This is a genomic window from Streptomyces sp. NPDC096339 (assembly GCF_044762985.1).
GTDB lineage: Bacteria > Actinomycetota > Actinomycetes > Streptomycetales > Streptomycetaceae > Streptomyces.
Window position 1 is genome coordinate 54,638 of the sequence record NZ_JBIWFI010000017.1, and the last position, 54,171, is coordinate 108,808.

The window sequence follows — 54,171 nt, forward strand, 5'->3', positions numbered from 1 at the left end:
CCCGGGCGATGACGATCGCGGCCGCGCCGGCCAGTCCCTGGAGCAGCCGGAAGGCGATCAGGAGTTCGGCGGACGGGGCGAGGGCGCAGATGGCGGTGGCGAGGACGTAGACGGCCATGCCGGTGAGCAGCGGGCGGCGTCGGCCCCACTTGTCGCTCATCGGGCCGATGACGAGCTGGCCCAGGGCCATGCCGGCGAGGCAGGCGGTCAGGGTGAGCTGGATGGTCGCGGCGGGGCTGTGCAGGGCGGTGGTGACCTCCGGCAGGGCCGGGAGGTACATGTCCATGGACAGCGGGGGGAGGGCGGTGAGCCCGCCGAGTATGAACGTGACCAGCAGGCCGGTGCGGCGTGCTGTCGTGCGGGGGGTGGGAGCGGAGGACGATTCGGGCGACGCGGCGCCCGAGGGGGCCGTCGAGGGGCCTCTCTCCGACATACGGGAACTCCAGTCCTTTTGTCTGTTCTTCGCACCCCTGACCGACCCATGCTCTCAGCTATCGGAACGTCCCGGGGCCGGAGCGCGGTGTGACGTAACCTGCGGCCCCATGAACGCAAGTGCCAAGAAGATCGCAGTGGTGACCGGCGCCGGCTCCGGAATCGGCCGTTCCGTGGCCCTGACCCTGGCCTCCGCCGGCTGGGCCGTGGCCGTCGCGGGCCGCCGGATCGAGCCGCTGGAGGAGACCGCGAAGGCGGCCGGCGAGGACGCCGACGTGCTGTGCGTACCGACGGACGTGAGTGATCCGGACGACGTGAATGCGCTGTTCGAGTCGGTTCGGCAGCGGTACGGGCGGCTTGATCTGCTGTTCAACAACGCCGGTACCTTCGGGCCGGGCGGGGTGCCGCTGGAGGACATCTCCTACGACGCGTGGCGCTCGGTCGTCGATGTCAACCTGACCGGATCCTTCCTGTGCGCGCAGGCCGCCTTCCGCCAGATGAAGGAACAGGACCCGCAGGGCGGCCGGATCATCAACAACGGCTCGATCTCGGCGCACGTGCCCCGGCCGAACTCCATCGCCTACACCGCGACCAAGCACGCCATGACCGGTCTGACGAAGGCCCTGTCGCTGGACGGGCGGCCGTACCGGATCGCCTGTGGGCAGATCGACATCGGCAACGCGGCCACCGAGATGACCGAGCGGATGCAGACCGGCATCCTCCAGGCCAACGGGCAGCTGGCCGTCGAGCCGGTGATGGACGCCGCCGACGTGGCGCGCACCGTCCTGCACATGGCGGAGTTGCCGCTGGAGGCGAACGTGCAGTTCGCGACGGTGATGGCGACGACGATGCCGTACATCGGGCGGGGCTGAGCCGGGCTGCCCCGGCCAACTCCGTTGCCGGGGCGTGCGGTCAGCGTTGATCATGGCCGCATGAACCCTACCGAGGTACTGCGCTACACCGCCTTCTCCCGAGACCCGGAAGGCGGCAACCCCGCCGGGGTCGTCCTCGACGCCGCCGGGCTCGACGAGGGCGCGATGCTGGAGATCGCCGCCGAGCTGGGCTACAGCGAGACGGCCTTCCTCACCGGCCCGCCCGAGGGGCTCGGCGGCGAACCCGGGCGCGCCTTCACCGCGCGCTACTTCAGCCCGAAGGCGGAGGTGCCGTTCTGCGGGCACGCCACGGTGGCCACCGCCGTGGCGCTCGGGGAGCGGATCGGCCCGGGTGAGCTGCTGTTCGCCACCCGTGCCGGGACCGTCCCGGTGTCCGTGGCCGAGGTGCCGGGCGGGGGGCTGCGGGCCACGCTGACCAGCGTCGAGCCCCATGTGGAGGGGATCGGCGCCGAGGATCTCGACGAGGCGCTGGCCGCCCTGGACTGGCCCGCCGCGGATCTCGATCCGGAGTTCCCGGCCCGGATCGCCTACGCGGGGGCGCGGCACCTCGTGATCGGTGCGGCCACCCGGGCCCGGCTCGCGGACCTCGACTACGACTTCGCCCGGCTGGAGGCCCTGATGCGGCGCCTCGACCTCACGACGGTCCAGCTGGTGCACCGCGCGGGCCCGGCGGAGTTCCACGTACGGAACCCCTTCCCGGTCGGCGGGGTCGTCGAGGACCCGGCCACGGGCGCCGCCGCGGCCGCCTTCGGGGCGTACGCGCGCGAGCTCGGGCTGGTCCCGGAGGAGGTCGTCCTCACCCTGCACCAGGGCGCGGACATGGGCCGCCCGGGAGTGCTCACGGTGGAACTGCGCGCGGGTGACCCCCGGGTGAGGGTCAGCGGCGAGGGCGTGCCGATCGCGTGAGGGTGCTCGGGTTCGCCGAGGGCGAGGTGGCCGCCGGGTTCGAGGTGCTGCCCGGCACCGTCCTGGTCGGCGGCACCCCGGAGGTGCCGCTCGGCACCGACGGGCCGGGCTTCGACAAGGAGGTCCCGGCCGCCTTCTTCACGGACGCCCCGGACCGCGACCGGACCGCGACCGGGCCGCCTTCACCGGGGTGCGCGTCCCGCTGTACCCGGGGCTGATCGACCGCCTGCGGTGAACGGGGTTGCGAAAAGGGCCGTGCCGACCGCCTTCCGGCGGCCGGCACGGCCCTTTCGTCGTTCTGATCCGTCAGCCCGCCGGCTTGGCCTCCGTTGCCGCGGGCTGCGCCTTCGGGGCGGCCGGGCGGCTGGAGTCGTAGAAGAACAGCGCCAGCACCGGCACCAGGTACAGCGCCCACACCGACAGCTGGATCACCGTGGGGTCCGGCTGGAAGTTGAAGACGCCCTTGAGCAGGGTCCCGTACCAGCTGTCCGGCGGGATGGTGGCGCTGATGTCGAAGGCCTTGTCGCCCAGGCCGCCCAGGAAGCGGGCCTCCTGGAGGTCGTGGACGCCGTACGCGAGCACGCCCGCGGCCACGACCACCAGCATGGCGCCGGTCCACTTGAAGAACTTCGCCAGGTTGATCTTCAGGGCGCCCCGGTAGAAGAGCCAGCCCAGCACGATCGCCGTCGCGATGCCGAGCAGCACCCCGATCAGCGGGGCCGAGGAGCCCTCGCCGCTGGCCCGTACGGACGCCCACACGAACAGCGCGGTCTCCAGGCCCTCGCGGCCCACGGCCAGGAAGGCCGTGGCGACCAGCGCGCCGGTGCCCATGGCGAGCGCCGTGTCCAGCTTGCCGTGCAGCTCGGCCTTCAGGTGCCGCGCGGTGCGCTTCATCCAGAAGACCATCCACGTCACCAGGCCCACCGAGATGATGGAGAGGCTGCCGCCGAGCAGTTCCTGCGCCTCGAAGGTCAGCTGCTGGGTGCCGAAGGTGAGCACCGCGCCGAAGGTGAGCGAGAGCGCGCAGGCGATCCCGATGCCGAGCCACACGGGACGCAGGGCGTCCCGGCGCTCGGTCTTCACCAGGTACGCGACGAGGATGCAGACGACCAGGCTGGCCTCCAGCCCCTCGCGCAGGCCGATCAGATAGTTGGCGAACACGCCGGTTGTTCCTCTCCGGGATCTCCGGGTCCTACGGGCGGTACGACGACGGGGGCTACGCGAACAGCGTCCGGCCCCACCAGTCGTCCTTGTCACGGACGCCCGGCGGGACGGCGAAGATCGCCGAGCTCACGTGCTGGATGTACTCGTTGAGGACATCGGACTTCGCCAGGTTGCGCTGGATCGGGATGAAGCCCTTGCGCACGTCCCGCTGGTAGGCGAGGAAGAACAGGCCGGCGTCGAGGCGGCCCAGCCCGTCCGTGCCGTCGGTGAAGGAGTAGCCGCGGCGCAGGATCGTCGCGCCGTTGTTGGTGTCCGGGTGCGCGAGGCGGACGTGGGCCTCCGGCTTCATCGCCTTCAGGAACGGCTCGTCGCGCTCCTTCGACTTGCCGACCGGGGCGCCCTCGCCCTTGTCGCGGCCGAAGATGTCCTCCTGCTCCTGCAGGGGGGTGCGGTCCCAGATCTCGATGTTCATCCGGATGCGGCGGGCCACCAGGTACGAGCCGCCGGTCATCCACTCGCTGCCGTCGCCCGCGCCGACCCACACGTGCTTGTCCAGGGCCGCCTTGTCGGTGCCCGAGATGTTCCGGGTGCCGTCCTTGAAGCCCATCATGTTGCGCGGGGTCTGCTCTTCGGGCGTGGTCGACGAGGTCTTGCCGAAGCCCAGCTGCGACCAGCGGACCACGGTCTTGCCGAAGCCGATGCGGGCCAGCTGGCGGATCGCGTGCACGGCGACCTGCGGGTCGTCGGCGCAGGCCTGGACGCAGATGTCGCCGCCGGAGCGGGCCGGGTCGAGGTTGTCGCCGGGGAACAGCTCCAGGTCGACGAGCGCGTCGGGGCGCTTGCCCTCCAGGCCGAACCGGTCCTTGGCGAACAGGCCCGGTCCGAAACCGATGGTCAGGGTGAGGCGGGAGGCCTTCAGGCCGAGGGCCTCGCCGGTGTCGTCCGGCGGGGCCTCCGGGAGACCGCCGAAGCCGCCCTCGCCGACCGGCAGACCGGCCGTCATGCGGCGGGCCGCCTCGGTCCAGTCCTTGAGGAGCTTGATCAGCTCCTCGCGGCTCTTCGTCTTCACGTCGAAGGCCGCGAAGTGCAGACGGTCCTGGACGGCGCTGGCGATACCGGCCTGGTGGTCACCGTGGAACGGCACGGCCGCACCGGCCGCGGCCGCCGAGACCATGTCCGAACCGCCGCCGAACGCGGCCGCCGCACCGCCGGCCGCGGCCGCGCCGAGCGCGAGCCCGGCCCCGCCCCAGCCCAGGACGGCGCGCCGCGAGGGCGCGGCCGCGGACGTACCGGCTTCCGGCTGCTCCTGCTGCTCCGGCTGCTGCGGCTGTGCCGCCGACTCCGACTCGCTCATGGTGTTCTCCCGCCTCCTTCGACTCTGCCGTGACTTACTTCGTGACCGCTGCGGCGAGCTTGGACAGCGGCTCACCGAGGGCGGAGACGGCGTCCGAGAGCTCCTTGCGCTCCGCGTCGCCGACCTTGTCGTAGGAGGTGAAGTCGTAGGAGGCCTTGTCGGCGCGGTACTTGTCGAGCAGGACCGTCATCGCCGCGAACTGGGTCTCCAGCTGCTTGGCGAGCTCCGGGTCGGTCTTCGAGACGATCGGCTTCAGGACCTCGAAGGCCTCCTGGGCGCCCTCGACGTTCGCCTTGAAGTCGACCAGGTCGGTGCGGGAGTAGCGCTCCTCCTCGCCCGTGACCTTGCCGGTGGCGACCTCGTCGAGGAGCTCCTTGGCGCCGTTGGCGATCGAGCTGGGGGTGATCTCGGCCTCGCCGACCTTCTTCTGCCAGTCGGTCAGGTCCGCCATCAGGGTGTCGGCGAGCTTCTTGTCGTTGTCGTCGATCTTGTTGTCGGCCCACAGGGACTTCTCCAGGCGGTGCCAGCCCGTCCAGTCCTTCGCCGGGTCCTGGCCGGCCTCCAGGCCGTCCTCGCGGACGTCGACCTTGGGGTCGATGTCACCGAAGGACTCGGCGACCGGCTCGGTGCGCTCCCAGCCGATGCGGGAAGGGGCGTACAGCTTCTTCGCGGTCTCGATGTCGCCGGCCTTGACGGCGTCGGCGAAGGCCTGCGCCTTGGGGAGGGTCTCCTCGGCCTGCTTGACCACGTACGCGCGGTACGCGGCGACGGCGGCGTCCGCCACGGGGCTGCGCTTCTCGGCGGCGGCGCCCTTGCCGGTGGCCTTGACCTTCTGGCTGATGCCGTCGCCCTTCATACCGGGCTTGCAGACGATCTCGTACTCGCCCGCCTTGATCTCGGCGGTGATGGAGGCCTTGGTGCCGGGGCCGATGTTCTCGCGCTCGGTCACGATGCGGGCGTCCGGGAAGAGGACGTAGACCTCGGTGACCTTGGAGCCCTTGTTCTCGACGTCGATGGTGACCTTGCCCGCCGGGAACTCCTTCTTCGACACGTCGCACGCGGTGTCGGAGGCCGCCACCTTGATCGCGCCGTCGCCGCCCGCGTCGCTCTTCTGGGAGCAGCCGGTGACGGCGGTCAGGGCTGCCGCGACGGAGGCGGCGGCGATGACGGTGAGGCGGGCGGGGCGCATGAGGGCTCCTGGGCGTCGGACGAATCGGGCCGCCCCAAGGGGGGAGGCCGGTGAGGCGGACCTAACTTAACCGAGGCTTACCTGACCCATACCCACTCGTCCAGTGATTCAGCTCTCACCTTTTCGCCCCGGACACGACGCCGTCACGGCCCATCCATGGCAGCCCCATGGACGGGTCAAGCGGAGGTCAAGTCGTGATGACCGTTCCGTACTGCGGAATCCGCCATTCCCCCGCCGTGCGCGCTCCTGGCGGCGCGGGGGCGGGGGCCGGCGGCCGGTCGGAGGCGGTCGGCGACGGGTCGGCGGCAGGTCGGCGGCAGGTCGGCGACGGGTCGGCCGCAGGTCGGGCCGTGCTTGAATGCCCGCGTGAACGATCTCGACGTGTTGAAGGTCTTCTGTGCGGGCGACGGCCGCTTCGGCAACCTGCTCGGTGTCGTACGCGACGGCCGGAGTTGCCCCGACGACGCGTCCCGGCAGGCCCTCGCCGCCGAACTCGGCTACAGCGAGACGGTCTTCGTCGACGACCCCGAGCGCGGGATCGTCGACATCCGCACCCCCGGTACGAAGATGAACTTCGCCGGGCATCCGCTGGTCGGAACCGCGTGGCTGCTGGACATCGAGGAGCTCCAGCCGCCGGCCGGCTCCGTATGGGCCCGTGACGACGGGGAGTTCACCTGGATCACGGCCCGCCCCGAGTGGGTCGAGGGCAAGCGCACCGAGCAATTCGCCTCCGTGGCCGAGGTGGAGGCGCTGCCCGCCCCGCCGCCGGGCGAGGGCTGGCTGTACGCGTGGGCCTGGGAGGACGAGACCGCGGGCCGGGTACGGGCCCGCGGCTTCCCCCGCCGCCCCGACGGGATCATCACCGAGGACGAGGCCACGGGCTCGGCCGCGATCCTGCTGACGGCCGAACTGAACCGCGCCCTGAACATCACCCAGGGCGCGGGCTCCCAGATCCTCACGGCGCCCGGTCCGGACGGCACGATCGAGATCGGCGGCCGCGTCCGCTTCGCTCCGGCCCCGGGACACCTCTCGGCGGACTGAGTACCCCGCACGGAGGCATGAGTACGAGAGCGCTGACGCGGGCGGCGCCCGTCGCGGTGAGCTGTCCCCATGAAGAAGACTCCGGCGCCCGCACACCCCGACGAGCAGCGGCGGTGGCTGCCGGTGGCGGCGCTCTTCACCGTGTTGGCCCCGGTGGCGGTGTGGCTGGGCCGGGCGAGTTCCTACCTGCCCCGGTTGCCGCTCTGGTTCATCCTGGCCTACGTGCTCCCGCTGGCGATGGTGGCCGCCGTCTGGATCCCGCCCCGGACCCAGGCGCAGCGCCGAAGGCGCGTCGCGTGGGCGCGCGCCGGCTGCGTCCTGGCCTTCCTGTACCCCCACGCGTACGTCGTCACCGTGCTCGTGCTCTGGGCGCTCACGGCCGGCTGAAGCGGCCGCGGGCCGGCCCGGTGCGCCGCGCACCCGGCCGGCCGCTTCTTCCGTGGACGTCCCCCGGAGGTACTACGCGCTGAGCGGGAACTGCTCGCCGAGCTCGCGGAAGACGGCGCCGTTGAAGTCGAAGGCGCGCTTGCACTCGTCGATGATGCGCTGCTTCTCCAGGTCGTCCGCGGCGATCGCGTCCAGCAGTTCGCGGTAGACGCGCTTGAAGGCGGCCGGGTTGGAGATGTCCGCGAAGACGTAGAAGCGGACGCCGTCGCCCTTGCGCTCGAAGCCCCAGGTGCGTTCCGCCTTGTCGCGGATGATCTGGCCGCCGGAGAGGTCGCCCAGGTAGCGCGTGTAGTGGTGGGCGACGTACCCGCCCGGCCACTGCGCCGCGCACTCGGCCACCCGGGCGGCGTACGCCTCGGTCGCGGGCAGGGCCGACACCGAGGAGCGCCAGTCGGGGCCCCGCAGGTGGGCGAGGTCGCGCTCGATCTCGGCGACGCGCATCAGCTCGGGGCGGATGAACGGGCCGGCGACCGGGTCGTCCCGGAGGGACTCGGCCGCGTCCTCCAGCGCCCGGTACACGAACCACAACTGCTCGGTGTAGCGGGTGTACGCGTCGACCCCGAGCCGTCCGCCCAGCAGGTCGCTCATGAAGGTCGACGTCTCCGCTTCGGTGTGCTGCTCGTGCGAGGCGACGCGGATGACCGTAGAGAAAGCGTCCAAGACCGACCTCCGGGTACAGGAATCAGGCGTGACGGCGGGGCCGCCACGCCTGATCCTCCTGCTTAGGTTTGCCTAAGTCAATGGGTTCCCGACGCGTTGTCGGTAAAAAGCCGCGTCGCTGCGGCGGGGCCGCTACGGCAGGGTCAGGATCTCCGCCCCGCTGTCCGTCACCACCAGGGTGTGCTCGAACTGCGCGGTCCGCTTGCGGTCCTTCGTGACGACCGTCCAGCCGTCCGCCCACATGTCGTACTCGTGGGTGCCCAGCGTCAGCATCGGCTCGATGGTGAAGGTCATCCCGGGCTCGATGACGGTGGTGGCGTGCGGGCTGTCGTAGTGCGGGATGATCAGGCCGGAGTGGAAGGACGAGTTGATGCCGTGGCCGGTGAAGTCCCGGACCACGCCGTAGCCGAAGCGCTTCGCGTACGACTCGATGACGCGGCCGATGATGTTGATCTGGCGGCCGGGCTTGACCGCCTTGATGGCCCGGTTCAGCGCCTCGCGCGTCCGCTCCACCAGCAGCCGCGACTCCTCGTCCACCTCCCCGCACAGGTAGGTGGCGTTGTTGTCGCCGTGGACCCCGCCGATGTACGCGGTCACGTCGAGGTTCACGATGTCGCCGTCGCGCAGGACGGTGGAGTCGGGGATCCCGTGGCAGATGACCTCGTTGACCGAGGAGCACAGGGACTTGGGGAAGCCCCGGTAGCCGAGGGTCGACGGGTAGGCGCCGTGGTCGCACATGTACTCGTGCGCGACCCGGTCCAGCTCGTCGGTGGTCACCCCCGGGGCGATCAGCTTGGCGGCCTCTTCCATCGCCTGGGCGGCGATCCGGCCGGCGATGCGCATGGCCTCGATGGTCTCGGCCGACTGCACCTCCGGTCCGGTGTACGGCGTGGGCATGGGCTTGCCCACGTACTCGGGCCGGCGGATGTTTCCGGGAACGGAACGGGCGGGAGAGAGCTCGCCTGGTACGAGCAGCGACTGGCCAGACATGCATGCGAGTGTATCCAGCGGGGATGGGGCAGCATGGCGGCAGAGAGCGCCTGACGGCGGTATCGAGAGGAGCCCGAAAGCGATGGCCCTGTTCAAGAAGCGCCAGGTGGGCAAACCGGGCGAGTGGTACTACTGCCTGGTCCACAAGAAGGTGGAGGAAGGCCCCGAGTGCCCCGCCAAGGACCGCTTCGGTCCGTACGGGAGCCCGGAGGAAGCGGCCCACGCCATGGAGTCGGCGCAGGAACGCAACCTCGAATGGCAGAACGACCCCAAGTGGAACGACAAGTCCCGCGAAGAGGACGAGGGCACGGCGACGCCGTAGCGGCCCGGGCGCCCGGGCGGAGCCCGGTCGGGACGGGGAGGGCCCGCCGGGCCGCGGCCGGTCTCGGGCGGTGCCCGGTCTCCGGCGGTGCCGTCGGGCCGGGCGGCGGACGGCCCCGGACGCGGCCGCTACCAGCGGCTGGGCGGCGGTGCGGTCAGCTGGTCCGCCAACCGCGCCAGCCGGTCCCGGAACCGGCGCGGCCCGCGCTGCACCGGCAGGCTGTTCTCCCCGGCCGCCGCGCTGACCAGGTGCTGCACGGTGTCCAGATCCAGCTCGGCGGCCCCGTCCGGCACGGACAGCGCGTCGTGCGCCAGCGTGCCCAGGTCCGGGTCCCCGCCGTCCAGGGACAGTACGGTCGCCCCCGCGCGCCGGGCGTCGTGCACCCGCTCCAGCAGCCCCTCGCCCGGTTCCCGCGGAGCCACCACCAGCAGCGTGTGCCCGCGCCGGGCCGCCTCCAGCCTGCTCAGCCCCACCGACAGGTGCGGCGGCTCCCCGGGCAGCACCCGGTGGCGCACGAGTGTGGGTGCCAGCTCCGGCAGACCCGACCAGGCGGCCTCGTCCACCAGGTGCGCCGCCAGGTGCCAGGGCTCGTAGCTCTCGGTCCCCACCAGCAGCAGGTTCCCTCCGGCGGGCACGACCGAACGCCGCAGCACCCCGGCGAAGCGCCGCGCGGCCCCCGGCCACTGCGTTCCGGCGAGCACCTCCCGCAGCAGCGCGACTCTCACGGCATCCATAGGCGGCATCCTGCCGTATGAATGGCGTGAATGTGACCGCTTCCCACCCGTTCCTCCCCCTTGCCGACCCTTCGACTGTCGCCTACTCGGCAGTACCCTCGCCCCCATGACTTCCTCGACTTCATCGGACAACACGCAGAAGCCGCCGGCCAAGGACCCCTGGGAGCTCCCGGACGTCTCCGGCCTCGTCGTCGGCGTCCTCGGCGGCACCGGCGACCAGGGCCGCGGCCTCGCCTACCGGCTCGCCCGGGCCGGCCAGAAGGTGATCATCGGCTCCCGCGCCGCCGACCGCGCGCGGACCGCCGCCGAGGAACTGGGCCTCGGCGTGGAGGGAGCCGACAACGCCGAGTGCGCGCGCCGCAGCGACATCGTCATCATCGCCGTGCCGTGGGAGGGCCACGCCAAGACCCTCGAAGCCCTGCGCGAGGACCTCGCGGGCAAGCTCGTCGTGGACTGCGTCAACCCCCTCGGCTTCGACAAGCAGGGCGCGTACGCCCTCCGGGTCGAGGAAGGCAGCGCCGCCCAGCAGGCCGCGGCGCTGCTCCCGGACTCCCGGGTCACCGCCGCCTTCCACCACCTCTCGGCGGTCCTCCTCCAGGACGAGTCCATCGAAGAGATCGACACCGACGTGATGGTCCTCGGCGAATCCCGCGCCGACACCGACCTCGTCCAGGCCCTCGCCGCCCGCATCCCGGGCATGCGCGGAGTCTTCGCGGGCCGCCTGCGCAACGCCCACCAGGTCGAATCCCTGGTCGCGAACCTGATCTCGACGAACCGCCGCTACAAGGCCCACGCGGGCCTGCGCATCACGGACGTCTGACCCGCGCGGTCCCGCCGCCGGGCTCGGCCCCGCCGCCGCCGGGCTCAGCCCCGGCGGCCCGGGCGTGCCTCGGCCGAGCCCAGGTGCGCCACCACGCCCTGGTAGAAGCGGTCCACGGCCTCGTCGACGCTGCGGATGAACCCGGACTCCGTATTGCCCCGGCCGGCCCCCATCCCCTTGACCAACGTCAGCCGGAAACCGGTGAGCGCGGCCCCGCTCACCGGCAGCAGATCGCCCGGCTCCGGGCGCAACCGCTCCAGCGTGCCGCGCGGCCCGTTCCCCTCGCCGACGAGGCTCTGCACGTGCAGGTCCGCCGGCGCCCCGTCGAGGAGCCGCAGCAGCCGCTTGACGATGACCAGCGGGTACGAGCCCTCCGGCGCGGGGACGTCCACGGACGTGCGCACCTTCCCGGTCCGCAGGTCGGCGACGACGGCGATGACGCTGCTGGTGCCCTCGATGCGCAGCTCGGCGGAGAGCCGGCCCTCCGCGCACAGCCGCTCGGCCGCCTCGACCCGGCGGGCCCGCGCGTCGCTGCCCCGGCGGGCGCGCTGGACGGGCAGCGCCTTCTGGCCGAGTTCCCCGCCAAGGCGCAGGCAGACCTGGCGGACGAGCCGCTCCCAGCTCTCCACGACCTCGACCGCGCGGCCGTCGCCGAGGGCGAGGGTCTCGTCCTCGATGCCGTTGCGGACCGGTACCCAGGCGGGGCCCATGTTCTGGAACCCGTGGCAGCCCGAGTTCTCGTGCTGGAGGTACTCCAGGAGCTCCTGGAGGAGCCAGGCGTGGGCGGCGTTGCCCACGCCCTCGTGGCGGATCAGCATCTGCGCCTGGTGGGCCACCTCGGCCCACGACAGGTGCCAGAGGCCCACCTTGTGCTTGCGCCGCCCGTCGACCTTGATGTCGACCATCGCGGTCCCTTCGAGGGCCACGTCGTTCGACAGGGTGATCACGGCCTCGTAGCCGCGGCGCGCGGCGATGTCCATGTACGCCTGCACCTGCTCGGCCTTGAGCGGGTTGCCGTTCGTCTTCGTCTCCACGAGCGCCGTCCACAGCTTCCCCGCGCGCTCCACGCGGATCACGCCGTCCGGCCGCTTCGGGGCGTCGCCGTGCGGAAGGGACACCTCGGTGAAGGTCTGCATCCGACCGGCCGGCGCACCGAAGGCGGCGGTGAGGCGGCGGCCGAACTCCGGGACCTGCGCCATGACGGACAGCAGCACGGAGGTCGCCCGTACCTCGCGCTCCCTGTCGCTCTTGAGGGTCGGGACCGGGAACAGCCGGGCGGTGCGCCAGGTGTCGTTCTCCGCAAGGGACTTCTTGGCCACCTTGGGCAGGGTGATCTTCTTCTTGGTGGTGCGCGGGCCACGGCCACGGGTCTGGGCGGGCACGGTGGGTGTGGCGGTGGGGGTCGCGGGGGGCTCGGCGGGGGAGTCCGTCCCGCTCGGCGCGGCGGGAGCGGTCTCGGGTACGGCGGCCGCGGCGGCCTCCGTGACCTGTGCGGCCTCCGCGGTCTCTGCGGCCTCTCCGGTCTTTTCGACCTCTTCGGCCCCTTCGGCCTCTCCCGCTTCCGCGAGTGCCCCGGGCTCGTCGGCCTCCTCCAGGACGGTGATGCCGAAGTCGGTGGCCAGACCCGCCAGACCCGTCTCGTAGCCCTGCCCCACGGCGCGGAACTTCCACTCCTCGCCCCGCCGGTACAGCTCGCCGAAGATGAAGGCGGTCTCCACGCCCGCGTCCTCGATGGAGAACCCGACCAGCGGCTCGCCGGAGCGGTCCGCGACGGTCATCCGCAGGTCGTCGAGGTCGCCGAACGACGCGCCCGCGTACTGGCTGGCCGCCACCACGATGCGTGCGACGTCCAGCGGTACCGCCGTCAGGTCCACGCCGATGCGGTCCTCGTCGCCGTTCTCGGTCGGCGTCTTGCCCAGGAGCTGTACGCTCCCGTCGGCCGCGGCGGGGTTGTTGTAGAAGTAGAAGTCGTTCTCGCTGCGGACCTTGCCGTTCTCGTCCACCAGCAGCACCGACACGTCGGCGTCCCCGGCCCCGGTGGCACTGGTCCAGCTCAGACTCACGACGACCGAACCGGCGTCCTCGCTCAGAGCGGTCAGACTGACGTTCGCGCCCTTGACGATCTCTTGCATGTGTTTCCCCCCGGCTCAGCGTGTACGGGCGTACCGTAAACGCCGAGCCGCGTGGAAGATCGCGTAAAGACGAAATTGGCCGAATGTGATCCCTCGCCCGATCCGTCCCCGTCTTTACCGGAGCACTGCGGGGCATGGGGGACACTGGGAGGGCTCGACCCCCTTCAGTGTTTCCGAGGAGTTCCCCCCATGCCCCGCCTTGCCGTCTTCGCCGTCGTCGTCTGCGTCCTCGCGACCGCCGCGGCCGTCGTCGCCTTCGTCCAGGGCAACTTCATCGGGATCGTGTGGGTGCTGCTCGCGGGCCTCACGTCCAACATGGCCTGGTACTACCAGCGCAAGGCGAAGGCCGAGAAGGCCACGCGCAGCTCGTAGCCCCTACCTCGGGACCGCGCACAGGCCGTTGGTGTCCTGCCAGAAGCGGTAGAGGTCGTGGCCGCAGTAGGTCTCCAGCTCCGAGACGCCGAGCCCGGACAGCACGCCGCTCACCGCGCCGAAGAAGAAGGCGTTGACCTCCGGGATCCACAGCAGGGCGAAGACGACGATCAGGCCGAACGGCGCCAGCGGCTCCACCTGGCGGCGGACGTTGTACGAGAGCCACGGCTCGATGATCCCGTAGCCGTCCAGGCCCGGTACCGGCAGGAAGTTCAGGATCGCCGCCGAGACCTGGAGCAGGGCGAGGAAGGCGAGCGCGAAGCGGAAGGGCCACGGCACGCCGTCGAGGGCGTCCAGCCAGAACGGGGCCGTGCACACGACGGCGAAGGCCACGTTGGTCAGCGGGCCCGCCGCCGAGATGAGGCTGTGCTTCCAGCGGCCCCGGATCCGGCCGCGCTCGATGTACACGGCGCCGCCGGGCAGGCCCAGCCCGCCCATGATCACGAACAGCACCGGCAGGATGATGCTCAGCAGCGCGTGCGTGTACTTGAGCGGGTTCAGCGTCAGGTAGCCCTTGGCCCCCACCGTCAGGTCGCCGCCGTGCAGGGCGGTGCGGGCGTGCGCGTACTCGTGCAGGCAGAGGGAGACGACCCACGCCGAGGTCACGAAGAGGAAGACGGCGAGACCGGTGCTCGTCGCGTACTGGGTCCACACCGCCCAGCCGGTGACCGCCATGACGGCGACGATGCCGAGGAACACGGAACTGATGCGCCGCTCGCCGCGGCTGCCCTGATGACCCATGCGGCGAAACCTATCCCGGCACCCGTACGGAAATGGAGTCGGGGCCGGGGGCCGGTACGGGGACAATGGGCCGGTGCATTACGCGATCCTCGGCACCACCCAGGCCATCCGCGACGACGGGACCCCCGTCGCCGTCGGCGGAGCGCGCCTGCGGGCGCTGCTGACCGCGCTCGCGCTGCGGCCGGACCGGGCGGTGCCGGCGCACCTCCTGGTCGACCAGGTGTGGGACGGCGACCCGCCGGCCGACGCCGTGGCCGCCCTGCAAGCCCTGGTCGCGCGGCTGCGGCGGGCGCTCGGGCACGGGGCCGTGCGCTCCGCGGACGGCGGCTACCAGCTGGCCGCCGACCGGGAGGACGTCGACCTGTACCGCTTCGAACGCCTCGCCCGGGGCGGGGAGTCGGCGCTGGCCGCGGGGGACGCCGCCAAGGCCGCCGCCTTGTACGACGAGGCCCTCGCCCTGTGGCGCGGGCCCGCGCTCGCGGACCTGCCCGACCCGGCCGCCGAGGCCGCGCGCTGGGAGGCCGTACGGTCCGACGCGCGCCGGGGCCGGCTCTCCGCGGCCCTCGCCCTGGGCCGGGCCGAGCAGGTCCTGCCCGAGCTGACCGCCCTGTGCGCGCAGCAGCCGCTGGACGAACCGCTCCAGGCCCTGCGGATCCGCGCCCTGCGCGACGCGGGCCGCCCGGCGGAGGCGCTGGCCGCGTACGAGGCCGTACGCCGCGACCTTGCCGACAGGCTGGGCGCGGACCCCGGCCCGGCCCTGCGCGCCCTCCACGCCGAACTCCTCGCCCCGCCCGAGCCCTGGCCGGCGGCCGGGCAGGGCGGATACCCGTACGCCGAACCCGGCACGGCCCCCGGCGCGGCCGGGCACCCGGGTCGGGCCCCGTACCCCGGTCCCGGCGCCGCCGGGCACCCGGACCCCGCCCGGTCCGGGGCGCATGCCGCCGCCGCGGATGCCGTCGGCGGGTCCGGGGTGCGGGCCCCGGCCGGCCTCGGGCAGGACCGCCCCCACCCGCCCGCCGCCGGAGGCAACCTGCGGGCCAGGCTGACCACCTTCGTGGGGCGGGAGGACGACATCGGGGTCATCGGGGAGGACCTCGCGCGGGCCCGGCTCGTCACTCTGCTCGGGCCCGGCGGAGCCGGGAAGACGCGGCTGTCGCAGGAGGCCGCCGAGGCGCACGCCGTCCGGGGCCACTGGCCCGACGGTGTGTGGCTCGTGGAGCTGGCCCCGGTGGACGACCCGGAGGACGTCGCCGAAGCCGCGCTCGCCGCGCTCGGCGCCCGCGAGACCAAGCTGCGCGGCGCCGCCACCGAGGAACTGCGGGTGCTGACCGACCGCCACGGCGACGACCCCCTCGACCGGCTCGCCGAGCACTGCGCGCGGCGCCGGCTCCTGCTGCTGCTCGACAACTGCGAGCACGTCGTCGACGCCGCCGCCCGGCTCGCCGAGGAACTCCTGGCCCGCTGCCCCGGCGTGCAGATCCTCGCCACCAGCCGTGAACCCCTCGGTGTGCCGGGGGAGAACCTGCGGCCCGTCGAGCCGCTGCCCGACCCGGTCGCCCTGCGGCTGCTCGGCGACCGCGGCGCCGCCGCCCGGCCCGGGTTCCGCGCCGACGACGACCCGGCCGCCGCCGCGGAGATCTGCCGTCGCCTCGACGGCCTTCCCCTCGCCATCGAGCTCGCCGCCGCCCGGCTGCGGTTGCTCACGCCGCGTCAGATCGCCGACCGGCTCGACGACCGCTTCCGGCTCCTGACCAGCGGCGCCCGTACCGTGCTGCCCCGCCAGCAGACCCTGCGGGCCGTCGTCGACTGGTCCTGGGAGCTGCTGGACGAGCCCGAACGCACGGTGCTGCGCAGGCTCTCCGTCTTCGCCGGCGGCTGCGACCTCGCCGCCGCCGAGGCCGTCTGCGCGGACCCCTCGTACGACGTCGCCGACGTGCTCGGCTCCCTCGTCGACAAGTCCCTCGTCGTGGCGGCCCCCGGACCCGACGGCTCCGCCATGCGCTACCGGCTGCTGGAGACCGTCGGGGAGTACGCCGCCGAGCAGCTCACCGGGGCCGGCTCCGACCGCGCGGACACCGAGCGCCGCCACCTCGTCCACTACCGCGAGCTGGCCCGCACCTGCGAGCCGCTGCTCCGCGGACGCGGCCAGCGCGCGGCCGCGGACCGGCTCGCCTCCGAGTACGAGAACCTGCGCACCGCCCTGCGCCGCGCCGTCGCCGCCCGCGACGCCGACGAGGTGCTGTGCCTCGTCCACTCCCTCGGCTGGTACTGGCACATGCACGACCTGCGCGCCGAGTCCCGGCACTGGGCCGAGGCCGCCGCGGCCCTCGGCCCCGACCCCTTCGCGCCGCCCTTCGTACCCGCCGAGCCCGTGTACGAGCGGCTCGTGGACAACCCGCCCCCGTACGGCGGCGAGCTGCTCGCCGAGGCCTGGCGCGCGGTCCACCTGGTCCGGCTGGCGGCCCGCGACCAGACCAACGAGAACTGGAACACCCCGGAGGTACGGGCCCTGGTCGAAGGGGTGATCGCCGTCTACCGGCCCGGGCTCCCGCAGACCTGCCGAACCCCCGCCTCCCTCTGGATCTACGCGGTGATGATCGCGGGGGACCCGGGGATGCTCAAACGGGTCATCGACGAGACCGTCGACGCCGCCCGCGCACTCGGCTACGGCTGGGAGCTCGGCTCCGCACTCCAGCTGCGCGCCAACATCCTCGCCAACCGCGCCGACTGGGCCGGCGACGCCTCCCGCGACGCGGAGGAGAGCCTGGCCGTCTTCCGGGAGCTCGGCGACGACTGGGGCTGCGCCGAGGCACTCTCCGCCCGGGCCGAGGCCCGTGAGAAACGCGGCCAGTACGACCTGGCCACCCAGGACTACCGGGCGGCGATCGAGCACGCCGGGCGGCTCGGGGCCAAGGCGCAGGTGACGGTGCTGCGGGTGCGGATGGCGGGGAACCTCGCCGAGATGGGCCGGCTGGAGGAGGCCGAGGCCATCCTCACCGGGATCGTCGCCGCCCCGCAGGACTACGGCAACGAGGCCATGCCCGCCGCCCGGATGTTCCTCGCCGGAGTCCTCGGCCGCACCGGCCGCAGGGACGAGGCCCGCACCCATCTCCAGACGCTGCGCGACGAGTTCGCCTTCGGCGCCTACGCCCTCTTCGACGGCTTCCTGCTCGGCACGATGGCGTGGCTGGACAACGAGGACGGCCGCCACGAGGAGGCGCTCGGCCGGCTCCGGCACGCCCTGGCCGAGATGCAGGACCCGCTCGCCGCCATGGTCGCCCCGCACATGCGGGCCGTCTACCTGATGACCGCGGCCCTCGCCCTGGCCTCCCTCGGCGGTACGGAGCGCACGTACGACGCGGCCCGGCTGCTCGGCGCGTACCGGACGCACCTGCCGCCCGCGCACGTCCCCGTCACCACGGAACGCGCGGACGCCGCCCGTGCCGAGGAGCTGGCACGGGCGGCGCTGGGCGATGCCGCCTACGAGGCCGCGTACGCCGAGGGCGGCGGCCTCACCCTGGAGGAAGCCGCCGCCCTGGTCTGACCCGGCCCCCGGTCAGGGGCCCGTCCGGGACGCGATCCGAACGGACCGGCCGACCCGGATCAGGTCTTCTGGCGGAACTTGCGGACCGCGAGGGGCATGGTGACCGCCGTGATGGCGAGCGACCAGCCCAGCGTCATCCACACGGAGTTGCCCACCGGAGTGCCGTTGATCAGGGCGCGCGCCGCGTCCGCGAGGTTGGACAGCGGGTTGTAGTCGGTGAAGGACTGCAGCCAGCCCGGCATGGTGGTCGGCGGGGCGAAGATCGAGCTGCCGAACTGCAGCGGCATCAGGACCAGCATCGCCATGCCCTGGACGGCCTGGGCCGTCTTCATGGTGAGACCGAGCAGGATGAAGATCCACATCAGCGAGGCGCCGAAGACGGCGGACAGGCCGATGGAGTAGAAGAGGTCCAGCACCGAGCCCTTGATGGACAGACCCAGGATGAAGCCCACGGTGAGCAGGATCGCGATGGCGACCAGCATCCGGCCGACCTCGACGACGATCTTCGCGAGGAGCACGGAGGACCGGGCGATCGGCATGGACCGGAAGCGGTCCATGACGCCCTTCTTGAAGTCGTCGTTGACGCCCGTGCCGACCGCCATCGAGATGTTCATGCCCATCATGGCCATCAGGCCGGGGATGACGTAGTTGACGTACGCCTCCTGGTTGCCCTTGCCGGAGATGGCGCCGCCGAAGACGAACACGAAGAGCAGGGTGAAGATGATCGGCATGAGCACGGCGTCGAACATCGACTCCGGGTCCTGCTTGATCTGCAGCGCGTTGCGGCGCACGAGCGCGCCGATGTGGCGCAGGTTGGCCCGCAGGCCGATCCGGCCCTCGCCGGGCAGGGCGCCCGCACCGGCCGCCGGGGCGGCCGCGGTGTCGGCGGGCTTCGTCGTGGTTACGGTGCTCATGCCGCGACCTCCTCAGGGGTCTCGATGGTGGGCTTCTGGCCGGTGATCGACAGGAACACCTCGTCCAGGCTGGGCAGGTACGTGCCGAGGTCGGCGATCGCGTACCCGCGGGCGGCCAGCAGGCCGACGACGGCGGTCAGCTGCTCGTCGCTCAGGATCGGGACCAGCAGCACGCCCTCGTCCGGGACGGCCTGCGCGCCCGCCACCCCGTCGAGACCGGCCTCGGCCAGCGAGCGCGCCATGCCCGGCAGGTCGGAGGCGTCCACGGGACGGATCCTCAGAGTGCGGCCGCCGACGCGGGCCTTCAGCTCGTCGACCTTGCCGTTGGCGATGACCTTGCCGCGGTCGATGACCGTCAGCTCGCTCGCGAGCTGCTCGGCCTCCTCCATGTACTGGGTGGTGAGCAGGACGGTGGCCCCCTCGGCGACCATCCGCTGCACCTCGTCCCACACCTCGTTGCGGGTGCGGGGGTCCAGACCGGTGGTCGGCTCGTCCAGGTACAGCACGGCCGGGCGGCCGATCATGGAGGCGGCCAGGTCGAGCCGGCGCCGCATGCCGCCGGAGTAGTGCATGGCCGCCTTCTTGGCGGCCTCGGTGAGCGAGAAGCGCTCCAGCAGCTCGTCGGCGCGCGACCGGGCGTCCTTGCGGGACAGGTCCAGCAGCCGGCCGATCATGTAGAGGTTCTCCCAGCCGGAGAGCTTCTCGTCGACCGAGGCGTACTGGCCGGTGAGGCCGATGGTGCGGCGCAGCTGCCGCGGCTGGCGGACCACGTCGTAGCCCGCGACCGTCGCCGTGCCGGCGTCCGGGGTGATCAGGGTGGACAGGCAGCGGACCAGGGTGGTCTTGCCGGCGCCGTTCGGCCCGAGGACCCCGAGGACGGTGCCCTCGCGGACGTCCAGGTCGACCCCGTCGAGCGCCTTGGTGTCGCCGTAGTGCTTCACCAGCCCCCGCACTTCGACGGCGTTGGTGTTCTTGTCGTTTCGCGTCATGTCCACCATGGGACCAGGCGCCACTGACAGACGACCGACAGCGGACCGACACGAAGGCGACAGCCCGCCGACGGGACGTCGGCGGGCTGTCGGTCGGGCACCGCCCGATCAGTGGAAGGCGTGCTCCGCCTGCGGGAACGCTCCTCCGACCACGTCCTCGGCGAAGGCCTTCGCCGCGTCGTTCATGGTCTGCCGGAGGTTCGCGTACTGCTTGACGAACTTCGGCATCTTCCCGCCGGTCAGGCCCATCATGTCGGTCCACACCAGCACCTGCGCGTCGCACTCGGCGCCCGCGCCGATGCCGACCGTCGGGATGTGCAGGGACCGGGTGACCTCGGCGGCCAGCTCGGCCGGGACCAGCTCCAGCACCACCGCGAACGCTCCCGCGTCCTGAGCGGCCTTCGCGTCGCGAAGCAGCCGGTGCGCGGCCTCGTCGCCGCGGCCCTGGACCCGGTAGCCCATGGCGTTGACGGACTGCGGGGTCAGGCCCAGGTGGGACATGACGGGGATGCCGGCCTGCACGATCAGCTCGGTCTGGGCCAGCGAGCGCTCGCCGCCCTCCAGCTTCACCGCTCCGACTCCGGCCTCCTTCACGAGGCGGGTGGCGCTGCGCAGCGCCTGGACGGGGCCCTCCTGGTACGACCCGAACGGCATGTCGCCGACGACCAGCGACCGGCTCGTGCCGCGTACGACGGCGGCCGACAGCATGGTCATCTGGTCCATCGTCACCGGAACGGTGGTGTCGTAGCCCAGGTGGCAGTTGCCCATGGAATCGCCGACGAGGATCACCGGGATCCCGGCCTCGTCGAAGACGGAGGCGGTCATCGCGTCGTAGGCGGTGAGCATGGGCCACTTCTCGCCGCGTTCCTTGGCGAGGGTCAGGTCGCGGACGGTGATGCGCCGGGTGCCCGTGCCTCCGTACAGGGTGGGGGAGGCGGCGGATGCGGGTTCGCGGGCAGGCGAAACGGCGTGCGTCATTGCAACTGCTCCTTGTGTCATCTCGAGGCGCCCTTACGGCGTCCCCGGACTCACCCACCATGGTGGCATCCGCGTGCCCAAAGGCGGAAGTGCTGCGCGGAGCGCGCCGGGCGCGGAGGATGCAATGTGCGCGTTTCGTGACAAGCGGAAACAAGCGGAACCCGTGCCGCACGGCCGTTCGTCCTCCGGGATGTACGGCCGCGTCAGGCGGTCGTGACGTAGGGCACGGAAGGCTCCGGTCATCGCCTAGGGTCAAGGGGCGGGGACGGAGCGCGAGCACGGCAGTGAGGGCAGTGGCATGGCACAGGCGTACATGACGGAGTCGGGGAACGGCGGCTCGGAGCCCGAGCCCTCCGCGTCCCGCTTCCGGCGCCGGCTGGCCGAACTGCGCAGAGACCCCGGGATCTGGCGGCGAGGCTGGGTGCTGGCCCTGATCGCGGTGCTGCTCAGCCTGGTCATGGTGTTCCACGCGCAGCTGCCCAACGACGTGGGCAACCTCGGCAGCCTCACCGAGACCTTCCTGCCCTGGCTGGGGCTGGCCGTCCCGCTGCTGCTGGTCGGGGCGGTCCTGCGGAAGTCCGCGACCGCGCTGATCGCGATACTGCTGACGGCCGCGGTCTGGGTGAACGTCTTCGGCGGTCTGGTCACCGACAAGTCCGGCCCCGGCGGGAACCTCGTCGTCGCCACCCACAACGTCGACGCCGACAACCCCGACCCGCGCGGCACCGCCGAGTCGATCGCGAAGTCCGGGGCCGACGTACTGGCCCTGACCGAACTCAAGGGGAGCGTCGTCCCCGTCTACGAGGAGTCCCTGGCCAGCACGTACAAGTACCACTCGGTCGAGGGCACCGTCGGGGTGTGGAGCAAGTACCCGCTGTCCGCGAGCCGGCCGGTGGACATCAAGCTGGGCTGGACCCGGGCCATGCGCGTCACCGTCGAGACCGCCCCGGGCAACCAGGTCGCCGTCTTCGTCGCCCACCTGCCCTCCGTACGGGTCAAGCTGAACGCCGGTTTCACCGCCAACCAGCGCGACAACAGCGCGGACGCGCTCGGCGCCGCGCTCGCCGCGGAACCGCTGAAGAAGGCCATCCTGCTCGGCGACCTCAACGGCACCATGAACGACCGCGCGCTGTCCGAGGTCACCTCGCAGATGCGCTCCACGCAGGGCGCGGCGGGCGATGGCTTCGGCTTCAGCTGGCCGGCCCAGTTCCCGATGGCCAGGATCGACCAGATCATGGTCCGCGGGATCGAACCGGAGGCGTCCTGGACCCTGCCGCGCACGGGCAGCGACCACCTGCCGGTCGCGGCGCGGGTGACGGTGTAGACACGCGGACACGGATGCGGGCACGCCGCGACCGCCGGGCTCCCGCACCGCACGGCCGGGGCCCGCGCGTACGGCCGGCGCCGGGCCCGCGTCAACGGGCGAAGGGGGCCCCGCCGCATCGAGCGGCGGGGCCCCCTTCCCGTCGGAGCAGAGCGCAGCGGTCAGGCGTGCTCGCGCCAGCCGTTCGTGATGGGCAGCCGGCGGTCCTTGCCGAAGCCCTTCGCGGAGATCTTCGTGCCCGGCGGGTACTGGCGGCGCTTGTACTCGGCCGTGTCCACCATCCGCAGGGTCCTGGCGACGAGTTCCCGGTCGAAGCCGGCCGCCACGATGGCCTCGATGCCCTGGTCGCGGTCCACGTACAGCGCCAGGATCGCGTCGAGCACCGGGTAGTCAGGCAGCGAGTCCGTGTCCACCTGGCCGGGGCGCAGTTCGGCGCTCGGCGGCTTCACGATCGAGTTCTCCGGGATCGGCGGGGTCTCCCCGCGCTCGGCGGCGGCCCGGTTGCGGTACCGCGCCAGGCGGAAGACGTCCGTCTTGTAGACGTCCTTGATCGGGCCGTACGCGCCCACCGAGTCCCCGTACAGGGTGGAGTAACCGACGGCCAGCTCCGACTTGTTGCCCGGGGCCAGCACGATGTGGCCCTCCTGGTTGGAGAGCGCCATCAGCGTCGTGCCGCGCAGCCGGGACTGGAGGTTCTCCTCCGCCAGACCGGTCAGGCCCAGCGAGCCCATGTACGCGTCGAACATCGGCTCGATCGACACGGTCCGGAAGTTCAGGCCGGTCCGTGTCGCCAGGTCGGCCGCGTCGCCCTTGGAGTGCTCCGAGGAGTACTTCGAGGGCATCGAGACGCCGTACACGTTCTGCGCGCCGATCGCGTCGCAGGCGATGGCGGCGACCAGCGCCGAGTCGATGCCGCCGGAGAGCCCGATCAGGACGGAGCGGAAGCCGTTCTTCCTGACGTACGCGCGCAGGCCCACGACCAGCGCGTCGTAGATCTCCTCGTCGTCGTCGAGCCGGTCGGCGTAACCGCCGGTGACGACGGCCTCGGGCGCCTGGGCGGGCTCCTCGGAGAGGATCACCCGGTCGATGCGCAGCCCGTCGTCGACCACGCCCTCGGGGGCGTCGGCCCGCGCCGCCGGCAGGTCGAGGTCGAGCAGGACGCAGCCCTCGGAGAACTGCGGGGCGCGCGCGATGACCTCGCCGTCGGCGCCGACGACGATCGAGTCGCCGTCGAAGACCAGCTCGTCCTGGCCGCCGATCATGGCCAGGTAGGCGAGGGTGCAGCCGGCCTCCTGGGCGCGCTTGCGGACCAGTTCGAGGCGGAGGTCGTCCTTGTTGCGCTCGTACGGGGAGGCGTTGATCGAGATCAGCAGCCCGGCCCCGGCGGAGCGGGTGGCGGGCACCCGGCCGCCCTCCTGCCAGAGGTCCTCGCAGATGGCCAGGGCCACGTCGACGCCGTGCACCCGGATCACCGGCTGCGTGTCGCCCGGCACGAAGTACCGGAACTCGTCGAACACGCCGTAGTTGGGCAGGTGGTGCTTGGCGAAGCGCAGGGCGACCTCGCCCCGGTGCAGGACCGCCGCCGCGTTCTCCGGGGAACCGGCCGGGCGGCCGAGCCGGGGTGTGGCCTTCTCGGTGCGGTCGAGGTAGCCGACGACGACGGGGAGCTCGCCGAAGCCCTTGTCCGCGAGGCGCGCCGCCAGATCGCGCAGGGCGGTGCGGGAGGCCTCGACGAAGGACTCGCGCAGGGCGAGGTCCTCGACGGGGTACCCGGTCAGCACCATCTCCGGGAACGCCACCAGATGGGCGCCCTGCTCGGCGGAGTGCCGGGTCCAGTGGACGACGGAGTCGGCGTTGGCGGTGATGTTGCCGACGTGCGAGTCGATCTGATTCAGAGCGAGACGAAGTTGAGGCACGGGACCCACTCTAATCGTCTTTCTGACGCGATGTCCTGGGTCCCGCGCGTTTCCGCGCCCCGCCTCAGCCGATGGGTCCCGCGTACTTCACGGTTTTCGCGTCGAATCCGATGGTGATGTCCGCGGTGATGTTCTTGGTGCCCTTGGGCACCTCGAACGCCACGACGCCCTTGGCGGACTGGCCCGGCATGATGGCGCCCTTGATCCGCTTCGGCACGTTGCCGCCGAAGTCGATGACGTCATCGGCGGTCATGCCCTGTTCGTCGCGGACGTTGGGCATGGGGTAGCCGACCTCGTACGGCTCCTTCGAGCCGTTGGTGATGGTGACCGTGATCTGGATCGCGTTCTTGACCTCCTTGCGGGCGAGTTCGTCCTTCGGCTCGTACTTCGTCGGCACCGAGAGGCTCACCTGCACGCCGCTGTCGTAGCTGAAGGTCTCGCCGAAGGGCAGCGCGCTGCTCAGGCCGGGGACCTGGGAGGGCTTCGGCGACTTCGACGGCCCCGCGTCGGGGAAGAGCTTGTCGAGCTCCCGGCGCTGCTGCGCCCGCTCGTCCGCCCGGCGGTCGGCGGTCTTCTCGAAGAAGAGGGCGGTGAGGAAGAGGCCTCCGACGGAGGCGGCCAGGGCGACCACGCCGAGGACGGTGCCGACGATGGACAGGGTCTTCTGCGGGGCGCCCTTGGAGGCGCGGACGATGGCGCCGATACCGAGGCCGATGGCGACCAGGCCGAGGAGGAAACCGGCCCAGAAGAGGAGCGGGACGAGGCCGATGAGGATGCCGAGGCCGCCGACGATCGCGGCGGAGACGGCCAGGCCGTTGCCGGTGGCGGGGGCGGGTTGCGCGTACGTCGGGTAGCCGGGCGCGCCGTATCCGGGGCCGCCGTATCCGGGGCCGGGCTGGGCCCACGGGTTGCCGGGGAAGGGAGCGGGGGCGGAGGGGCCGGGGGCGCCGGGGGCCGTGGGGGCGCCGAAACCGGGGCCGGCCGGGGGCGCGGGCGTCGGTGGGGCGAACGGCGAAGCGGCGGGGGCGGCGGGTCCCGGGGCCGGGGCGGCCGGATTCGCCGCCGGAGTCTCCTCCGCGGACGGTGACGCGGCCGGGCCCGGGGCAGCGGTCTTCTCCAGCGACGGGCCCGGGGTGTCCTGCGGCGGCGGGGTCGCCTCGGGGGTGTTCTCGGGGGACGGCGACGGCTGTGGTGCCGGGGCCGTCTCCGGTATGGGCGTCCCGGCCGGCTCGGTCGGCGTGGCGGACGGGTTCGGCGGGGTGCTCATGCGGGCGGAGGCGTCCTTCCTGCTCGTCGCGGCTTGTGTCGTGATCACCACAAGCCTGCCACGGCCCCGGTGGCACCCCGCCGGCATTTCCCGGCGGGCGGAACTCAGCGCTCGTAGCCGAGGACCGTCATCATCCCGGACTCCGAGTGGTACACGTTGTGGCAGTGCAGCATCCACAGCCCGGGATTGTCGGCGTCGAAGTCCACCGTCAGCCTTCCGCCCGACAGGATGATCGCGGTGTCCTTGCGGGCGCCCGTCCCGCCGCCCAGGGCGTACGTGTGCCCGTGCAGGTGCACCGGGTGCCACATCGCCGTCTGGTTCCTGAACTCCAGCCGCACCCGTTCTCCCGCCTTCACCGGATGCCGCTGGTCGGGGGTGAACGGGGCTCCGTCGAAGGCCCAGTTGAAGCGGGTCATCGAGCCGGTCAGCCGGAGCGAGAGCGTACGGTCCGGGGTGCGCGCGGGCAGTGCCGCCGACGCGGCGGCCTTGAGCCGGTCCGCCATCAGCGGAGCGGTGGCCAGCTCGGCCGGCCTCGTCGCGGCGGTCGGCGCCGGCCCCGACCCGGTGCGCAGCACGGCGAGCGCCGACGCCGACTGTCCCTTGCCCTCGGCCAGCGCGGTGAGCGGGAACACCCCGTCCTGCGCGGTGACGAGTACGTCGTACCGCTCGCCCATGCCCAGCAGCAGGCAGCCGGTCTTCGCGGGCTCCACCGGGTAGCCGTCGGTGTGGGTGACCGTCAGTTCGTGGCCGCCGAGGGCGATCCGGAAGGGGGTGTCCCCGCCCGCGTTGACGATGCGCAGCCGGATCCGGTCCCCGGGCCGGGCGGTGAACACGGACGGGTCGTCCGCGGCCCTGCCGTTGATCAGGTAGTACGGGTACTCGACGTTGCCGACGTCCTTGCCGAGTACGTCGCTCTCCCCGAGCAGGCGGACGCGCGAGGGGCCGGCGCCGCCGGACGGCGAGGCGGCGGGTGATGCGGCGGGCGAGGCCGCGGGCGTCGTGCCGTGGCCCGAGTGGCCGCCCGCGGACTGGCCGTTCGCGCCGCGCAGTCGGGCGAGCACGGCGTCCGGGGTGGAGCCGTCCACCCCGTCGAGCCAGTCGTCCAGGACCACCACCCACTCCTTGTCGTAGGAGAGGGGCTCCTTCGGGTCCTCGACGATCAGCGGCGCGTACAGGCCGCGGTCCTGCTGGACCCCGGTGTGCGGGTGGAACAGGTACGTCCCCGGGGTCGGTACGGCGAACTTGTAGGTGAAGGAGCCGCCCGGGGCGATGTCCCGCTGGGTCACGCCGGGGACCCCGTCCATGTCGTTGCGCATGGCCAGGCCGTGGCAGTGCAGGGAGGTGGCCTCGGGGAGGTTGTTGGCGAGGGTGAGGGAGAGCGTGCCGCCCGCGGTGGCCCGTACCTCCCGGCCCGGTACCTCGCCGTCGTACGCCCAGGAGCGGAAGACGTGCCCGCCGCCGAGGTCCACGGAGCCGGCGGTGGCGGTGATCCTGACCTCGGTGAGCGGGCCGGTGGCCTTGCGGGCGGCCTCGGCGGCCTGCACCTCGGGCCCGGCCGGGTCGACGTAGTCGGCGGGGGCGGCCGCCCCGGCGGCGGCGCGGTTCGCGCCGTCGGTCCCGGCGCCGCGGTCCGTGGCGGTGCGGGCGCAGGCGGAGAGCAGCCCGGAGCCGGCGAGGGCGGCGGCGGAGGCGGAGGCGCCGAGAACGGCGCGACGGGAGGGGAGAGAGCGCACGGAAGTACCTCGTGGGTGTCGTGTGGGGGAGGGGCGAGCACGTCGGCCGCCGCCCGGGCCTGCCGGCCTGCGGGCCCGCGGGCGGGCGGGCGCAGGTATGCGAGGGCATGCCGGGGCGACGGCGCGGGTCCGGTCCTGAACGTGCGGGACGGACGGGTGGGCGGACGGCCGGTCGGGGGTGCGCGGGGTCAGCGGGGCTCGCGGGGGGACGGCGGGTCGGGTCCTCCGCCGGACCGGACCGGCACGCGGGCCGCGCCCCCGAGCGGCGCGGTATCGCGGGAGCCGGCCGGTCCGGCGCCGAGGGACAACACGACGGGTCCGGTGAGCACGGCGGGGCAGTCGGACTCGGGCTCGGTCCGGGCGCCGTCGGGCTCACCGTCCGTGGGCGGACCGGGCGGACCGGGCGGACCGGGCGGACCGGGCGGACCGGGCGGGCCGGGTGGGCCCGCCGAGGCAACGGAGTGGGCGGCGGGTGCGTCCTCCGAGGCGTGGGACTCAGTCGGATGGCCCAGGGCGTTCATGGTCACGATGCCCAGCAGGAGCGCGGCGAGCAGCAGCGGCCGGGGCCACGTGGCGGCTCGCTGGGCTCTGCTCGTCATGCCGGGAACCCTACCCCGGGTGGGTATCCGATCCCCGGATCAAACCCCGGATCTGCATAGGATTAGTCACACTATGTCCACCAATGGCCCCCCTCTGCGTCCCCGGCCCGGCCCCACCCCGGGCCCCACGCCGGACCCCCCGCCCCGCACGGCCCGGCGGACCTGGCCGTCGGCCTCACTGGTGGCGGTGCTGGTCGGGCTCGGCGCCGCCGCCTACACCGCGTGGGTCCTCGAGGTCGTCCTCTCCACCGGCCTCAACCCCATCGAGACGTACGTGAGCGAGCTCGCCGCGCAGGACCAGCCGCTCGGCGGTCTCTTCCGGGCCACCGACTTCTGCGCCGGCCTGCTCGCCTTCGCCGGCGGGCTGCTGGCGCTCCTGCGGTTGCTGCGCGGCATCGAGTCCCGCCGCCCCTGGGCCGTCGCCGGCTGGGCCGGAGTCACCCTCTTCGGCGCGGCCACCGCCGCCGACGCCTGGCTGCCGCTGAGCTGCACGCCCACCGCGGACCCGGTGTGCGCGGCCCGGGAGACCGCAGGGCTCGTCCCCGCCACCCATCAGGCCCACGCCGTCAGCAGCAGCCTCGCCATGACCGGCGCCCTCGTCGGGATCGTGGCCCTCACCGTCGCCGCCCGGCGCTACGGGCGGCTCGCGCCGCTGGCCCGCTACGGTCCGGCGCTCGTCGTCCTGGAACTCCTCGCCACCGCGTGGACCCTGACGGCCATCACCCTGTTCACGGCCGGGCACGGCACCTGGGCCCTGGGCGCCGGGCAGCGGCTCCAGGTGCTGTTCGTGGCGCTCTGGCTGGGCCTGCTCGCCCGCTCCGTCCACCGGGAGCGCCGCACGTGACCGGCACTCCGAGCACCCCGGGCACTCCGAGCACTCCGCGCTCTCCGGGACGTTTCGTGCGGGTGGACGGGGTCCCGCTGCACGTGGTGGTCGAGGGGCGGGGGCCGGTGTGCGTGCTCAGCGCCGGGCTGGCCATGGCCTGGTTCGACTGGGACGCGGTCGCCGCGCTGCTCGTCGCCGCGGGCCGCACCGTCGTCCGCTTCGACCGCCCCGGCCACGGCCTCAGCGCCCCGGCCGCCGAGCCGCCGACCGCCGTGGGCGAGGCCCGCCGCATCGCGGGCCTCCTGGACGCCCTCGGCCTGGGCCCCGGCTCCGGCCCCGGCTCCGGCTCCGGCTCCGGCTCCGGCCCCGGCTCCGGCCCCGGCTCCGGCTCCGGCTCCGGCCCCGGCTCCGGCCCTGGCCCCGTCACCGTCGTAGGGCATTCCATCGCCGGGTTCCACGCCGAGGCCTTCGCCCGGCTGTACCCCGAGCGGACCGCCGCCCTGGTGCTGGTCGACTCCAGCGTCGAGGAGGCTCCGCGCGCCCTGCTACCCGCGGCGCTGCGTACCCGCGCCGCCCGGGCCCTCGGCCGGGTCGTGACCGCCGCCGGGGTGCCCGCCGCGCTCGGCCCCGCCGCCCGGCGGGCCGTCGTACGGGCGTCGCGGACCGGCGGGGCCGATCCGGCCGCGCGTGACCTCGTACGGCGCTGCTACCGCACCGGCCGCGTCTGGCAGGGGGCGCTGCTGGAGAACTCCCGCTACATCGACGTCGCCGCCGAACTGCCGGGCCTGCGCGACGCCCATCCGCTGGCCGCGCTCGCGACCGTCCTCATGGGTCACGACGGCTCCGGGAGCCGTGGCGCCCTGCGCTGGCTCGACCGTCAGGCGGAGCTCGCCGACCTCCTCGGCGCCCGCTTCGAGGTCGCCGGGCCCGCCGGGCACCTGGTCATGCTGGACCGCCCGGACCAGGTGGCCCGGGCGGTCCTCAGGGGTGGAGCCCCGGCGCGGCGGCCGGGGCTCCGAACGGTCGCCCGCGGGGATCAGCCGCGGGCGTAGACCGCCTCCGCCCAGCCGGCTATCTGCTCGTCCGAGAGGTGCTTGGCCAGGTCGGCCTCGCTGATCATGCCGACCAGCCTCTTGTTCCTGATCACGGGGAGCCGGCGGATCTGGTGGCTCTGCATCTCCTCCAGCACCTGGGAGACGTCCGCGTTCGCGTCGATCCAGCGCGGTGTGCCCTGGGCCATCTCACCTGCGGTGACCTTCGCGGGATCGTGTCCCTTGGCCACGCAGCCGACCACGATGTCGCGGTCGGTCAGGATGCCGCAGAGCCGTTCCGTCTTGTCGCTGATGGGCAGCGCGCCCACGTTGAGGCGGGCCATCAGCTGAGCGGCCCGGTCCAGGGTCTCGGTGGCGGGGATCCACTGGGCCCCGGCGTGCATGATCTCTCCGGCGGTCGTCATCGCGTAAACCTCCAAAGCGCCGTGTGCGGCAGGGGCGCGGGTGCCCCGCCGCGGCGTCCCCATCGTCATTCGGCCATTCGGCCCACGCGACCCGACAGGGGGGAGCACACGCCCGTACGGGTGACGGGACACCTCCCACCACCGTACGAGCGTGCCCCGTCACCCGCGCGGCGCGGACCCGCGCTTCGCCAGCATGTCCGCCATCAGGGTGAGCTCCGCCTGCTGCGCGTCGACCATGCCCTGGGCCAGCTCGCGCTCGGCGGGGGTGGTGCACAGCTTCGCGCAGCCCCGGGCCATCGCGACGCCGCCCTTGTGGTGGTCGGTCATCAGCTGGAGGTAGAGCACCTCGGCGTCCCGGCCCTGGGCGGTGCCCAGCCGCGCGAGCTCCTCCTTGGTGGCCATCCCGGGCATGAGCGCCCCGCCGGGCTGCACGGCCCCGTGCCCGGAGTGCCCGCCGTGACCGCTGTGCCCGTCACCGCCGTCACCGCCGTCACCCATCCAGGACATGGCGGGCTCGTCGGCGAGCACCTTCGGCAGCCCCCACAGGTCCAGCCAGCCGAGGAGCATGCCCCGCTGGTTGGCCTGGGTGTTGGCGATGTCGTACGCGAGGGTGCGCACCGGCTCGTCCTGGGTGCGGTCGCGGACGATGAAGGACATCTCCACCGCCTGCTGGTGATGCACCGCCATGTCCCGGGCGAAGCCCGCGTCGGGCGAGCGCAGCGCGGGTACGGCGGAGGCCCGCGCGGCGGGGCGGTCGTCGCCGTTCGCGGCGGCGGCCATCGTGGCCACGGCCGCGAACAGCAGCGCCAGCAGCACGGCCGTGCCCGAAACCCAGTACGTACGGGGAATCCGGGCGGAGCGGGCCGTGGTACCGGTGTCCGTACCGGTCACTTGGTCAGGCCGTTCGTGCAGGCGGCGCCCGGCTCGGGGGTCTGCTCGCCCTGCACGTACTTGGTGAAGAACTGCGCCACCCGGGGGTCGTCCGCGTTCTCCACGGTCAGCTGCCTGCCCCACGCGCTGAGCATGATCGCCCCGGCCTGCTCCTTGACCGGGCTCATCAGCGAGTACGGGGTCTTCTCCACCCGGGTGCCGAGCTTGTCGAGGTCGGCCTGGGCGGCCTTGTCGTTGTACGTGACCCAGACGGCGCCGTGCTCCATGGAGTGCACCGCGTTCACCTCGGGGACGGCGGCCTTGTAGACGTCGCCGTTGCAGTTCATCCAGCGGGGGTGGTGGTCGCCGCCGACCGGCGGGTTCGTCTCGTACTTCACCGGGGTCTCGACGTGGTTGCGGCCCAGCTTCTTCGCGTCCCAGACCTGCTCGCCCTCGACGGGCTGCTTGCGGATCTCCTGCTGCTCCTTGAGCAGCTTCTCCAAGGCCTGCTGCTTGCGCTTCTCGGTCTGCTTCTGGTCGATCAGCACCCAGGCGCCGAAGCCGACGAGTCCGGCGACGATGACGGTGGAGACGGTGATCGCGATGGCCTTCATGCGCCGCTCGCGCGCCTGGTCGGCCCGGCGCATCTCGGCTATTCGAGCCTGGCGGGAGTTCGGGTCGGTGTTGTTGTTGGTGGTTCTGCTGGCCATGTGCCCTGGTTCCTTTGACTGAGGGGGGTGGGTGAGCGCGAAAAACCGGACCCGTCAGGTCCGCAGCACCTGGAGCACATGCAGGTCGGGGGCGCGCGCGAGCGGCTCGGGCGGCCGCGTCCACCCCGCCCCGACGCCCCGGACGGGGGTCTGCGGCTCGCCGCCGGCCGGCACCGCGGCGGGCGGCGGCGCGGGCAGCACGCCCGCCACCGCGTGCGCGAGGGGGGAGCAGCCGGGCAGGTCGTACGGGGACACGCAGACGGCGTGCGTCCGCGCCTCGGCCACACGATCGGCCCCACCGGGCCGCGAGCAGAGGAAGAGGCCCCCCACCAGCACGGCGACCACCACACCGACCAGCACCGCGACCAGCGCCCCGGACACGGCCCGGAACGTGGCCGAAGGCCCCGCCGGCTGCGCCGAAGGCCCCGCCGGAAGCACGGCACGCCGAGGGGAGGGACGTCCCAGACGCCCCCGCTGCGTGTACTGCCGGCCCCCCATGGGCGCAGATGGTAATGCTCATGACCGGCCAGAGGTCAGTGCGGGGGTGTCACGACCTTTCGGGGGTGCGTAATGTGGCGGAAACCACCGCCGGCGATACTGGGCCGGCCCGACTGTGGCCCGCTCCTCGGGGAGGTGGTGCACAGGCCGTCTGAACTGCGAGGATGAAGGCATGGACAAGCAGCAGGAATTCGTCCTCCGGACGCTTGAGGAGCGCGACATCCGCTTCGTGCGCCTGTGGTTCACCGACGTACTGGGCTTCCTGAAGTCCGTCGCGGTCGCCCCCGCCGAGCTGGAGCAGGCCTTCGACGAGGGCATCGGTTTCGACGGCTCCGCCATCGAGGGCTTCGCGCGGGTCTACGAGTCCGACATGATCGCCAAGCCGGACCCGAGCACCTTCCAGATACTGCCGTGGCGCGCCGAGGCCCCCGGGACCGCCCGGATGTTCTGCGACATCCTGATGCCGGACGGCTCCCCGTCCTTCGCGGACCCGCGTTTCGTCCTCAAGCGCATCCTGGCCAAGACCTCCGACCTGGGCTTCACCTTCTACACCCACCCGGAGATCGAGTTCTTCCTGCTGAAGGACAAGCCCCTGGACGGCACCCGCCCGGTGCCGGCCGACAACTCCGGCTACTTCGACCACACTCCGCAGAACGTCGGCATGGACTTCCGCCGCCAGGCCATCACGATGCTCGAATCCATGGGCATCTCGGTGGAGTTCAGCCACCACGAGGGCGCCCCCGGCCAGCAGGAGATCGACCTCCGCTACGCCGACGCGCTCTCGACGGCCGACAACATCATGACCTTCCGCCTGGTCATGAAGCAGGTCGCCCTCGAACAGGGCGTCCAGGCCACCTTCATGCCGAAGCCGTTCTCGGAGTACCCCGGCTCGGGCATGCACACCCACCTGTCCCTCTTCGAGGGCGACCGCAACGCCTTCTACGAGTCGGGCGCCGAGTACCAGCTCTCGAAGGTCGGCCGCTCCTTCATCGCGGGCCTCCTCCGCCACGCGGCGGAGACGGCGGCGGTCACCAACCAGTGGGTCAACTCCTACAAGCGGATCTGGGGCGGCTCCTCGCGCACCGCCGGCTCCGGCGGCGAGGCCCCGTCGTACATCTGCTGGGGCCACAACAACCGTTCCGCCCTGATCCGCGTCCCGATGTACAAGCCGGGCAAGACGGGCTCCTCGCGCGTCGAGGTCCGCTCGATCGACTCGGGCGCCAACCCGTACCTCACGTACGCCGTCCTCCTCGCGGCGGGCCTCAAGGGCATCGAGGAGGGCTACGAACTCCCGGCGGGCGCCGACGACGACGTCTGGGCCCTCTCCGACGCCGAACGCCGCGCGATGGGCATCGAACCCCTCCCGCAGAACCTCGGCGAGGCCATCGCCCTGATGGAGCGCAGCGAACTGGTCGCCGAAACCCTCGGCGAGCACGTCTTCGACTTCTTCCTGCGCAACAAGAAGCAGGAGTGGGAGGAGTACCGCTCGGAGGTCACGGCCTTCGAACTCCGCAAGAACCTGCCGGTGCTGTAGCCCGGGCCGGACCGCAGGGCCGGTGGTCGACGACCACCGGCCCTGCGGCGTGTCTTCCGTAGGGGCTGCGACCATTGACGGTATGGATTCCCCCGCGCCCGTGAGCACGCTCCGACTGGAGTTCGTCCTGCCGCATCCGAACGCGATCGAGCAGTGGGCCGAGGTGCGGGCGTTGATCGACGGGCGGAACCTGGTGGAGGAGATCCACCCCGAGGGCACGTGGAGCTGCTCGCGCCGGAATTGGTTCGGGCCCGCAGAGAAGTGGCCGTTGGCGGCCGCGGAGGAAGCGCGGCGGGTCGAGCTGTCCAACAACGACTGTGTCACCGACTGCTGCGGGGGCGTCTTCGTCACCATCCGGCGCGCGGGCGACCGCGTGGTGTGGACGGGCTGGGAGAACACGGACGACAACCGGGTCCCGGTCCCCGCCGACGTCTGGTTCGACGCGACCCAGTACGACGCCGAGTTGGTACGTGCCGTGGCCGATGTGAGCTGGGAGCGGCCGGTGGACACTCTTGCCCGGCTGCTGACCGAGGAGCTCGCGAAGAGCGGGTGCCTTGAGCGCTGGGGCTGCGTTGTGCTGGGCATCGCGCCGGGGCGCGGTGGGCCCGCGCGGGTGGAGGTGCATTTCCGCCGGGTCCGGGACGCGGAGTCCCACTGGGATGCCTACATCCACGACGTGCCCGTGACCGGGCACGGAACCGTCCGTGAGCAGCTCCGGTGGTTCATGGACCTGCTCACGGACAGGCACCCCTGTGAGACGGCCCGTCGGCTGTGACGCGGTCTCAGCGGACCGCGCGGTGCCAGGTGGGGGTCGTCTGGGTTCTGGGGGTGGTGGTGATGTGGAGGTTCGCGTCCAGGCCCAGGACCGCCGTCGTCGTGCCGGAGAGTTCCAGGACCGCGCCCGGGGCGCCCGCGTAGAGCATCGCGGACTCCGTCCACGCCGGGGGGCCGCCGAGGCCCGTCGTGCTGATCGTGCCGGTGTCCGCGCGGCCCGAGACGAGGCGGCCCGCCACGCTGACCGCGCCGTAGCCGGCCCGGCCGCCGGCCTCCGCGACGCTGGAGACCTGGGGTTTGCCGGGGGTGGCCGTGACCAGGGCCGTGCGTACGACGCCCGAGTCCGGGCGGCGGAAGTACAAGCGGACGCCCGTGCCGTCCGGGGCCGCCGTCAGCGGGACCGTCGTGGCGGGCAGGCCCGTCTCGAACGGGCCGACCAGGGGGGCGGCCGGGGTGGGCTGGGTCCAGGCCAGGACCGAGTTCGTGGTGGTGGCGTACACGTGGCGCCGCCCGGTGGAGTCGACCGCCGTCACCGGGTCGCTCTGCAGGTCCTCGCCGCCCAGCCGGTGCCACTCGGAGAAGCCCCCGTCCGGCCGCTGGGTCGCGGCGCGCAGGGTGCGGCGGGAGTCGCGGAGGTAGACCGTGACGCGGCCGTTCGCGTCGACGGTGGCCGAGGGGGAGCTGATCGAGGAGGTGCCCTCCTCGTCGGCCCGCTCGGGGGTGCCGAGCGACTGCCACGGCTCGAACGGGCCGTCGGGCGCGGACTGGACGGCGTACACGACCTCGCGCCGGTATTCGGCGGGCGCGGGGCCCAGTGTGGTGCGGGTGGCCAGGACCGCGACGCGCCCGTCGGGGAAGCGGACGGTGGTGGCGCCCGGGTCGATGCCCGTGCCGGGGAGGAGTGCGGGGCCCGTCCAGGCGCCGGCCGGGGTCCGGGTCCAGTACGCGGTCTGACCGTCGAGCGTGGCGAACGCCCAGAGCCGGCCGGGCGTGCCCTCCGTCACCCAGGAGGTCAGGTCGCCACGGCTGTAGCGCAGCGACTGCGCCCAGTTCTTGCCGGTCGGATTGCCCGCGACCTTGCGGTCGCCGCAGCCGGAGGGGCTGCCGCAGTAGTTCTCGCCGTCCTGCCAGGCGTAGGTCTTCAGGAAGCCGGTCTTCACGTCGGCGGTCTGCGGGTCCAGCGCGTGCGGGAGGGTGCCGTTGTGGTAGCCGAGGTAGTTCTGCACGGAGAAGTGCGGACGGTCCGGGACCCGTTCGGCGTAGGCGGCCGCGGCGGCCTGTACGAAGCGGGCGCCGTACATGTGGTCCTGGTGGTCGGTGTACCTGCCGGCGTCCCCGTACCGTCCGGGCGTCGGGTCCTGCATCCGTATCGTCGTCGGCCGGTACCGCTCCAGGACCCCGGCTATCGCCTGTATCAGCTGGTCCTTGGTGTACGTGAACTGCTGCTTGACCGGGGTGCCGGAGGTCAGCTGGGACGCGAGCGCCGGTATCCGCCCGTTCCACAGGCCGCGCAGGCTGTCCGGGTTGTCCCCGCCGGTGCTGCGGGCCTCGCGCATCTGCAGCCACACCAGGTTGACCTGCGGCTTCGCTATGAGGACGTCGAGTTCGGCCTGTCCGCCGCCGGCCGTGGTGATGACCGTACGGCGCCACGCGCTGGTGCGGTCCCCGGTGGCCATCTGCGCGTAGGCGGAGCGTATGCCGTTCTGCCGGGCCTCCGCGTAGTGGGCGCGGTCGGCGGGCTGGTCCGGGTCCTTGGCGGCGCCGCCGTTGGCCCGGTTGACTCCGTCGGCCTCGCCGGAGGTCAGGTAGGCGGTGGTGACCGGGGTGCCGGAGAGCAGGGAGCGGACGAGGTCGGGGTTCATGAAGAACAGGTCGTCGTCGGGGTGGGCGACGACCTGCACGACCGATCCGGCGGTCACGCTCGCGGGTACCGCGGCGGCAGGACCCTTGTCCGGGGTGGCCTCGGCCGGCGTCTGCTGGGCTGCGGCCACGGCGAACACGCCGGTGGTGCCCGCGGTGAGCACCGTGAGCAGGGCCGCGAAACGGCGACGGGTGAGTGGCATCGGGTCACGCCTTGGGGGGTCAGGTCCGGGCGGGAAAAACCGCTGATCAGTCAGAGAGAGGTCAAATCGGCGGACTTGGTTCACCGAATTCGTCGATGACTGCCACTTTCCGAAAACGACCGGACGTGATTGTCCCCTGTGGAGGTTTTGGTGCCCATATGTGACCGAGATGTGGGCATCGTTGCTCGGACCCGTGGGCCAACGGGGATCCCGATGTGCGGTGTTGAGGGGGGAGTTCGTGACGTATGTCTCTCGCTGGGGCGTATCCCCCTCATGACCGGGTTCTACGGAGCCGTGTTGCGTGGGCCCACCGGCTGCCACGGCGCCAGCCGTGCGTCCGGGGCGTCCGCCGAGGAGGTCACGTACAGTCGCGCGTCGAGCCCCACCACGGCCAGGCTGACCATGTTCCGGCCGGTCATCGTCGAGGACGGCGCGCCCACGAACATCAGCGGCGACCGCTCCCACGGCCGGCCCTGTCCGACGTCCGAGCCCAGTTGCCCGCCCGCCGAGCGGCCCGCCAGTACGTGCCCGCTCGCCGTCACCGCGCCGAAGCCCTGGAGGCCTCCGAGGTCGGTGAGGTGGTTCACCTTCAGCCCGTCGTCCCCGGTGACGAGCGCGGTGCGGACGTTGCCCGATCCGGGCTTGCGGAACCACAGCCGCACCCCGCCCTCACGGCCCGCCGCGGTCAGCGGCAGCGTGGTGTCGGGCAGGCCGGTGGCCGTGGGTTGGCCCAGTGGGGCGCCCGGCTTGGGCTGCGCCCAGCCCAGCACCGTCTTGGAGGTGGTGGAGAACACCATGCGCCGCCCGGCGCCGTCGGTCGCGGTGGCCGGGGTGCCGTGCAGGTCGGCGCCGCCGTGCTTTTCCCACGGGCCCCAGCTGCCGTCCGGGCGCTGCACCGTGCCGCGCAGGGTGCCCGCGCCGTCGCGGACGTACGCGGCCGGCTGCCCGGTGCCGTCGAGCGAGACCGCCGGGGCACTGATGTCGGAGGTCCACGTCTCGTCGGCGGTCTCGGGCGTACCCAGCGACTGCCACTCCCCGAACTCCTCCGAGCCCGGCGCCCGCTGGACGGCGTACACGACCTCGCGCTTGTAGTCGGCGGGCTTCGCGCCGAAGGAGGTACGGGTGCCGAAGGCGGCTATCCGGCCGCCCGGGAGGGTGAGGGTGGACATGCCCGGGTCCATGCCGGTGCCGGGCAGCAGGGTGGGGCCGGTCCAGGGGCCGACGAGGCCGGCGCGGTGCCAGACGGCGACCTGCCCGTCGAGCACCTTGAAGGCCCACAGCCCGTGGTCCTTGTCGGAGGTCAGCCAGGAGGTGCTGTTGCCCCGGGCGTAGTTGACGGTGTCCGTCCACCGGTTGCCCGCCGGGTGGTCGGCGACCTTGAGGTCGCCGCAGCCGGCGGCGCTGCCGCAGTGGTTCTGCCTGTCGAGCCAGGCGTACGTGTCGAGGATGTCCAGCTTCTCCTTCGCCTCGCCCGGGTCCAGGGCGCTGGGGAGGGAGCCGTTGAAGTAGCCGATGTAGTTCTGCAGCGCGAAGTGCGGGCGGTCCTTCACGTCCTTCGCGTACGCGGCGGTGGCCAGTTGCACGAAGCGGGCGCCGTAGAAGTGGTCCTGGTGGTCGGTGTACCGCTTGGTGTCGGGGAAGCGGCCGGGGGTGGGGTCCTGGGAGCGGATGGTCGTCGGCTTGTACTGCTCCAGTACGCCGACGAGGGTCTGGACGACCTGCTCCTTCGTGTACGTGAACCGCTGCTTGACGGGGGTGCCGGAAGCGAGCATCGACTCCAGGCGGGGGACCTTGCCGTCCCACAGGCCGTGGAGGCTGTCGGCGACGGGCTCGTACCCGTTGCCCGCCTCGCGCATCTGCAGCCAGACGAGGTTGACCTGCGGTTTGGCGACGAGGACGTCGACCTCGGCGTGGCCGCCGCCCTTGGTCGGGACGACGGTGCGCTTCCAGGCACTGGTGCGGTCGCCGGTGGCCATCTGGGCGTAGGCGGCGCGGATGCCGTTCTGGCGGGCCTCGGCGTAGGCGGGCTTGTCGGGGCGGGTGCTCTTCTCCTTGGCGGCGCCGGCGTTTATGCCGTCGGCTTCGCCGGAGGTGAGGTAGACCGAGGTCACGGGGTGGCCGGCGGTTATGGAGTAACGCAGGTCCGGGTTCATGAAGTAGAGGTCGTCGTCGGGGTGCGCGACGATCTGGAGCACCCGTCCGGGATCGGGCGCGTCGGCGGCCGCGGCGGGGGCGACGGCCCTGCCGTCGGACGGGGTGGGGTGGCCGAGCCGGTCGAGGGCGTCGTTGCCGCGGAGCACGAGCATGCTGCCGGCGAGGGTGGCGGCGACGAACGCGACGACTTTGACGAGGGCGGCCCGGTGGTGCCGGTCCCGCTCCGCGGTGGGTCCGGGGGTGCGCCCGCCGCGGCCGCGGCGCCGGCCCCCGGGGACGTGCCCGGCCCTGCTGCCTGTCGCCCGCCCGCCACCGCGGACTTCGGCGTGCGCCCGGTCCCTGTCGTACGGGAGCTCGTCCTGGCCCCGGCGGGCTCGGAGGGGGGCCGGTTCGGTGGCGGTGGTGTCCCTGCGCTCGGCCCGACGCCCGCGCCCCCGGTCGGCCTCTGCTCCCGTGCGGCGGGACCGGGGGCGGGCCACGCGGCCGGGCGCGTCCTCCCGGGAGCGGGAACCGCCCGCCGCCCCGGTGTCGTATTCGGGGTGGGGGCCGGCAGCCAAACGCTCGTACACGGGGCTCCTTCTGGCCGGGCGGCGGGGAGCGGGCCCCAGGTGGAACTAAACATTCAGATAGTCAGATAAGTCGCCTCATGATACGTCGCTGATCATCCCGTGCCTCGAACGCCGCTCCGGCTAGGCTCGCTCCAGGCAGACGGCGCCAAGCGGCAGTGGCAGCGACGACCCAGGAGGCGGCGGGATGACAGTCCCGGGACGCAGGAGCAGCACCTTCATCCAGCTGCTCCGCAGCGGATTCACCGACCCGCAGACCGCCGCCCGGCTGCTGGAGAACGACGCCCTGGCATCCGTGCGCACCGATCCGGTGCTCCTCGACGCCCTGGGAGCGACCGCCGACCCCGACCTCGCGCTCCTCGGGCTCGTACGGCTCGCCGAGGCGCAGACCCCGGAAGAGCGGCCCCTCCTCCTCGACACCCTCGTCGCCGCCAAGCCGCTGCGCGACCGGCTCCTCGGCGTGCTCGGCGCCTCCGAGGCGCTCGGCGACCACCTCGCCCGCCACCCCCGCGACTGGCAGGCCCTGGTCACCTACGAGGCCGCCGACCTGCACCCCGGCCTCGCCGACTTCGAACGCGGGCTGGCCGACGCCCACGACCCCGTCGGCCTGCGCGTGGCCTACCGCCGCTGCCTGCTCTCCATCGCCGCCCGCGACGTCTGCGGCACCATCGACGTCGCCGAGACCGCCGCCGAGCTCGCCGACCTCGCCACCGCCACCCTCCGCGCGGCCCTGCGCATCGCGAGCGCCGCCGCCCCCGAGGACGCCGCCCGATGCCGCCTGGCCGTCATCGCGATGGGCAAGTGCGGCGGCAACGAGCTCAACTACGTCTCCGACGTGGATGTGATCTTCGTCGCGGACGCGGGGCCCACCACCGGCGCCGGCGGGGCCAACGCCGCCGCCGACGAGGGCAAGGCCCTCCAGGCCGCCACCCGCCTCGCCTCCCACCTCATGCGGATCTGCTCCGAGACCACCGTCGAGGGCACCATCTGGCCCGTCGACGCCAACCTCCGCCCCGAAGGCCGCAACGGCCCCCTCGTCCGCACCCTCTCCTCCCACCTGGCCTACTACCAGCGCTGGGCCAAGACCTGGGAGTTCCAGGCCCTCCTCAAAGCCCGCGCCGTCGCCGGCGACCCCGAACTCGGCGCCGAGTACATCGACGCCATAAGCCCCCTGGTCTGGCAGGCCGCCGAACGCGAGAACTTCGTCGCCGACGTCCAGAAGATGCGCCGCCGCGTCGTCGACAACATCCCCGCCGCCCACGTCGACCGCGAGCTCAAACTCGGCCCCGGCGGCCTGCGCGACGTCGAGTTCGCCGTCCAGCTCCTCCAACTCGTACACGGCCGCCACGACGCCACCCTGCACTCCGGCACCACCCTCGACGCCCTCCACGCCCTCGCCGCCGGCGGCTACGTCGGCCGCGCCGACGCCGCCCAACTGCACGACGCGTACCGCTTCCTGCGCGCCATGGAACACCGCATCCAGCTCTACCGGCTGCGCCGCACCCACCTCGTCCCCGAGGACGAGGCCGACCTGCGCCGCCTCGGCCGCTCGCTCGGCCTGCGCACCGAACCCGTCGCCGAACTCAACAAGGCCTGGCGCCGGCACGCCTCCGTGGTGCGCCGCCTGCACGAGAAGCTCTTCTACCGGCCGCTGCTCGACGCCGTCGCCCAGCTCACCCCCGGCGAAACCAGGCTCTCCCCGCTCGCCGCCGGCCAGCGCCTCGAAGCCCTCGGGTACGCGGATCCGGCCGCCGCCCTGCGCCACCTCGAAGCCCTCGCCTCCGGAGTCACCCGCAAGGCCGCCATCCAGCGCACCCTCCTGCCCGTCCTCCTCGGCTGGTTCGCCGACTCCGCCGACCCGGACGCCGGCCTGCTCGGCTTCCGCAAGGTCTCCGACGCCCTCGGCAAGACCCCCTGGTACCTGCGCCTCCTGCGCGACGAGGGCGCCGCCGCCGAGAACCTCGCCCGCGTCCTGTCCGCCGGACGCCTCGCCCCCGACCTGCTGATGCGCGCCCCCGAAGCCGTGGCCCTGCTGGGCGACCCCGAAGGTCTCCTCCCCCGTACCCGCGAGGCCCTGGAACAGGAGGTCATGGCCGCCGTGGGCCGCGCCGACAGCGCCGAGGCCGCCGTCACCGCCGTACGCGGGGTCCGCCGCCGCGAGCTCTTCCGGACCGCCGCCGCCGACATCGTCGGCTCGTACGGTACGGAGGAAAGCCCGGCCGAGGAGGACCACGGAGCCCTCGTCGACCGGGTCGGCGGAGCCGTCTCCGACCTCACCGCGGCCACCATCGCCGGCGCCCTGCGCGCCGCCGTCCAGGACCAGTGGGGAGACACCCTGCCCACCCGCTTCGCCGTCATCGGCGTCGGCCGCTTCGGCGGGCACGAACTGGGCTACGGCTCCGACGCCGACGTCCTGTTCGTCCACGAACCGCGCGAGGGCGTCGACGAACAGGAAGCGGCCAAGGCCGCCCAGACGGTCATCGCCGAAATGCGCCGCCTGCTCCAACTCCCCACCGCCGACCCGCCACTGCTCATCGACGCCGACCTGCGCCCCGAGGGCCGCTCCGGCCCCCTGGTCCGCACCCTCCCCTCCTACGCCGCCTACTACCGCCGCTGGTCCCTGACCTGGGAGAGCCAGGCCCTGCTCCGCGCCGAACCGGTGGCCGGCGACGCCGACCTGGGCGCCCGCTTCATCGACCTCATCGACCCGCTGCGCTACCCGATGGAGGGCCTCGGCGAGGACGCCGTACGCGAGATCCGCCGCCTCAAGGCCCGCATGGAATCCGAACGCCTGCCCCGCGGGGCCGACCCCACCCTCCACACCAAACTCGGCCGCGGCGGCCTCAGCGACGTCGAGTGGACCGTCCAGCTCATCCAGATGCGGCACGCCTGGTCCGAACCGGGCCTGCGCACCACCCGCACCCGCCAGGCCCTGGCCGCCGCCCACGCGGCCGGCCTGATCCCGACCGAGGAGGCCCAGATCCTCGACGAGGCCTGGGTCCTGGCCACCCGGGTCCGCAACGCGGTGATGCTGGTCCGCGGCCGAGCGGGGGACACCTTCCCCTCGGAAGCCCGCGAACTGTCGGCGGTGGGCCGCTACCTCGGTTACGCGGAGGGCACGGTGGGCGAAATGCTGGACGACTACCGCCGCATCACCCGCCGGGCCCGCGCGGTGGTGGACGAATTCTTCTACGGGGCGTAGTCGGGGGCGGGCCCCCGCCGCCGACCCCTGTGCGGCGGCGAGGGCCCGGGGCCGGGGCGAGCCCGGTCGGGGCCGGCTACGGGATGGGCTTGTCGTAGAACTTGTCCGCGTTGGAGTCGTAGATCTCCTTGCCCTGGGCGTCGTAGCCCTTGATCCGGGGGGCCTGGGTGACGCGCTGCTCCAGGAGCCCGGTCGCGGCGAACCAGCCGTGGTCCAGGGCGGCTTCCGACGTGGCGTTGCCGTAGGTGACGGTGACCCGGGTGACGCGGGGGTCGACGGTGCCGATGCTGCCCCAGCGGTAGGGGAGCTTCCAGGGGCCCTCCGTGCTCAGGCGCTGGAGGTAGAGCTTGCCGCCGTTGATGTCGGGGGAGACGGGCCGGTCCCCGGGGAGGTCGTCCTTGCCGACGGAGGTGTTCAGGCCGCTCGCCTGGTTGTTCTTGATGGTGCAGATGAGGCGGATGGGTACCGGGGTGTCCTTGACCGCGACGATGAAGCGGCCGTCCCCGGGGCTGTTGTCATTGCCGGTACTGCGGTGTGCCAGCAGGATCCGGTAGTCGGCGGCCTTGCCCAGGTCCTGCCGCTTCGGGGCCCCCTCCGGCGGGCCTTGGTGCTCCGCGTTCATGGCGAGGCACTGCTCCAGCCCGGTGGTCGCGACCTGGAGGGTGATGCCGTCGGCGAGTTGGCCGGGGGTGGCGGGAGCGGCCGGCCCGGTGGGCGGCGACGGAGACCGGGGCGGCGTGGCCGGCGTCGGGCCGCCGCCCGCCACGGAGACGCGGTCCGACGGATCGCCGCCCCCGAGGGCGATGGCAGTCGCCGGTACGAGGGCCAGGACGGCCAGCGCCGCGCCGGCGACGGTCATCCTGCGACGCCGCTGCTCCGCGCGGCCCTGACGGACGATCTCCGGATACGGCACGGCGCCGGGGCGCACGGCTGCCGCGTCGTGGGTCATCCGGTCTCGCAGGTTCAGTTCGAAGTCACCCTGGCCGTTCACAGGACCGCCCTCTCTTTTGTCGTGGTGTGCGTCGTGTGCGTTGTGGCCGTCGTGGTCGTCGCGAACTGGCCCAGTCCGGGACAGGCGCGCAGTTTGGCCAGCGCCTTGGAGGCCTGGCTCTTGACGGTGCCGGGGGAGCACCCCAGCACGTCGGCGGTCTCGGCCTCGGAGAGGTCCTCCCAGTACCGCATCACCACGACCGCCCGCTGCCGGGCGGGCAGCCCCGCCAGCGCGTCCATCAGTACGCTGCGCTCGTCCGCCCATGCCACGGCGTTGTCCCGCACCGACCTGTCCGGCACGCTGTCCGTCAGCCGTTCCGCCACCCGGCGCTTGCGGAACCTGTCGCTGTTGCAACTGACCAGCATCCGGCGCACGTACGCTTCCGGACTGTCCATGCGCGACACCCGCCGCCACGACCGGTACGCCTTGGCGAGCGCGGTCTGGGTCACGTCTTCCGCGTCGTGCGGATCGCCGGTCAGCAGGTACGCGGTACGCACCAGGTGAGTCCAGCGCGCGGCCACGAACGATTGGAAATGAGCTTCTTGCTCGGCGTGCATCGCCACCCCCTTCGCCCTCTTGACCACCTCCCGATCGGATTCGGTTGCCCGGCGGGGACGAGGAGACGCGGCTCTCGCGGAACGTCTGCGTCAGGCTGCGTGTAACGGGCACAATTCCTGCTGACCGCTGGACAGCCTCCGCACCACCCTCACCCCATGGAGCAGTTGGTGTCGTCGCAGGAAATCGAGATCACGATCACCGCGCAGCAGGCCGCCTTCGGCGTGATCCTCCAACACACCCTCCCAAGTGGCCCGGCCCGCCTCCGCATTCCGCCCTGCCGGGACGGCGACCTCGTCCGGGCCAGGGTCGGGACCGAGGAGGTGTTGCTGCGGATCCGAGTGGCAGGGGCGGCCGCGGCCCCGACGCAGCCGATACCGACGACGGCCGCCCCGAACGCGTTCGGGGCGCCGGCCGCGCCGCCGCCCGGGCAGGCGTCCAACTCCGGTGCCCGCGGGTGCCTGGTGGGGTTGGGAGTCGCCGCGGTCCTGCTCATCGCCTTCGCACTGCTGAACAACGGGGACGGCGACGGGGACGACGGGAAGACGGCCTCCGGCACCCGGACGCCCACGTATTCGTCCTCGTACTCGCCCTCGTACTCCTCCTCGCCCTCGGACTCGTACTCGCCCTCGTACTCGTACTCGCCTTCGTACGCGGCGAGTCCCGATCCGACCTACCCCACCTACTCCGCCGCCCCCGCCTCCCCGACATCCGCGGCCCCCAGCCCCTTCGACCGGGGAACCTGCCTCAACGGGGAGCTGCCGGACTCGACGACGGCCCAGCGCGTCAGCGGCGTGGAAGAGGTCTCCTGCTCGGCGTCCGACGCGCACTACCGGGTCATCGAGAGCATCCCGATGACCTCGGACCTGGACCGCTGCAACGACAACCCGAAGACGGAGTACGCCTTCTCCTACCGCTACACCCTGAACGGCAGCGTCATCAACCAGTACGTGTACTGCCTCGTCGGGATCGGCTCGTACGCCCGATGACCGGCGACTACGCCGCTTCCTTCGGGCGGTACGTGCACACGTGAACTCCGGTGCCGGTGACGACGGTCGACACGAGCTCGAACGTACGGAGCACCCCGTCGGCCGGGTGGATCGTCTTGCCGCCGCCGAGGAGCACCGGCATGATCATCAGCCGGAGTTCGTCGACCAGTCCCTCGGCCAGCAGGGTCCGGGTGAGGGACGCGCTGCCCATGACCACCAGGTCGCGGCCCTCGGACTCGCGGAGCTTCCTGATCTGGTCGAGGGCCTGGTCGCCGGGGATGAGCGTGGTGTTGTTCCACGTCAGCTCGTCCTCGCCGAGGGTGCCGGACACGACGTACTTGGCGACGCCGTTCATGTGGTCGGCGAACGGGTCGCCGGCCCGCTCCGGCCACGCCGCCGCCATGACCTGCCAGGTGCGGCGGCCGAACAGCAGGGCGTCGGTCTGCGCCGACCACTCGGTCAGGGCGCCGCCCATCACCTCCGGGTCGAAGAACGGGTGGGTCCAGCCACCGTGGGCGAATCCGCCGTCGCGGTCCTCGTCCGGGTGGCCGGGGGCCTGAACGACGCCGTCCAGGCTGATGAATTCACCGATCGCCACGCGCATGGGATGTCTCGCTTCCTGAAGATTTCTCCGTCGTTCGCGACACGAGAAAAGCTATGTTGCGTTCATCTTTTGGGCAATCAAGTCGGCGGCCAATGCTGGCCTCAGCGCAGGTAGATTGCGTGGGATTGTTGCAATGGGCTTGCCGGTGAATGCAAAACCAGAGCCCGGGGCTTTGCAATGAACCTGACCTGAACGCATGCTGTCAGCCGGATTCCAGAGCGTCGCAGGAGGTGCCCCCCGTGCCCGGAGGCAGGCTGACCCAGGAGGACCGGCGGCGGATCGCCGCCGGACTGGCGGACGACCTCTCGTACAACGAGATCGCCAAGCGGCTCGACCGGCCGGCGTCGACGGTCACCCGCGAGGTGATGCGCAACGGCGGCCCCAACGGCTACCAGGCCGACCGCGCGCAGCACGCGACCGCGCGGCGGGCCCGCCGGCGAAAGCAGATGGCGCCGTCCAAGCTGACGCGGGCCGCCGTCCCGCCCGATCCGTACGGGCGGGACCCGGAAACGCTGCGCGGGTTCGAGCAGCGGTTGACGGAACTGCTCGTCGACACCGGGCTCCCGCGGATGATGGCCGGCGTGCTCGGCTGCCTCTACACCACCGACACCGGCAGCCTCACCGCCGGTGAACTGGCCGAGCGGCTGCGCGTCAGCCCCGCGTCCGTCTCCAAGGCCGTCGGCTACCTCGCGGCACAGGGCCTGATCAGGCGCGAACGCGATGCCGGAGGACGGCGCGACCGGTACGTCATCGACGAGGACGTCTGGTTCCGGGCGATGGAGGCGAGTGCCCGCTTGAACTCCGCACTCGCCGATGCGGCCCGGGACGGAGCAGCTCTGCTCGGGGCGGGCACCCCGGCCGGCGCCAGGCTGGACTGCATGGGCCGGTTCCTCGGCCACGTAGGGGAGGACTTGGCGAAGTCGGCGGGACACTGGCGGCAGGCATTCACCGCACGGCGGTCAATGGACCCGGTGTGAGCCAGTGGACCGTCTTCGTCCGGTGCCCTACTTGGCGTTGTCCTCGGCCCGGGTGTGGGCGACCAGGGCGTTGGCGTGGCCGTGGCCCAGGCCGTGCTCGGACTTGAGCCAGTTGACGAGCTCCATGTGCTTGGTCAGGGGGGAGGAGCGGATGAGCTCCTTCCATTCCGAGATCGGACGGCCGTACTTCTTCTCGATGGCGGGGAAGTACGCGGCGCCCTGCAGTGAGTCCGACATGTCGTCCGTGCCTTTCGTTCGATTCGGAATGTGTGTCAGTGCTGCCGGCGGCGGGTCAGGCGTGCCGTCACCGCGGCCAGTCCTACGAGGCCGAGCGCCGCTCCCGCGGTGAAGCACAGTACGGAGGCGGCCGACCCGGCGAACCCGGCGAGGACGACCACCGGGAGCACGCGGCAGGCGATGGCCCAGCCCCGCCGCCGCTCGGCGGCGAAGCGGCGGGCCAGGACGAGGAAGGCGGCGCACAGCGCGAGGTAGCCGATCATGCCGCCGAACATGTGCACCGCACCGTGCGCGCTCAGGGCGGGCGTCGCGGAGTCCGGCGTACCGACCGGGAAGCCGGCTCCGGCGTCGGCCGGGAACGCCCCGCTGACCAGGAACGACGCGCCGAACACCCCGACCAGCCAGGGCGCCGCGCGATGGCCGGGGCCCTCGGTCAGTGTGTGCCGGATCCCGATGGCGCCGGCCATCAGCAGGGCGCCCGCGACGAAGAAGTTGGTGATCTGGATCCAGCCCGGGTCGCCGAGGCTCAGCTGGCTGATGGCGTTGCGGGTGAAGTCGAAGCCCTCGCGCGTCAGGCCCTGGCTGATCCCCACGGCCAGGAACAGCGGGCCGGCCACGACGGAGGCCTTCAGCAGCCCACGAGCGGAGGGGACGGACCCGGCGGACCCGGCGGACCCGGCAGACCTGGCGGACGTGGCGGACGTGGCGGCGGAGGGGCTGATCGTGTAGGTCATGGCATGCCTTCCTCGTTCGCCGCTCCCACCCGGGGGCCGGGCCGGCGGCGCTGGAGTCTCGTCGCATGTATGACCGGGAGTCCCCACCGAACTCATCGACCCCCGCGAGTGGCCTGCGTCACACCGCAGGGGAAGGCCCGTGCGCCCCGGAGACCGGAGGCCGGTCGCCGGGGCGCACAGGGGCGGTGCGTCCGTCAGGCTCCGTTGACCAGGGCGAACCGGTCCTGTACGGCCCCGATCAGCGCAGTGGTGGCCGCGGGCATCGTAGGTCCCGTGCCCGCGCCCGCGCCGATCAGGACCATGGAGGTGGTCAGCACTCCCCACTCTCCGCTCTCGGCCGGCGGCGGAATGGCCGCCGTGAGCACCATGTCGTCGATGACCGGCACCGGCGTGCTCGGACACAGTGCGACCAGGATGGGCCGGCGGCGCGGATCGGCCCGCTGGGACTCTCGTATCTCGTCCACGGGGAAGGATGGACCTTTCGGGTAGAACCGGCTGGAGGTGTCCACGTCCGCCACGGTCAACGACGCGTTGGTGGTGACGACGTTCACGCAGCCAGCGTCCCGTCTGGACAAGTTGATGATCAACAGCCGATCATGCAAGGCCGGTTAAGGCGGGAGTTAACGAACGAACGGGGGCGTGGGGGCGCGTGGAGCTGCGCGATATGGAGATCTTCCTGACGTTGTCGGAGGAGCTGCACTTCGGCAGGACCGCCGAGCGGTTGCATGTGTCGTCGGCGAGGGTCAGCCAGGCGATCAAGAAGCAGGAGCGTTCCATCGGGGCGGAGCTGTTCGAGCGGACCAGTCGCCAGGTGCGGCTCACGCCGGTCGGTCAGCAGCTGCGCGACGACCTGCGCCCCGTCTACCAGGGGCTGAAAGCGAGCGTGGAGCGGGCGCGGCTCAGTGCCCAGGGCAAGACGGACGTCCTGCGGATCGGCCTGATGGTGTCCAACACGTACGAGCTGCGGCCCTTCTGGGACGCCTTCCGGTCTCTGAACCCGCAGTGGGGGCTACGGCTGCGGTACCACGGCTTCATCGATCCGTTCGGTCCGCTGCGCCGCGGCGAGATAGACATGCTGCTCACGTGGCTTCCCGTCGAGGAACCGGATCTCAGCGTGGGCCCGGTGCTGTTCCAGGAGAGCCGGGTCGCGGCGGTGGCGTCCGACCACAGACTGGCGGACCGGGGCTCGGTTTCCGCGGAGGTGTTCGCCGACTTCGGGGTGATCGGCGGGGAGTCGCTGCTGCCCGATTACTTTCAGGACGCGCTCATGCCCTTCTACACGCCCAGCGGCCGCGCGATCGAACGGGCAGACTTCGCCGTCACGGATCTGGTCGGAATATTCGCGATCATTTCCTCGGGCGATGCCATCCACAACCTGGGTGCCCAGTGCACCCGCTTCCACGCCCGTCCCGACATCACCTATCTGCACCTCCATGACGCCCCGCTGCTGCGCTGGGGGCTGGTCTGGCGGTCGGCCAACGACAACCCGATGATCCGGTCCCTCGTACGCATCGCGCGTGAACTCGGCACGATGACCCTGTAGGGGTCCGCCCGCCGATCGCGACACCCGGACCCGAGTTCGTGCGGTACGCCGCTGCGGGCTGACGGCTCAGAGGCCGTTGCCGCGGGCGGCGGTGCCGCAGCTGCTCTCGGTGCCGCAACTTCCGCTGCTGTCGCAGGTGTTGCTGTCGGAGCTGCCCCAGCCGAGGTGGCGCTCGGCGGCGGCGCGGTCCCTTTCGGACGCGGCGACGAAGGCCGCGACCCCCGCGGCCACGCCGACGACGGTCAACGCGACGGTCTTCTTCCGCAGGGTCATGCCGACCTCCAGGGCGGGTTCGGGGTACCCAGCACCTTGCCCCGCCCCGGAGATCCCGACACGTTCTATTCCGTACGCAGTGCCGCGAAGACGGCCCGGGTCGGGTTGCCGGCGGAGTCCCGCCACGTGGCCGTGAGGTGGGTGGTGACCGGGGTCGCCGGGGCGTGCGGGTGCAGGACGCGGATGACGGCGAGGTCGGGGGCCTCCTCGCCCGGGACCACCAGGACCGTCGGGTCGGGGGCGTCGCTCGCGTTCTGGTCCTGGGCGACCGCCTCGCCCCGCAGCAGCGCGTGGAGCCGGCCCCGCAGGACCGGGTCCCGGGTGCCGTCGTAGATCCAGCGGGTGCCCAGCACCCCGTGCTCGGACGTGCCGACGAGAGCCGCCTCGCCGCCGGGCAGCGGGGCGCCGCGGTAGGTCAGGGGCACGTGGTAGGTCACCCCGTCCGCCGTGTCGGTGAGGACCATGAACTCGATGCCCACCTCGCCCTCCGGGTCGTCCAGCCGGAAGCCGCCCGCCTTCGCAAGCTCCGGGGCCCGGCCCGGCCGCCCCTCGTACCAGGGCTGCGCCGGGAGCCAGGACGAGACGAGCTCCAGCTTGCCGGGGTTCATGGTGGTGCGGTGGACGACAGCCATCGGACGAGCCTCCCTGAAGGACCGTTGAAGATCGTTTCCGGGCAGCCTACGACTCCGCCGGGCCCCGCAGGGTTCGCACGTACGAAAGGAACGCCGCCAGGGCGACGTCGAAGGCCGCGTCCGCCCGCCGTCCCGGGCCCACCGCCGCCAGGGCCCCGGCCAGCAGCGGGGTCTCGGGCGTCGGCTCCCACATGGCCTCGGGGGCCGCCAGGTCGAGCGCCGAGCCCAGGATCAGGTTCTCCAGGGCGGTCAGCAGCGGCATCACGTCCGGCTCGGCGAAACCCGCCTCCAGGAGGAGGGCCACCGCGCGCTCGTAGTGGGCGAGGACCTTCGGGGCCCGTACCGGGTTGGTCATCAGCAGCGGGATGGCCCGGGGATAGGCGGCGAAGGCGGCCCGGTAGGAGCGCGCCCAGTCCTCCAGGGCGCGGTCCCAGGGGGCCCCGGTCGCGGTCGTCAGCGCGTCGTCGGTGATCCGGTCGCACACCAGCTCCCGTATCAGCTCGATCACCCCCGCCCGGCCGTCAACGTGGTGGTACACCGAACCCGTCTGCACGCCGAGCGCCCGCGCGATCTGCGGAACGCTGAACTCGCCCTGTTCCGCGACCAGTTGCAGGGCCGTCGTGGCGATCCGCCGCCGGTCGAGCAGGGGGGTGCGCGGCCGTGCCATCGGTTTTCTCCCACCGTGAGGTCGTCAGGTCTTCCCGTACTCAGGAAACGGAGGCTACATTGCCGCAAACCGAAAGCCTTTAGGTTTCTGCCTCCCCAGCAGAAGGGCCCCGCCGTCATGCCCGAAAGCACCACACCACCCACCCACCCCAAACCCCCCGAACTGCGCCGCGCAGCGCTCGGCACCGCCGACATCTCCTTCTTCGTCGTCTCCGCCGCCGCCCCCCTCACCGTCATGGCCGGCGTGGCCCCCGTCGCGATCCTCCTCGGCGGCATCGGCGCCCCCGCCGGCTACCTCCTGGCCGGGATCACCCTCGCCGTCTTCGCCGTCGGGTTCACCACCATGAGCCGCCACGTCCGCAGCGGCGGCGCCTTCTACGCGTACATCACCCGCGGCCTCGGCAAACGCGTCGGCATCGGCGCCGCCCTGCTCGCGCTCATCGGCTACAACGGCATGGAGATCGGCGTCTACGGCCTCCTCGGCACGACCACCGCCGACACCGGCCGCGCCCTGTTCGGCCTCGACGTCCCCTGGCTGCCCGTGTCCCTCGCCGGGCTCGTGCTCATCTGGTACGGCGGCTTCCGCTCCATCGACTTCGGCGCGAAGCTGCTCGGTATCCTGCTCGTCGCCGAGACCGGGATACTCGTCCTGCTGGCGGGAGGGGTGCTGCTCAAGGGCGGGGCGCACGGGCTGTCCCCGGCCGGTTTCGCCCCCGGCGCCGTCCTCGTACCCGGAACCGCCGCCGTACTGGCCTTCGCCTTCGCCGCCTTCACCGGTTTCGAGTCCACCGTCATCTACCGCCGCGAGGCCCGCGACCCCGACCGGACCATCCCGCGCGCCACCTACATCGCCGTCGCCTTCCTCGGCCTCTTCTACGCCTTCATCGTCTGGACGGTCATCCAGGCCTTCGGCGACGCGGAAGTCATCGCCGCCGCCACGGCCGACCCCGGCGGGCTGTTCTTCACCGCGATCACCACCTACGTCGGCCCCTGGGCGGCCGACCTGATGCACCTCTTCATCGTCACCAGCGTCATCGCCTCCCTCCTCGCCTTCCACAACGCCATCAACCGCTACGCCCTCGCCCTCGCCGAGGAGGGCGTCCTGCCCGCCGCCCTCGGCCGCGTCCACCCCCGCCACCGCTCCCCGTACCTGGCGGGCATCGCGCAGACCGCCCTCGGAGCGGTGGTCGTCCTCGGGTTCGCGCTCGCCGGCGCCGACCCGTACCAGCAGCTCCTGCTCTGGGTGAACACCCCCGGCATGATCGCCCTCATGGTGCTGATGCTGCTCGCGGCCATCGCCGTACCCGTCTACTTCCGCCGCACCGCGCACGCCGAAGGGCCCTGGCGGACGGCGATCGCGCCCGTCGCCGCCGCGGTCCTCCTCGCCGTGGCGATCTTCCTGGTCGTCTCCAAGGTGGACCTCTTCACCGCGGCCTCCACCACCGTCAACACCGTACTGATCGCCCTCGTCCCCGCCGTGTTCCTCCTCGGCCTGGCCCTCGCGCAGCGGCTGAAGACCCGCCGCCCCGAGGTCTACGCCCGCTTCGCCGAAGAACCCCCCACCACCGAAGGAGCAGAGCAGTGCCCGCTGCCGACACCGTCCTCACCGGAGCCCGCGTCCGCACCCTCGACCCCGCCCGCCCCGAAGCCGGTGCGGTAGCGGTCCTCGGCGGCGAGATCGTGGCCGTCGGCGAGGACTCCGACGTACGGGACTGGCGCGGCCCCGCCACCGAGGTGATCGACCTCGGCGGCGCCACCCTCACCCCCGGCCTCACCGACGCCCACAGCCACCCCGTCTGGGGCATCGAGATGGCCACCGGCACCGACCTGTCCGCCGTACGGGACCTCGACCAGCTCCGCGCCGCCCTGCGCGGAGCCGAGCGCACCAAAGGCTGGATCGTCGGCCACGGCCTCGACCACAACGCCTTCGGCGGCCGTCCCGTCGACAAGGCCCTGATCGAGGAGGCCATCGACGGCGCCCCCGCCTTCCTGCGCCTCTACGACGGCCACTCCGCCCTCGTCTCCGGCGCGGCCCTCGCCGCCGCGGGCATCACCGGACCCCGCGCCTTCGCCCAGCGCTCCGAGATCGTCTGCGACGGCGAGGGCCGCCCCACCGGCCACCTCGTCGAGCACGCGGCGATGGCCCTGGTCAGCCCCCTCGTACCCAAGCCTTCCGCCGCCCAGCGCCGGGCCGGCCTGGTCGGACTGCTGAACGACATGGCCGCCACCGGCCTCACCGGCGCCCACGTCATGGACCTGGGCGACGGGGACGTCCCCGCGCTCCTGTCGACCGTCGAGTACGAGGGCCACCTGCCGCTGCGCCTGAAACCGGCCCCCTGGTGCATGCCGGGCGCCGACGAGGACGCACTCGACGAACTCATCGAACTCCAGCGCCTCCACGGCCGCCACTGGCAGGTCGACGGCGTGAAGTTCTTCATGGACGGCACCGTCGAGGGCGGCACCGCCTGGCTGGAGCACGCCGACTGCCACGGACAGGGCACCGAGGCCTTCTGGCCCGACCCCGAGGCCTACGCCCGCGCGGTACGGGTCCTGGACGCGGCCGGGGTGCGTACGGCCACCCACGCCATCGGCGACGCGGCGGTCCGCCACGTCCTGGACACCGTGGAGGGCATCGGCGCCCGGGCCCGGATGCGGCACCGGATCGAGCACATCGAGACCGTCCCCGACGACCAGCTGAAGCGGTTCGCGGAACTCGGGGTGATCGCCTCGATGCAGCCGCCGCACGCCGCATACACCCGCGCAGACCACACCGACGAATGGTCGAAGCGGCTGGGGGAGGAGCGGGCCGCACGGGCCTGGCGCTGCCGGGACCTGCGCGACGCGGGAGCCGTCCTCGCGCTGGGCTCCGACTGGCCGATCGCCGACTACGACGCCCGCCGCGTGCTGGCCACCGCCCGCAGCCCGCAGGGCGCGGCGTCGGCGGGCCGGCACCTGACGGGACTGATGGCCCTGGAGGGCATGACCTCGCACGCGGCGCTCGCGGCGGGGGAGGAGAAGGTGGCGGGCCGGATCGCCCCCGGCTTCCGGGCCGACCTGACGGCCTTCTGGCTGGACCCGGTCACCGCGGGGGCTCAGGAGCTGCTGGAGACGCCGATCCGGCTCACGATGTCCGGCGGGCGCATCACCCACCGCTGAGCCGCACGGGGCACCAGGCGATCAGCGGGCCGTGCCGAAGTCCTGCGTCCAGTAGGAGTTCGGCTGCGCCAGGCCGATGCCGATCTCCTTGAAGGAGCAGTTCAGGATGTTCGCCCGGTGGCCGGGGCTGTTCATCCAGCCGTCCATGACCTGCGCGGGAGTGCTGTAGCCGTAGGCGACGTTCTCGCCGTACGAACTCCACGCGTATCCGGCCCGGGTGATGCGCGTGCCCGGGTCGGATCCGTCGGAGCCGGTGTGGGACATGTTGGAGTGGGCGGCCATGTCCGCGCTGTGGGCCTGTGCCGCCTGCGTGAGCTTCGAGTTGAGCGTGAGGGCGGGACACCCGGCGGCGGCGCGCTCCTGGTTGACCAGCGCGAGGACCTGCGCGGTGGCGCCGGAAGGAGCCGGGGCGGAGGTCTTCGGGGGCACGGGCGCGGGCGCCGGCTGCCGGGTCACGGTGGGCGGCTTCGTCGGCTGCGGCTTCGGAGCCGGGGGCGCGGGCTGGGTCGTCTGCACGACGGGCTGGGCGGACGCCGTGGGGGTGGGCGAGACGGAGGCGGCCGGCGGGGTGCTCGGGAGCGGGAGGTCCACAGGTGCGGCCGAGCTGGGGGTGGCCGAGGGCGTCGCGTACTGCCACGGC

At 72.6% G+C, this 54,171-nt stretch carries 52 protein-coding genes (2 of these 52 only partly in view); 20 read left to right on the top strand and 32 right to left on the bottom strand.

The features are described 5' to 3' along the window. Nucleotides 1-433, bottom strand: the start of a protein-coding gene (locus tag ACIQ5Y_RS21980) for a Bcr/CflA family multidrug efflux MFS transporter (protein ID WP_403882825.1). It extends 848 nt beyond the left edge of the window; the window shows 433 of its 1,281 coding nt (coding positions 1-433); the start codon lies at nucleotides 431-433; its stop codon lies beyond the left edge, outside the window. 109 nt (nucleotides 434-542) lie between these two features. On the opposite strand from ACIQ5Y_RS21980, the gene ACIQ5Y_RS21985 reads away from it, so the two are divergent. The 3 genes from ACIQ5Y_RS21985 to ACIQ5Y_RS21995 are packed head-to-tail and all read left to right on the top strand — an operon-like array spanning nucleotide 543 to nucleotide 2,449. Then, the gene (locus ACIQ5Y_RS21985; RefSeq protein ID WP_403882828.1) at nucleotides 543-1,304 is read left to right on the top strand and encodes an SDR family oxidoreductase; all 762 of its coding nucleotides are present in this window, start codon (nucleotides 543-545) and stop codon (nucleotides 1,302-1,304) included. A 60-nt stretch (nucleotides 1,305-1,364) separates the two neighbouring features. After that, nucleotides 1,365-2,231 carry a PhzF family phenazine biosynthesis protein gene (locus tag ACIQ5Y_RS21990; protein WP_403882831.1) on the top strand — a complete coding sequence of 289 codons (867 nt, stop codon included), beginning with the start codon at nucleotides 1,365-1,367 and terminating at the stop codon, nucleotides 2,229-2,231. Then, a complete protein-coding gene (locus tag ACIQ5Y_RS21995; RefSeq protein ID WP_403882834.1) occupies nucleotides 2,228-2,449 on the top strand; it encodes a hypothetical protein in 222 nt (73 codons plus the stop codon). Before ACIQ5Y_RS21990 ends, ACIQ5Y_RS21995 begins: the two co-directional genes overlap by 4 nt. 88 nt (nucleotides 2,450-2,537) lie before the next feature. Here ACIQ5Y_RS21995 and efeU read toward each other — a convergent pair whose 3' ends face one another. Genes efeU through efeO form a run of 3 tightly spaced genes read right to left on the bottom strand, consistent with a single transcriptional unit; the run spans nucleotide 2,538 to nucleotide 5,938 of the window. Then, nucleotides 2,538-3,392: an iron uptake transporter permease EfeU gene (gene efeU / locus ACIQ5Y_RS22000; RefSeq protein WP_403882837.1), complete on the bottom strand. Its 855-nt coding sequence runs from the start codon at nucleotides 3,390-3,392 to the stop codon at nucleotides 2,538-2,540. A 55-nt stretch (nucleotides 3,393-3,447) separates the two neighbouring features. Beyond that, entirely contained in the window at nucleotides 3,448-4,749 is a 1,302-nt protein-coding gene (gene efeB / locus ACIQ5Y_RS22005) for an iron uptake transporter deferrochelatase/peroxidase subunit (protein ID WP_403882840.1), read from the bottom strand. A 34-nt stretch (nucleotides 4,750-4,783) separates the two neighbouring features. Next, nucleotides 4,784-5,938, bottom strand: coding sequence for an iron uptake system protein EfeO (gene efeO, locus ACIQ5Y_RS22010; protein ID WP_403882842.1), 1,155 nt, complete (start codon nucleotides 5,936-5,938; stop codon nucleotides 4,784-4,786). 366 nt (nucleotides 5,939-6,304) lie between these two features. Between efeO and ACIQ5Y_RS22015 the strand changes: the two genes are divergently transcribed. After that, complete coding sequence (locus tag ACIQ5Y_RS22015; RefSeq protein WP_403882845.1) at nucleotides 6,305-6,979, top strand: PhzF family phenazine biosynthesis protein; 675 nt, start codon at nucleotides 6,305-6,307, stop codon at nucleotides 6,977-6,979. A gap of 69 nt (nucleotides 6,980-7,048) precedes the next feature. After that, the gene (locus tag ACIQ5Y_RS22020) at nucleotides 7,049-7,366 is read left to right on the top strand and encodes a hypothetical protein (protein WP_403882847.1); all 318 of its coding nucleotides are present in this window, start codon (nucleotides 7,049-7,051) and stop codon (nucleotides 7,364-7,366) included. A gap of 72 nt (nucleotides 7,367-7,438) precedes the next feature. Here ACIQ5Y_RS22020 and ACIQ5Y_RS22025 read toward each other — a convergent pair whose 3' ends face one another. After that, nucleotides 7,439-8,086, bottom strand: a complete 648-nt coding sequence (locus tag ACIQ5Y_RS22025) for a heme oxygenase (biliverdin-producing) (protein ID WP_403882850.1) — start codon at nucleotides 8,084-8,086, stop codon at nucleotides 7,439-7,441. A gap of 132 nt (nucleotides 8,087-8,218) precedes the next feature. Then, nucleotides 8,219-9,076, bottom strand: coding sequence for a type I methionyl aminopeptidase (gene map / locus ACIQ5Y_RS22030; protein WP_403882853.1), 858 nt, complete (start codon nucleotides 9,074-9,076; stop codon nucleotides 8,219-8,221). An 82-nt stretch (nucleotides 9,077-9,158) separates the two neighbouring features. Here map and ACIQ5Y_RS22035 point away from each other — a divergent pair, with 82 nt between their 5' ends. Further along, complete coding sequence (locus tag ACIQ5Y_RS22035; RefSeq protein ID WP_403882856.1) at nucleotides 9,159-9,398, top strand: hypothetical protein; 240 nt, start codon at nucleotides 9,159-9,161, stop codon at nucleotides 9,396-9,398. Between the two features lie 128 nt (nucleotides 9,399-9,526). On the opposite strand, the gene ACIQ5Y_RS22040 is transcribed toward ACIQ5Y_RS22035, so the two are convergent. Beyond that, nucleotides 9,527-10,132 carry a hypothetical protein gene (locus tag ACIQ5Y_RS22040; RefSeq protein WP_403882859.1) on the bottom strand — a complete coding sequence of 202 codons (606 nt, stop codon included), beginning with the start codon at nucleotides 10,130-10,132 and terminating at the stop codon, nucleotides 9,527-9,529. Between the two features lie 106 nt (nucleotides 10,133-10,238). Here ACIQ5Y_RS22040 and npdG point away from each other — a divergent pair, with 106 nt between their 5' ends. Further along, on the top strand, nucleotides 10,239-10,952 hold the full coding sequence (npdG, locus tag ACIQ5Y_RS22045) for an NADPH-dependent F420 reductase (RefSeq protein ID WP_403882862.1): 714 nt from the start codon (nucleotides 10,239-10,241) through the stop codon (nucleotides 10,950-10,952). A gap of 44 nt (nucleotides 10,953-10,996) precedes the next feature. On the opposite strand, the gene ACIQ5Y_RS22050 is transcribed toward npdG, so the two are convergent. After that, nucleotides 10,997-13,084 carry a TerD family protein gene (locus tag ACIQ5Y_RS22050; protein ID WP_403882865.1) on the bottom strand — a complete coding sequence of 696 codons (2,088 nt, stop codon included), beginning with the start codon at nucleotides 13,082-13,084 and terminating at the stop codon, nucleotides 10,997-10,999. A gap of 189 nt (nucleotides 13,085-13,273) precedes the next feature. On the opposite strand from ACIQ5Y_RS22050, the gene ACIQ5Y_RS22055 reads away from it, so the two are divergent. Beyond that, the gene (locus ACIQ5Y_RS22055) at nucleotides 13,274-13,456 is read left to right on the top strand and encodes a hypothetical protein (protein ID WP_403882868.1); all 183 of its coding nucleotides are present in this window, start codon (nucleotides 13,274-13,276) and stop codon (nucleotides 13,454-13,456) included. Between the two features lie 3 nt (nucleotides 13,457-13,459). Here the strand turns inward: ACIQ5Y_RS22055 and ACIQ5Y_RS22060 are convergent, their stop codons facing one another. Next, entirely contained in the window at nucleotides 13,460-14,257 is a 798-nt protein-coding gene (locus ACIQ5Y_RS22060) for a site-2 protease family protein (RefSeq protein ID WP_403882871.1), read from the bottom strand. Nucleotides 14,258-14,330: 73 nt separating this feature from the next. On the opposite strand from ACIQ5Y_RS22060, the gene ACIQ5Y_RS22065 reads away from it, so the two are divergent. Next, nucleotides 14,331-17,801, top strand: coding sequence for an AfsR/SARP family transcriptional regulator (locus tag ACIQ5Y_RS22065; RefSeq protein ID WP_403882874.1), 3,471 nt, complete (start codon nucleotides 14,331-14,333; stop codon nucleotides 17,799-17,801). Between the two features lie 59 nt (nucleotides 17,802-17,860). On the opposite strand, the gene ACIQ5Y_RS22070 is transcribed toward ACIQ5Y_RS22065, so the two are convergent. From ACIQ5Y_RS22070 to panB, 3 genes are all read right to left on the bottom strand, one after another. Further along, nucleotides 17,861-18,715 carry an ABC transporter permease gene (locus ACIQ5Y_RS22070; protein WP_403882877.1) on the bottom strand — a complete coding sequence of 285 codons (855 nt, stop codon included), beginning with the start codon at nucleotides 18,713-18,715 and terminating at the stop codon, nucleotides 17,861-17,863. Further along, complete coding sequence (locus tag ACIQ5Y_RS22075) at nucleotides 18,712-19,713, bottom strand: ATP-binding cassette domain-containing protein (protein WP_403882880.1); 1,002 nt, start codon at nucleotides 19,711-19,713, stop codon at nucleotides 18,712-18,714. Before ACIQ5Y_RS22075 ends, ACIQ5Y_RS22070 begins: the two co-directional genes overlap by 4 nt. A 99-nt stretch (nucleotides 19,714-19,812) precedes the next feature. Then, the gene (gene panB / locus ACIQ5Y_RS22080) at nucleotides 19,813-20,682 is read right to left on the bottom strand and encodes a 3-methyl-2-oxobutanoate hydroxymethyltransferase (protein ID WP_403882883.1); all 870 of its coding nucleotides are present in this window, start codon (nucleotides 20,680-20,682) and stop codon (nucleotides 19,813-19,815) included. Nucleotides 20,683-20,980: 298 nt separating this feature from the next. On the opposite strand from panB, the gene ACIQ5Y_RS22085 reads away from it, so the two are divergent. After that, the gene (locus ACIQ5Y_RS22085; RefSeq protein WP_403882886.1) at nucleotides 20,981-22,006 is read left to right on the top strand and encodes an endonuclease/exonuclease/phosphatase family protein; all 1,026 of its coding nucleotides are present in this window, start codon (nucleotides 20,981-20,983) and stop codon (nucleotides 22,004-22,006) included. Between the two features lie 161 nt (nucleotides 22,007-22,167). Here the strand turns inward: ACIQ5Y_RS22085 and ACIQ5Y_RS22090 are convergent, their stop codons facing one another. The 4 genes from ACIQ5Y_RS22090 to ACIQ5Y_RS22105 form a co-directional block, all read right to left on the bottom strand. Next, nucleotides 22,168-23,922, bottom strand: coding sequence for an NAD+ synthase (locus tag ACIQ5Y_RS22090; protein WP_403882889.1), 1,755 nt, complete (start codon nucleotides 23,920-23,922; stop codon nucleotides 22,168-22,170). A gap of 64 nt (nucleotides 23,923-23,986) precedes the next feature. Then, nucleotides 23,987-25,189: a DUF4190 domain-containing protein gene (locus ACIQ5Y_RS22095; protein WP_403882892.1), complete on the bottom strand. Its 1,203-nt coding sequence runs from the start codon at nucleotides 25,187-25,189 to the stop codon at nucleotides 23,987-23,989. 104 nt (nucleotides 25,190-25,293) lie between these two features. After that, nucleotides 25,294-26,922, bottom strand: a complete 1,629-nt coding sequence (locus ACIQ5Y_RS22100; RefSeq protein ID WP_403882895.1) for a multicopper oxidase family protein — start codon at nucleotides 26,920-26,922, stop codon at nucleotides 25,294-25,296. A 188-nt stretch (nucleotides 26,923-27,110) separates the two neighbouring features. After that, nucleotides 27,111-27,521 carry a hypothetical protein gene (locus tag ACIQ5Y_RS22105; protein ID WP_403882898.1) on the bottom strand — a complete coding sequence of 137 codons (411 nt, stop codon included), beginning with the start codon at nucleotides 27,519-27,521 and terminating at the stop codon, nucleotides 27,111-27,113. Nucleotides 27,522-27,711: 190 nt separating this feature from the next. On the opposite strand from ACIQ5Y_RS22105, the gene ACIQ5Y_RS22110 reads away from it, so the two are divergent. Then, nucleotides 27,712-28,365, top strand: a complete 654-nt coding sequence (locus tag ACIQ5Y_RS22110; RefSeq protein WP_403883091.1) for a DUF998 domain-containing protein — start codon at nucleotides 27,712-27,714, stop codon at nucleotides 28,363-28,365. Further along, a complete protein-coding gene (locus ACIQ5Y_RS22115) occupies nucleotides 28,362-29,399 on the top strand; it encodes an alpha/beta fold hydrolase (protein ID WP_403882901.1) in 1,038 nt (345 codons plus the stop codon). Before ACIQ5Y_RS22110 ends, ACIQ5Y_RS22115 begins: the two co-directional genes overlap by 4 nt. Here ACIQ5Y_RS22115 and ACIQ5Y_RS22120 read toward each other — a convergent pair. The 4 genes from ACIQ5Y_RS22120 to ACIQ5Y_RS22135 all read right to left on the bottom strand — a co-directional run bounded on the left by ACIQ5Y_RS22120 (nucleotide 29,384) and on the right by ACIQ5Y_RS22135 (nucleotide 31,764). Further along, on the bottom strand, nucleotides 29,384-29,803 hold the full coding sequence (locus ACIQ5Y_RS22120) for a CBS domain-containing protein (protein ID WP_403882903.1): 420 nt from the start codon (nucleotides 29,801-29,803) through the stop codon (nucleotides 29,384-29,386). The two genes, ACIQ5Y_RS22115 and ACIQ5Y_RS22120, sit on opposite strands and share 16 nt — an antisense overlap. Before the next feature lie 159 nt (nucleotides 29,804-29,962). Next, the gene (locus ACIQ5Y_RS22125; protein WP_403883094.1) at nucleotides 29,963-30,583 is read right to left on the bottom strand and encodes a DUF305 domain-containing protein; all 621 of its coding nucleotides are present in this window, start codon (nucleotides 30,581-30,583) and stop codon (nucleotides 29,963-29,965) included. Between the two features lie 107 nt (nucleotides 30,584-30,690). Beyond that, nucleotides 30,691-31,383: a DUF3105 domain-containing protein gene (locus ACIQ5Y_RS22130; protein ID WP_403882906.1), complete on the bottom strand. Its 693-nt coding sequence runs from the start codon at nucleotides 31,381-31,383 to the stop codon at nucleotides 30,691-30,693. 54 nt (nucleotides 31,384-31,437) lie between these two features. After that, nucleotides 31,438-31,764, bottom strand: coding sequence for a hypothetical protein (locus tag ACIQ5Y_RS22135; RefSeq protein ID WP_403882909.1), 327 nt, complete (start codon nucleotides 31,762-31,764; stop codon nucleotides 31,438-31,440). 289 nt (nucleotides 31,765-32,053) lie between these two features. On the opposite strand from ACIQ5Y_RS22135, the gene ACIQ5Y_RS22140 reads away from it, so the two are divergent. Then, a complete protein-coding gene (locus tag ACIQ5Y_RS22140) occupies nucleotides 32,054-33,415 on the top strand; it encodes a glutamine synthetase family protein (protein WP_356869213.1) in 1,362 nt (453 codons plus the stop codon). A gap of 100 nt (nucleotides 33,416-33,515) precedes the next feature. Continuing rightward, nucleotides 33,516-34,190, top strand: coding sequence for a hypothetical protein (locus ACIQ5Y_RS22145; RefSeq protein WP_403882912.1), 675 nt, complete (start codon nucleotides 33,516-33,518; stop codon nucleotides 34,188-34,190). Between the two features lie 7 nt (nucleotides 34,191-34,197). Here ACIQ5Y_RS22145 and ACIQ5Y_RS22150 read toward each other — a convergent pair whose 3' ends face one another. Together ACIQ5Y_RS22150 and ACIQ5Y_RS22155 are read right to left on the bottom strand one after the other, a co-directional pair. Then, nucleotides 34,198-36,252: a PIG-L family deacetylase gene (locus ACIQ5Y_RS22150; RefSeq protein WP_403882915.1), complete on the bottom strand. Its 2,055-nt coding sequence runs from the start codon at nucleotides 36,250-36,252 to the stop codon at nucleotides 34,198-34,200. Nucleotides 36,253-36,536: 284 nt separating this feature from the next. After that, complete coding sequence (locus ACIQ5Y_RS22155; RefSeq protein ID WP_403882918.1) at nucleotides 36,537-38,975, bottom strand: PIG-L family deacetylase; 2,439 nt, start codon at nucleotides 38,973-38,975, stop codon at nucleotides 36,537-36,539. 184 nt (nucleotides 38,976-39,159) lie between these two features. Between ACIQ5Y_RS22155 and ACIQ5Y_RS22160 the strand changes: the two genes are divergently transcribed. Continuing rightward, nucleotides 39,160-42,174, top strand: coding sequence for a bifunctional [glutamine synthetase] adenylyltransferase/[glutamine synthetase]-adenylyl-L-tyrosine phosphorylase (locus tag ACIQ5Y_RS22160; RefSeq protein WP_403882921.1), 3,015 nt, complete (start codon nucleotides 39,160-39,162; stop codon nucleotides 42,172-42,174). A gap of 76 nt (nucleotides 42,175-42,250) precedes the next feature. Here ACIQ5Y_RS22160 and ACIQ5Y_RS22165 read toward each other — a convergent pair whose 3' ends face one another. Together ACIQ5Y_RS22165 and ACIQ5Y_RS22170 are read right to left on the bottom strand one after the other, a co-directional pair. Further along, nucleotides 42,251-43,165: a hypothetical protein gene (locus tag ACIQ5Y_RS22165; protein WP_403882924.1), complete on the bottom strand. Its 915-nt coding sequence runs from the start codon at nucleotides 43,163-43,165 to the stop codon at nucleotides 42,251-42,253. Beyond that, nucleotides 43,162-43,722: a SigE family RNA polymerase sigma factor gene (locus ACIQ5Y_RS22170; RefSeq protein WP_403882927.1), complete on the bottom strand. Its 561-nt coding sequence runs from the start codon at nucleotides 43,720-43,722 to the stop codon at nucleotides 43,162-43,164. The genes ACIQ5Y_RS22165 and ACIQ5Y_RS22170 overlap by 4 nt, the downstream gene beginning before the upstream one ends. 156 nt (nucleotides 43,723-43,878) lie before the next feature. On the opposite strand from ACIQ5Y_RS22170, the gene ACIQ5Y_RS22175 reads away from it, so the two are divergent. Further along, nucleotides 43,879-44,709 carry a hypothetical protein gene (locus ACIQ5Y_RS22175; RefSeq protein WP_403882930.1) on the top strand — a complete coding sequence of 277 codons (831 nt, stop codon included), beginning with the start codon at nucleotides 43,879-43,881 and terminating at the stop codon, nucleotides 44,707-44,709. A 7-nt stretch (nucleotides 44,710-44,716) separates the two neighbouring features. Here ACIQ5Y_RS22175 and ACIQ5Y_RS22180 read toward each other — a convergent pair whose 3' ends face one another. Beyond that, nucleotides 44,717-45,313: a dihydrofolate reductase family protein gene (locus ACIQ5Y_RS22180; protein ID WP_403882933.1), complete on the bottom strand. Its 597-nt coding sequence runs from the start codon at nucleotides 45,311-45,313 to the stop codon at nucleotides 44,717-44,719. Nucleotides 45,314-45,552: 239 nt separating this feature from the next. On the opposite strand from ACIQ5Y_RS22180, the gene ACIQ5Y_RS22185 reads away from it, so the two are divergent. Beyond that, the gene (locus ACIQ5Y_RS22185) at nucleotides 45,553-46,290 is read left to right on the top strand and encodes a MarR family transcriptional regulator (RefSeq protein ID WP_403882936.1); all 738 of its coding nucleotides are present in this window, start codon (nucleotides 45,553-45,555) and stop codon (nucleotides 46,288-46,290) included. Nucleotides 46,291-46,317: 27 nt separating this feature from the next. Here the strand turns inward: ACIQ5Y_RS22185 and ACIQ5Y_RS22190 are convergent, their stop codons facing one another. From ACIQ5Y_RS22190 to ACIQ5Y_RS22200, 3 genes are all read right to left on the bottom strand, one after another. After that, nucleotides 46,318-46,527: a DUF4287 domain-containing protein gene (locus tag ACIQ5Y_RS22190; RefSeq protein ID WP_403882939.1), complete on the bottom strand. Its 210-nt coding sequence runs from the start codon at nucleotides 46,525-46,527 to the stop codon at nucleotides 46,318-46,320. 35 nt (nucleotides 46,528-46,562) lie between these two features. Continuing rightward, nucleotides 46,563-47,261: a DUF998 domain-containing protein gene (locus tag ACIQ5Y_RS22195; protein ID WP_403882942.1), complete on the bottom strand. Its 699-nt coding sequence runs from the start codon at nucleotides 47,259-47,261 to the stop codon at nucleotides 46,563-46,565. Nucleotides 47,262-47,455: 194 nt separating this feature from the next. Beyond that, nucleotides 47,456-47,812 (bottom strand): hypothetical protein, encoded by a 357-nt coding sequence (locus ACIQ5Y_RS22200; RefSeq protein WP_403882945.1) that lies wholly within the window; start codon nucleotides 47,810-47,812, stop codon nucleotides 47,456-47,458. 113 nt (nucleotides 47,813-47,925) lie between these two features. Here ACIQ5Y_RS22200 and ACIQ5Y_RS22205 point away from each other — a divergent pair, with 113 nt between their 5' ends. Next, a complete protein-coding gene (locus ACIQ5Y_RS22205; protein ID WP_403882948.1) occupies nucleotides 47,926-48,804 on the top strand; it encodes a LysR family transcriptional regulator in 879 nt (292 codons plus the stop codon). Between the two features lie 66 nt (nucleotides 48,805-48,870). On the opposite strand, the gene ACIQ5Y_RS22210 is transcribed toward ACIQ5Y_RS22205, so the two are convergent. The 3 genes from ACIQ5Y_RS22210 to ACIQ5Y_RS22220 form a co-directional block, all read right to left on the bottom strand. After that, nucleotides 48,871-49,077: a hypothetical protein gene (locus tag ACIQ5Y_RS22210; protein WP_403882950.1), complete on the bottom strand. Its 207-nt coding sequence runs from the start codon at nucleotides 49,075-49,077 to the stop codon at nucleotides 48,871-48,873. A 65-nt stretch (nucleotides 49,078-49,142) separates the two neighbouring features. After that, entirely contained in the window at nucleotides 49,143-49,709 is a 567-nt protein-coding gene (locus tag ACIQ5Y_RS22215; RefSeq protein ID WP_403882953.1) for a 1,4-alpha-glucan branching protein, read from the bottom strand. Nucleotides 49,710-49,755: 46 nt separating this feature from the next. Then, nucleotides 49,756-50,376 carry a TetR/AcrR family transcriptional regulator gene (locus ACIQ5Y_RS22220; RefSeq protein WP_403882956.1) on the bottom strand — a complete coding sequence of 207 codons (621 nt, stop codon included), beginning with the start codon at nucleotides 50,374-50,376 and terminating at the stop codon, nucleotides 49,756-49,758. Between the two features lie 117 nt (nucleotides 50,377-50,493). Between ACIQ5Y_RS22220 and ACIQ5Y_RS22225 the strand changes: the two genes are divergently transcribed. Together ACIQ5Y_RS22225 and ACIQ5Y_RS22230 are read left to right on the top strand one after the other, a co-directional pair. Continuing rightward, nucleotides 50,494-52,035, top strand: coding sequence for an amino acid permease (locus ACIQ5Y_RS22225; RefSeq protein WP_403882959.1), 1,542 nt, complete (start codon nucleotides 50,494-50,496; stop codon nucleotides 52,033-52,035). Beyond that, complete coding sequence (locus ACIQ5Y_RS22230; RefSeq protein WP_403882961.1) at nucleotides 51,957-53,531, top strand: amidohydrolase; 1,575 nt, start codon at nucleotides 51,957-51,959, stop codon at nucleotides 53,529-53,531. Before ACIQ5Y_RS22225 ends, ACIQ5Y_RS22230 begins: the two co-directional genes overlap by 79 nt. Before the next feature lie 21 nt (nucleotides 53,532-53,552). Here the strand turns inward: ACIQ5Y_RS22230 and ACIQ5Y_RS22235 are convergent, their stop codons facing one another. Then, nucleotides 53,553-54,171, bottom strand: partial view of a CAP domain-containing protein gene (locus ACIQ5Y_RS22235; RefSeq protein WP_403882964.1) — the 3' portion only. 149 nt of this gene lie beyond the right edge of the window; the window shows 619 of its 768 coding nt (coding positions 150-768); its start codon lies beyond the right edge, outside the window; the stop codon is at nucleotides 53,553-53,555.

What these genes read in the sequence shown, in the direction of transcription:
- ACIQ5Y_RS22125 (WP_403883094.1), bottom strand. Translation starts at nt 30,583, where the DNA reads ATGGCCGCCGCCGCGAACGGCGACGACCGCCCCGCCGCGCGGGCCTCC.
- ACIQ5Y_RS22130 (WP_403882906.1), bottom strand. Translation starts at nt 31,383, where the DNA reads ATGGCCAGCAGAACCACCAACAACAACACCGACCCGAACTCCCGCCAG.
- ACIQ5Y_RS22180 (WP_403882933.1), bottom strand. Translation starts at nt 45,313, where the DNA reads ATGCGCGTGGCGATCGGTGAATTCATCAGCCTGGACGGCGTCGTTCAG.
- ACIQ5Y_RS22050 (WP_403882865.1), bottom strand. Translation starts at nt 13,084, where the DNA reads ATGCAAGAGATCGTCAAGGGCGCGAACGTCAGTCTGACCGCTCTGAGC.
- panB (WP_403882883.1), bottom strand. Translation starts at nt 20,682, where the DNA reads ATGACGCACGCCGTTTCGCCTGCCCGCGAACCCGCATCCGCCGCCTCC.
- ACIQ5Y_RS22085 (WP_403882886.1), top strand. Translation starts at nt 20,981, where the DNA reads ATGGCACAGGCGTACATGACGGAGTCGGGGAACGGCGGCTCGGAGCCC.
- efeO (WP_403882842.1), bottom strand. Translation starts at nt 5,938, where the DNA reads ATGCGCCCCGCCCGCCTCACCGTCATCGCCGCCGCCTCCGTCGCGGCA.
- ACIQ5Y_RS22190 (WP_403882939.1), bottom strand. Translation starts at nt 46,527, where the DNA reads ATGTCGGACTCACTGCAGGGCGCCGCGTACTTCCCCGCCATCGAGAAG.
- ACIQ5Y_RS22210 (WP_403882950.1), bottom strand. Translation starts at nt 49,077, where the DNA reads ATGACCCTGCGGAAGAAGACCGTCGCGTTGACCGTCGTCGGCGTGGCC.
- map (WP_403882853.1), bottom strand. Translation starts at nt 9,076, where the DNA reads ATGTCTGGCCAGTCGCTGCTCGTACCAGGCGAGCTCTCTCCCGCCCGT.
- ACIQ5Y_RS22020 (WP_403882847.1), top strand. Translation starts at nt 7,049, where the DNA reads ATGAAGAAGACTCCGGCGCCCGCACACCCCGACGAGCAGCGGCGGTGG.
- ACIQ5Y_RS22060 (WP_403882871.1), bottom strand. Translation starts at nt 14,257, where the DNA reads ATGGGTCATCAGGGCAGCCGCGGCGAGCGGCGCATCAGTTCCGTGTTC.
- ACIQ5Y_RS22150 (WP_403882915.1), bottom strand. Translation starts at nt 36,252, where the DNA reads ATGCCACTCACCCGTCGCCGTTTCGCGGCCCTGCTCACGGTGCTCACC.
- ACIQ5Y_RS22170 (WP_403882927.1), bottom strand. Translation starts at nt 43,722, where the DNA reads ATGCACGCCGAGCAAGAAGCTCATTTCCAATCGTTCGTGGCCGCGCGC.
- ACIQ5Y_RS22205 (WP_403882948.1), top strand. Translation starts at nt 47,926, where the DNA reads ATGGAGATCTTCCTGACGTTGTCGGAGGAGCTGCACTTCGGCAGGACC.
- ACIQ5Y_RS22075 (WP_403882880.1), bottom strand. Translation starts at nt 19,713, where the DNA reads ATGGTGGACATGACGCGAAACGACAAGAACACCAACGCCGTCGAAGTG.
- ACIQ5Y_RS22215 (WP_403882953.1), bottom strand. Translation starts at nt 49,709, where the DNA reads ATGGCTGTCGTCCACCGCACCACCATGAACCCCGGCAAGCTGGAGCTC.
- ACIQ5Y_RS21985 (WP_403882828.1), top strand. Translation starts at nt 543, where the DNA reads ATGAACGCAAGTGCCAAGAAGATCGCAGTGGTGACCGGCGCCGGCTCC.
- npdG (WP_403882862.1), top strand. Translation starts at nt 10,239, where the DNA reads ATGACTTCCTCGACTTCATCGGACAACACGCAGAAGCCGCCGGCCAAG.
- ACIQ5Y_RS22220 (WP_403882956.1), bottom strand. Translation starts at nt 50,376, where the DNA reads ATGGCACGGCCGCGCACCCCCCTGCTCGACCGGCGGCGGATCGCCACG.
- efeB (WP_403882840.1), bottom strand. Translation starts at nt 4,749, where the DNA reads ATGAGCGAGTCGGAGTCGGCGGCACAGCCGCAGCAGCCGGAGCAGCAG.
- ACIQ5Y_RS22225 (WP_403882959.1), top strand. Translation starts at nt 50,494, where the DNA reads ATGCCCGAAAGCACCACACCACCCACCCACCCCAAACCCCCCGAACTG.
- ACIQ5Y_RS22105 (WP_403882898.1), bottom strand. Translation starts at nt 27,521, where the DNA reads ATGACGAGCAGAGCCCAGCGAGCCGCCACGTGGCCCCGGCCGCTGCTG.
- ACIQ5Y_RS22095 (WP_403882892.1), bottom strand. Translation starts at nt 25,189, where the DNA reads ATGAGCACCCCGCCGAACCCGTCCGCCACGCCGACCGAGCCGGCCGGG.
- ACIQ5Y_RS21990 (WP_403882831.1), top strand. Translation starts at nt 1,365, where the DNA reads ATGAACCCTACCGAGGTACTGCGCTACACCGCCTTCTCCCGAGACCCG.
- ACIQ5Y_RS22160 (WP_403882921.1), top strand. Translation starts at nt 39,160, where the DNA reads ATGACAGTCCCGGGACGCAGGAGCAGCACCTTCATCCAGCTGCTCCGC.
- ACIQ5Y_RS22140 (WP_356869213.1), top strand. Translation starts at nt 32,054, where the DNA reads ATGGACAAGCAGCAGGAATTCGTCCTCCGGACGCTTGAGGAGCGCGAC.
- ACIQ5Y_RS22175 (WP_403882930.1), top strand. Translation starts at nt 43,879, where the DNA reads ATGGAGCAGTTGGTGTCGTCGCAGGAAATCGAGATCACGATCACCGCG.
- ACIQ5Y_RS22120 (WP_403882903.1), bottom strand. Translation starts at nt 29,803, where the DNA reads ATGACGACCGCCGGAGAGATCATGCACGCCGGGGCCCAGTGGATCCCC.
- ACIQ5Y_RS22040 (WP_403882859.1), bottom strand. Translation starts at nt 10,132, where the DNA reads ATGGATGCCGTGAGAGTCGCGCTGCTGCGGGAGGTGCTCGCCGGAACG.
- ACIQ5Y_RS22035 (WP_403882856.1), top strand. Translation starts at nt 9,159, where the DNA reads ATGGCCCTGTTCAAGAAGCGCCAGGTGGGCAAACCGGGCGAGTGGTAC.
- ACIQ5Y_RS22195 (WP_403882942.1), bottom strand. Translation starts at nt 47,261, where the DNA reads ATGACCTACACGATCAGCCCCTCCGCCGCCACGTCCGCCACGTCCGCC.
- ACIQ5Y_RS22055 (WP_403882868.1), top strand. Translation starts at nt 13,274, where the DNA reads ATGCCCCGCCTTGCCGTCTTCGCCGTCGTCGTCTGCGTCCTCGCGACC.
- ACIQ5Y_RS22070 (WP_403882877.1), bottom strand. Translation starts at nt 18,715, where the DNA reads ATGAGCACCGTAACCACGACGAAGCCCGCCGACACCGCGGCCGCCCCG.